The sequence below is a fragment of the Methylophilus sp. VKM B-3414 genome (genome assembly GCF_032248435.1).
GTDB classification, from domain to species: Bacteria; Pseudomonadota; Gammaproteobacteria; order Burkholderiales; family Methylophilaceae; genus Methylophilus; species Methylophilus glucosoxydans.
Genome location: NZ_JAVTLI010000003.1, coordinates 656889 through 714133, shown reverse-complemented (window position 1 = coordinate 714133; position 57245 = coordinate 656889). Strand labels below are relative to the sequence as shown.

Here is a 57245-nt window from a genome sequence, read left to right as displayed (position 1 = left end):
GAAATTCCAGAAGTGCTGGAAAATGCCACCGTGTACTCGCTCGACATGGGCGCGCTGTTGGCTGGCACCAAATACCGTGGTGATTTCGAGCAACGCTTGAAAGCCGTCATGAAACAATTGTCCGAGAAACCGGATGCGATTTTGTTTATTGATGAAATCCACACACTGATTGGCGCCGGCTCTGCCAGTGGTGGCACGCTGGATGCCAGCAACCTGCTCAAGCCAGCGCTCTCCAACGGTTCCCTCAAGTGCATAGGTGCGACCACTTATCAGGAATACCGTGGCATCTTCGAGAAAGACCACGCCTTGTCTCGTCGCTTCCAGAAAATCGACGTGCAAGAGCCTAGCGTGGCTGAGACCATTGAAATTCTCAAAGGCCTCAAAACTCGCTTCGAAGAGCATCACAGCGTGAAATATAGTGCCAGCGCCTTGACCGTGGCCGCTGAATTGTCTGCCAAATACATCAACGACCGCCATTTGCCAGACAAGGCGATTGACGTGATTGACGAAGCAGGAGCAGCCCAGCGCATTCTGCCCAAGAGCAAGCAGAAAAAAATTATTGGCAATAAAGAGATTGAAGAGATTATTGCCAAGATTGCGCGCATTCCGCCGAAAAATATTTCCAGTGATGACCGCAATGCGCTCAAAACGCTGGAACGCGATCTCAAAGCCGTGGTGTTTGGTCAGGACAAGGCAATCGAAGTATTGTCTTCTGCCGTCAAAATGGCTCGCAGCGGTTTGGGCAATGGCAACAAGCCGATTGGCAGCTTCCTGTTTGCGGGTCCCACCGGGGTCGGTAAAACCGAGGTGGCCAAACAATTGGCTTACATCCTGGGCATTGAGTTGCTGCGCTTTGATATGTCCGAGTATATGGAGCGTCACGCCGTCTCCCGCCTGATTGGTGCGCCTCCGGGCTATGTCGGCTTTGACCAGGGCGGTTTGTTGACTGAGGCGGTCACCAAGCAACCATACTGCGTATTGCTGCTAGATGAAATTGAAAAAGCTCATCCTGACATCTTCAACATTCTGTTGCAGGTGATGGATCATGGCACGCTAACAGATAACAATGGCCGCAAGGCGGATTTCCGCAACGTCACCATTATCATGACGACTAACGCGGGTGCAGAAAGCATGTCAAAAGCCAGCATAGGCTTTACCAACAGCAAGGACAGCACTGATGAAGCCGCTGACCTCAAGCGCTTGTTCAGCCCTGAGTTCCGTAACCGTCTCGATGCGACCGTGTCGTTCAGCGCCCTGAACCAGGAAGTCATACTGCGCGTGGTAGACAAGTTCTTGATGCAGCTTGAAGATCAGTTGCATGAGAAAAAAGTGGATGTCACCTTCAGTGATGAGCTTAAGGCTTATCTGGGCAGAAAAGGCTTCGATCCACTCATGGGTGCGCGACCGATGGCACGCCTCATCCAGGATACGATCCGCAAAGCGCTGGCCGATGAATTGCTGTTTGGCAGGCTAAATGATGGTGGTCAGGTCCATATTGATATTGATGAACATGACCAGATTCAGTTGAATTTTAAAGAGGAAACTGTTTCAGCCTGATTTGGATTGAACTTTCATCGCACAAAGGCCACTCTAAACGGTGGCTTTTGTGTTTCTTGCACTGCTTTAGTGCAAAAAAACCATGGACACGAGTCATGCGATTGCTGCCTGGCCCCGTGTTTTGTTTCAGCCAAGCCTAAAATCAATACGTTAGGGATATGCAAATTGCTGGTATAGTTATTGCTATCAATGAATTGCCTGACAGAACTGATTTTGTACATGCAAAAGATTTTTTATTTTCTACATGTGTTGTGTTTGCTGTTTGCACTGCAAACAACGGCCGCCGAACCGGCGGCCACCACTACCCTGCTCGAGACCGGCTTGCTTGACAACGCCGTCACTACAGTCGCGAGCCTGGCTAACGCGTCCGATGACGCCTTGTCTGCGGACTTTGGAGAGGTGAGCAACTCGGTAGACATGCTTGAGATTGCCGAAATCGATATTGATAAAATCCTGCTCCCCGGATTCAGTTACCCATTACATAAAACCCAGTTCCATCCTCCCGAACATCAATCCTCTTCCTATCACTTGCTCTTATCCTTCTGGCTAGACCGGCCTCCGCAATCCGTTTAAAGACGTCGTGCCTGCGCGCATCCTCAGGATGTGACGCAGGTGTCATATGTATTCACAGAGTGCTGTCAACAGCACGCTGTCATGAGGATCATTATGTTGTCTTGTATTCGTTGGCGAACCTTATACTGGCTGGGATGGCTGTGTAGCCTGCCTGCCCTCGCACTGGCCGAAGGCCAAACTTTTGACTTGCAAATGCTGCTGGACAAAGCCGTGGCTGAGAATCCCACCATTGCAGTGAGTAAAGCTCAAACGGCAGCTGCTGCCGCTGGCGTTACCGTGTCGCGTTCTTACTATAATCCGGACCTGGAAATCATGGCGGGACCTGCCAGATATCGTAATGCCCCAGGTACGACCAACCAGAACTATGGCGTGACCATTTCCCAGCCACTGGACTTTCTTAGCACACGCGCCTCCCGTCGTGAATATGCTGAGCAGCAGTTTAATTACGCCGAGAAAGGCATCCACACTACCAGCTTTGACTTGCGTAACCAGATTAAAGCGGCTTATTTGAATGTGTTACTTCGCCAGCAGATTATGGAAATGCTGGGCGCAAACCTGGCGTTACTGCAGCAAGTACAAAGCCGCGTCAAACGCAAAGTTGAAATAGGCGAAGCGGCCAGATATGAATTGATCAAGGCGGATACTGAATTACTGGCCACTGAACGTGACTATGCCAGCGCACAAACCAGAATTGACGAAGCCAAAGCCATGTTGCATGGCATGATCGGCAATATGCCTGACGCGTTTGAGATCAAGCGGCAGTTACCTACCATCTCGAACCTACCCGACATCACCGAATTGAGACGTTCGGCGGAGAACAATCCTTACCTGCAACAGCTGCAGAGTGCCAGGGACAGTGCTGAAGCCAAACTCAAACTGGAGCAGGCGCTACGTTTCCCCGGGGTGACCGTGAAGTCAGACTTCACGCAAGACCCGGACCTGAATACCTTAAGAGTAGGCGTGGTGGTGCCTTTACCGGTCTGGAACCGGCGCGAAGGCCAGATAGCACAAGCAGTGGCGGGGATTGAGGAAGCCAATGCCAACATCAAGCAGCAACAACTGTTACTGCGTAAGGAGATAGACAGCGCCTATCAACGGACCGTGATTGCCAGCAACCAGCTAAAAGCGTTTGAAAACGGCTTGTTACAACAATCGCAGGCAACCTTGAGTCGCGCTGAAGCGGCTTATAAATTCGGAGAACGCGGCATTCTGGAGTATCTGGATGCACAACGCGTCAATCGTGAAGTCAAACGGGACTACCTGATTGCCAAATTCGATTATTTTTTCAGTGTCTTGCAAATCGAACGTTTCATCGGTTCCGATTTGGTACAACCTTAAGGGGATGGTCATGTCTCGTGTGTTATTTTCAACTTTACTGGTCGCCGCGCTGGCTGTGATGTCTACCGCGTGCTCAGAAAAACCTGCTCCGGTTGCAGAAAAAAAAGAAGTCGTCGACCCTAGCCTGGTCACCTTGACCAAAGAATTACAAGCCAACGTCAAGGCCGGCCCGGTCACCGAAGTACAGTTCGTCGATACTTTGCGCATCCCTGGCCGTATCCAGGTGGATGAACAATATGAATCGCGTGCAGGGGCGTCGATTACCGGTCGTATCAGTACACTCGATGTCAATCTGGGCGACGAAGTTAAAGCAGGCCAGCGTCTGGCCACCATCAAAAGTACAGAGCTGGCGCAGTATCAACTGAGTTATATTAAAGCCAGCCAGCAGATGCAATTGCATAGAAAGGCCGTTGACCGTGCCAAGCAATTGCTTGAAGCCGACGTGATCAGCCCGGCCGAATTGCAGCGCCGTGAAGGTGAGCTCAATGCCGCCAATGCAGAGGTCAATGCTGCCCGCGACCAGTTACTAGTCCTTGGCATGGCGCCTAATGCCATCGCGCAACTGGGTCTGGCCAATAGCGGCATGTCTACCAGCCAGGTCAATTCAAAAATCACCGGCACGGTCATCGCGCGCAATGCCAGACTGGGGCAAGTCGTCGCCCCGGCCGAAGAGCTGTTTGTGATTGCAGACTTATCGCATGTCTGGGCGGTTGCCGAGATTCCTGAACAGCAAATTGCACATATCAGCGAAGGCCAAACCATCAATATTGAGGTACCGGCTCTGGGCGATGCCGAATTGACCGGCAAGCTGGCGTTTGTGGGCGATATTGTTAATCCGGCCACGCGGACCGTGATGGCGCGTGCCAATATCGATAATAGCAAAATGCTGTTAAAGCCAGACATGCTGATCACCATCCTACTCGAGGCTAAACCGGAAAAAGTTGTGGCTGTACCCGCGACTGCTGTGGTGCGTGAAAACAATGCAGACCATGTTTTTGTGCAAACCATGAAACCAACGCAATACAAACTGATGCCTGTCACCCTCGGTAGAACCTATCAGGGTTACCGGGAAGTATTACAGGGCTTGCAAGCTGGTGACCAAATCGTGCTGGATGGCGCTTTTCACGTCAATAACGAGCGTAAGCGCAAAGAAATGGAGTAAGGCATGATTGAGTCTTTAATTCGCAGCGCGCTCAAGCAGCGCCTGATTGTGTTGGTGCTTGCCATCGCGCTGATTGGTGCCGGTTTATTTGCCGTTAAAAAACTGTCTGTCGACGCATTTCCTGATGTGACCAACGTTCAGGTCATGATTGCGACACAGGCCACCGGGAAATCTCCGGAAGAAGTTGAGCGGTTTATCACCGTACCGCTGGAAATCGCCATGACGGGTCTGCCCGGCCTCACTGAAATGCGATCGGTGAATAAAAACGCCCTGTCGCTGATTACGCTGGTTTTCACTGACAGCACCGATGTGTATTTCGCCCGACAATTGGTGATGGAACGCCTGATGGAAGTCATGGAGCGTATGCCTCAAGGCGTGACGCCTATTCTTGGGCCGGTCTCCACTGGCTTGGGGGAGGTGTATCAATTCACGCTGGACAAACCCAGTGATGGCAAAAAAGAACTGACGCGTGAAGACCTGACCGAAAGACGCGCCATCCAGGATTGGGTCGTGCGCCCATTGCTGCGCGGTATCCCCGGCGTGGCCGAGATTAACTCTCAAGGCGGTTACGTTAAACAATATCAGGTCTTGGTCAATCCTGACCGCATGACGCATTTTTCGATCAAGCTCAAAGATGTGTATGAAGCGTTGGCGCGTAATAATGCCAACAGTGGCGGCGGCATTCTGCCCCACTATGCCGAGCAATACCTGATCCGCGGTGTGGGCCTGGTGCAAAACCTGGACGATATCCGCAACATGGTGCTCAAGGAAGAAAACGGCATCCCGGTCTACATCCGCGATGTCGCAGAAGTCACCATAGGCCATGAAGTGCGCGTCGGCGTAGTGCTGAAAAATGGTGATACCGAATCCGTGGGTGGCATTGTCATCATGATGCGTGGCGGCAACGCCAAGGAAGTGGTTAGTCGCATCAAGGCGCGGGTGGAAGAAATCAACAGCAAAGGCATGCTGCCGCATGGCTTGCAGATCGTGCCTTATTATGATCGTAGCGAACTGGTGGATGCGGCACTACACACTGTTACCAAAGTGCTGATTGAAGGCATTGTTCTGGTGATTGTGATTCTGTTCCTGTTCCTGGGCGATGTGCGTTCCAGCCTGATTGTGGTCGGCACGCTGGTGCTGACGCCACTAATTACCTTTATGGTCATGAACCATTACGGCATTTCTGCCAACCTGATGTCGCTGGGTGGTCTGGCGATTGCCATAGGCTTGATGGTCGATGGATCAGTCGTGGTGGTAGAAAATACGTTTCACCACCTGGGGCACCGTAAAGACGAAAGCCGGATTCGCGTGGCACTGGAAGCTGCCACGGAAGTGGCGACACCCGTCTTGTTTGGCGTAGGCATTATTATTCTGGTGTTCTTGCCATTGATGACACTGGAAGGCATGGAAGGCAAAATGTTTGCGCCTCTGGCCTACACCATTGCCATTGCCCTGTTTGTGTCGCTGATCTTGTCGCTGACCCTGACGCCAGCGCTGTGCTCCTATGTGTTAAAGGGCGGGAGCGGTGAAGACACCAAGCTGATACAGACGATCAAGCAACCCTATTTATCCGCTCTGAACTGGGTACTCAATAACGAGAAAAAAACCATTACTTTCTCGGCGCTTTTATTTATTGGCACCATTGCGCTATTCCCATTTTTAGGGACTTCTTTTATCCCAGAAATGAAAGAAGGCTCGATTGTGCCGGGCATTAACCGTGTCCCTAATATTTCGCTCGAAGAATCCATGAAAATGGAAAACAAGGCGATGAAGCTGATCATGGAGCAAGTGCCGGGCGTCAAGTCTGCCATCTCCGGCCTCGGCCGTGGTGAAAGCCCGGCCGATGCGCAGGCACAAAACGAGTCCACCCCCATTATCAGCCTGAAACCGCGTGATGAATGGCCGGAAGGCTGGACACAGGATGATATTGCGGAAAAAATGCGTCAAGTGCTTGAGAAGTACATCCCGGGCGTGCAAATCATCATGGCGCAGCCTATTTCTGACCGCGTGGATGAGTTGCTGACTGGGGTGCGTGCCGATGTCGCCGTCAAGATCTTCGGTGAAGATCTGGATATGCTGAAACAAAAAGCGGACGAAATTGCCAAGATTGCCGGCACGGTCAAAGGCGCGACAGAAATCAAGGTAGAAAAAGTCTCCGGGCAACAATACCTGAATATTACGATTGACCGTCAGGCGATTGCCCGTCATGGCATCAACACTGCCGATGTGCATGACATCGTTGAAACAGCCATAGGCGGCAAAATCGCCACCGAGATTTTTGAGGGACAACGCAGATTTTCAGCCGCAGTACGCTATCCAGAATCTTTCCGTAATAATGAAGAAGCCATCCGCAACATTATGTTGACCTCCCCTAACGGCTCGCGTGTGGCGCTGGACGATGTGGCCGATATTGAAGTGAAGGATGGGCCGGCGCAGATCAGCCGCGAGCTGGCCAAACGCCGCATTGTCATTGGTGTCAACGTGAAAGACCGCGACCTGGGTGGTTTTGTGGCGGAGCTGCAACAAGTGCTGGATCAGCGCCTGCAATTGCCCGATGGTTACTACCTTGAGTATGGTGGCCAGTTCCAGAACATGGAGCGGGCCATGGGGCACCTGATGATTATTATCCCAGTCACCATTGCGGCGATTTTCTTCTTGCTGTTCTTGCTGTTCCAGTCGATACGCTTTGCCACCATGATTATTCTGGTGCTGCCATTCGCCTCGATTGGCGGCGTGATTGCCTTGTTTGTCACCGGCGAATATTTATCAGTCCCTGCCTCTGTCGGCTTTATTGCCCTGTGGGGGATTGCAGTACTTAATGCCGTGGTGCTGGTGTCTTATATCCGCACCTTGCGTGATGAAGGCCTGAGTCAACTGGAGGCGATTCGCAAGGGCTGCGCGCAGCGGTTCCGACCAGTCATGATGACGGCCACGGTGGCCATGCTAGGCTTGGTGCCGTTTCTGTTTGCCACCGGCCCAGGCTCAGAAGTACAGCGGCCATTGGCGATCGTGGTCATTGGTGGCTTGATCACTTCAACCTTGTTGACACTGATTGTGGTGCCAACCTTGTACCGTAAGTTTGAAGAAAGCAAAATAGAGGCATAATCCATGCCGAAACAAGCGACGTAAAAATATTCAGGGTGACTGTTTATGAAAGAAATCAAAGCGGTTGTACAACCAGCGAGATTACCTAAAATCCGCTCGGCCTTGCGCAACATCAAAGGCTTCCCCGGCATGTCCGTCCACAAAATGGAAGGCTGCGGTCCACACCTGCAAAAACCAAGTGCAGGGGTACGTGAGGAGCTCACCGATTACAGCCCTAAAGTCTATCTGTACATGGTGGTGCCGGATGACCTGGTAGAGGGAATCTTGCAAACCATCGTCGAGGTGGCCCATACCGGCAATGTGGGAGATGGCATTGTCTGGGTGACGCCCGTGGAACGCATGATCAGGCTGTCAGAGCAAATCATGGTGCTAGACTAGTGGTCGTGTGGCACTAAGTTAGGCGGACGCGTAGTGGCGCGCCTTACAAGTCGCGCCAGTCCAGTCCCTCAGCCTGATGGGCAATGCCTATCCAGTCACTGTCACAATGCAAGACTTCACTCAACGCCTGCCTGGCCAAGGCAGGCGTATTATTTTTCTCGCTTAAATGCGCAGCAACCAGATGCTTGAGGCGGCGGTTATCCAGCTGACTCAGTAGCTGGGCACTGGATTGATTGTCCAGATGCCCCAACCAGCCACCTACCCGCTTTTTCAGCGAGTGTGCATAAGGTCCGGTGCGCAACATCTCCAGATCATGATTGCACTCAAGCAGCAAGCCATCACACGCCTGTAGCATGGCCACGATGTGCGGGGTCACACTGCCAACATCTGTAAGCACACCCAGCTTGTGCGCGCCATCCGTAAACACAAATTGTGCGGGTTCGCGGGCATCATGTGGCACAGGATAGGGATGGACCTCTATGTCTTGCAGGGCAAATGACGTATGGGCATCAATCAGCTTTACCGTCACCGTCTGGCTAGGCAAATAGCGCTCGCACATGCGGTAGGTGCCATGCGTGAGCCAGACTGGGATCTGGTAGCGTGCAGCCAGTTTAAACGCGCCTCGCGCATGATCGTCGTGCTCATGCGTCACCAGGATGCCAGTCAGTTGCTCAGGGGCCAACTGCAAGCGCGCCAGACGCTGCACGGTATCCTTGACACTAAAACCGCAGTCAAGCAAAAGCCGGGTTTCCCCGGCTTCTACCAGCGTGGCATTGCCTGCGCTGCCACTGCCCAATGATGCAAATCGCACGCGCGGACCCGCTTATTTCAATTGATCATACAACAGCGAAATAATGCGGTTTGCCGTAGTGGAGGTATTGCGTTTGTTGTCAGGCGTCAGCACATACACATCGGTGGTGTCATCGGCATTTTCCAGCACCTGGATATGGTATTGCTTGCTCGACTTGTCGCCATCGGACGTGCCTTTCCAGAATTTGCTTTTATCGCCGGATTTAACCTCGGCCGGTGCATTACTCTTCTCATCATCGTCACTGCTCCAGAATTTCAAGCGCTCCAGCAAGCCTTTTTTCTGCTTGATCGGGTCCTCAGCATCCGTATCCGCATAACGCACATAGAAAATACCTTCAGAGCGGTTTTTATCCTCGGTCACAAAACCAATACGGTCCAGCGCCAGGCCCACACGGCGCCATGCACGGTCAAACGGCTCATTAAGTTTGAGCGTCACGCTCTGGTCCGGCTCTTTCACCACATCGGCGCGCTTGTCCGAAACCGCCTGCGTCATGACCTGATCGGCTTTCTGCTCATCCAGACCAAGCTTGACCATCATCCGGCGCAACAACTCCGCATCCAGATCAGCATCAAACTCTTTCCCTGCATTATTCTTGTTATCAGCCGCATTCGGACGATAGCCGGTATCAATCACCCCTAACTGAGTGGTGACGTAGTTTTTGCCATCATCTGGCGCACCGGCAACGGTACGGTGCGTCATATAAATTTCAGTGGTACCCTCTTTTTCGCCGCGCTCCAAACGGGTACGGAACTTACGTCTGTCAGCAAAGCCGGAGAGCTTATCCAGCCAGGCATCAAACTTTTCGCCATACCCACGGTTGTCTTCTTTGGGCTTGATGGCATCCGACTGCAACCACTCTGTCTCGATCACCCCAAGTTCAGGATTCTCGACACGGACGGCAAAGCCTTGATCCAGCCAGAAATCACGCACCAGCGGCCAGATTTTTTCCGGTGGCGCATTCACCACCAGCCAGCGCTGGGACCCCGCTTTGACCATACGCACATTTTTCATGTCAGCCAGCACGGGCTGCGGACCATTCTGCTCTTGCGCTTCCTGGTTTTGGCTATAAGCCGAATAGCTGGTGGCGCCTGGCACATTGTAGGTACTACTGGTGCGGACCGACGTCAGGTCAGGCGGCACTTCAAGTGGCTTGGAACGACTGGCCCCCTTGTAGTCCGAACTGTTGTTCATAAACGGGATAGAATCGCAGGCGGCCAACACAGTCACCAGACTGAACAGCACTGCGCGTTGTAACCATAGATGACTCATGTGTTTCACTAGCCTTATCCTAAATTAGTCTTTGCACGCTCAAACAGCGGCGATTTCTGCCTGCTGCATGGCGTGACGCAATACTTCATGATACTGGCCCGACAAATTGACCAGCGGCAGACGGATCCCGGTACCGATCAAGCCCATTTGTTGCAATACCCATTTCACGGGGATAGGGTTGGCCTCAACAAACAGTTTCTGGTGCAGGGCAAACAGTTTGGCATTGGCCGCCTTGGCGGCAACCAGGTTGCCACTCAAGGCCTGCACGCACATTTCGTGCATCAGTTTCGGTGCCACATTCGCCGTCACGGAAATAACCCCTTTGCCACCCAGCAACATCAGCGCCAGTGCTGAGGCATCATCGCCACTGTAGACCGCAAAATCTGATGGCGCGCGCAGCAGTAAATCAGTGCCCCGCTCAATGCCTCCTGTCGCATCTTTGATGCCGACGATGTTGCGCACCTGCGCCAGGCGCAACACCGTGTCATTGCTCAGGTCGCACCCGGTGCGGCCAGGCACATTGTATAAAATTTGCGGGATATCGACGGCTTCAGCCACTGCTTTAAAGTGCTGATACAAGCCCTCTTGTGAAGGTTTGTTGTAATAAGGCGCGACCAGCAGGCAGGCATCCGCACCCAAACTTTTGGCTTTGGCAGTTAAAGCAATGGCTTCAGCGGTAGAGTTAGCACCAGTACCGGCAATCACCGGTACCCGCTTGGCGACATAATCCACCGTGGTTTTAATCAGCAGGCAATGCTCGTCTACGTCTACGGTGGGCGACTCACCGGTCGTCCCGACAATCACAATACCGTCCGTACCGGCATCGACATGAAAGTCGATCAGCTTTTTGAGTGCGTCCAGATCCAAACGACCATCTTCAAACATCGGGGTCACAATTGCGACCAAACTGCCCGTCAACATACCTAACGCCATTCAATAATAAAGCCAATATTTTAACTGATTATACGCATGAACGCCAAAGAACCACTTGCAAGGCGTCTGTAACTCCATAATCCTGCCAGCAGCATGGATTTAAACAGTGGGGATACGGCATAAAGTCCTGAGTAACGCAGCCTTTCAGTTATAATCAATCCATTCGGATTAACGCTCGTCCAAGCTCCATGCCGCCTTCCGCACAGCCATCAGCAGACCTCAAGCAGACAGGCGTAACCGCGCCAGAAAACCCTGCCAGACTAGAGCCATTGATCAGTCAAATTGACGCCCTGCTGCCACAAACCCAGTGCGGCCAATGTGGATATAACGGCTGCCGACCCTACGCTGGCGCCATTGCTCGCGGCGAGGCAAATATCAACCAGTGCCCACCTGGCGGCGACGCTGGCATACATGCACTGGCCACCTTGCTCAACCAACCCTACCAAGCGCTCAATCCCGCACATGGCGTGACCAAAGGCAAACTGGTGGCCGTGATTGATGAAGACGCCTGCATTGGCTGTACGCTGTGTATCAAGGCCTGCCCGGTTGATGCCATCGTCGGCGCCTCCAAGCAAATGCATACGGTGATCGCGCAGGAATGCACCGGCTGTGAATTATGCCTGCCGCCCTGTCCGGTCGATTGCATCAGCCTGCAAGCCGTGCCGGGGCGGCAGATGGCAATGTCTCCCGCAGAATCCGACCTGGCAAGACGCCGCCATCAACAGCGGCAAAAACGCTTGGCGCTTGAAAATCACGCAACAGCCCACACCTATCCCAAAGACCAGCCCCGGATGGAGACGAGACCGGCCAGCGACACCGCGCAGCCAACCCCGACCGCTACCGAGGCACTCAAACAGGCGGCAATTGCAGCCGCGCTGGCGCGTATTAAAGCCAGGCAAGCTAAGCTGCCCCAATAGATTGAAATCTTGTGATGAATGCTCAAAAAAGACAGGCCATTTTTGAAAGACTGGCGCAGGCCATTCCCAACCCCACCACAGAACTCGAGCATAGCTCCACCTTCGAGTTGCTCATTGCGGTGATTTTGTCTGCACAAGCGACAGACAAAGGCGTGAATATCGCCACGCGCAAGCTGTTCAAGGTCGCCAATACGCCGGCAACCATCCTGGCACTTGGGGTCGAAGGCCTGGAAAGTTATATCAAAACCATAGGCTTGTATCACGCCAAAGCCCAAAACGTGCTCAAATGTTGCGAGCAATTGCTTAACTTGCATGAGGGTGAAGTTCCAGATACCCGAGAAGCGCTCGAAGCCCTGGCCGGGGTTGGCCGCAAAACCGCTAATGTGATCCTGAATACCGCCTTTGGCCAACCCACCATTGCGGTCGATACCCATTTATTCCGCGTTGGCAACCGCACCAAACTGGCCCAGGGTAAGAATGTACTCGAGGTCGAACAGCGTTTTTTGAGCACAACACCTAAAGCCTTTTTAAAAGATGCGCATCATTTGCTGATTCTACATGGCCGCTATACCTGCACAGCCCGCAACCCTAAATGTGGTGAATGTTGCATCGCCGATTTATGTGAATTTCACGACAAACAGATACAGCCGGTTGCGCCACCGGCAGGAGTTTAGCCATGGCCTTGTTTAATCCCAGCCGCGATGAAGTGAGGCAGTTTTTCTTTGATGCCTGGGCAAAATTCAAACAGCAACAAGCCTTGACCGAGCTGGAGAAAATGGCCGTGGGCATCATGCATATGCATCCCGAGTACCACGACATCCTGGACCAGCCAGCCCATTACCTGCAACAGGCTTACTATCCTGAAATGGGAGAAACCAATCCGTTTTTGCATATGAGTTTGCACCTGTCCATCCAGGAACAAATCAGCATCAACCAGCCGATCGGCATTACGCAAGCCTACGGCAAACTGTGCACCCGCTTTCAGGAAGAGCACGCCGCCCAACATGCCTTGCTCGAATGCCTGGCAGAAACCATCTGGCTGGCGCAGCGCAATCAAACCGGTCTCGATGCCGCGCATTATTTGCAATTGATAGAACAACGCGCAGACATGCCCCCCAGTCAATAAGGCCTGGTATGTGCGTATGCTGGAAGATAAGTTGAATCACTTATTAAAGCACAAGGCGATTTATGCGAGCATGACAAGATCACCGACTCCCCTCTCTAGCTTGCTATGAAACTACTTTCAGTCAATGCGGCCTTGCCGCAAACCGTTCACATCAACGGCAAACCCGTCCTCACTGGCATTTATAAAACACCCCTGACAGGCCAGGTTGCCTTGCAAGCGCTGGGCCTGGCGGGCGATGGTCAGGCCGATTTGACCGTGCATGGCGGCGAACACCAGGCCTTGTATGCCTACCCGGTTGAGCATTATGCGCATTGGCAAAACCGCTGGCAAAAAAGTACACTCGCGTATGGCACTTTTGGCGAAAACCTCACCGTACGAGGATTGCTCGAAAGTGACGTCTGTATCGGCGATATCCTGCAAATCGGGGATGTGGTGCAGGTACAAGTGACCATGCCGCGCATTCCGTGCTTTAAATTCGGCCACAAAGTGGGCAAGCCCGACATGCTGGATGAGTTCTTGCGTAGCGGCTACAGCGGTTTTTACTTGCGTGTGCTGCAAGTCGGCCTCATTCAAGCCGGTGACGACATCCAGATTTTGCAGCGCGACGTGCACGGCATCAGCATACGCACCGCACTAGGACTGCAAAAACTCGGGGAAGGAGACCAGAAGCTGCTGCAAAAAGCCTTGCAGGTAAGTACGCTGGCGCCATTGCTACGCAAAGTCTATTCTGAACGACTGTCGCAACTGGGATAGTGTGTGTCACACCCATGGGAGCTTACGTCACTCTCCTGCAAACGCTATTCCACCGCCCTTGAATCTATGATTCAATAGCCGCCATGAAACCGAATCCGCATGACTGGCTCAATGAACATGGCGACTATCTTTACCGTTTTGCCCTCGCCCGCTTGCGCGACAGTCATCAAGCTGAAGATGTCGTGCAGGAAACCTTGCTTGCAGCCATCAAAAATCCAAACTTTGCCGAACACTCCAGCCCACGCACCTGGCTGACCGGCATCCTCAAGCATAAAATCATAGACTGTCTGCGCAAACAACTGCGTGAAGTGCCCGCCTCGGAACTCATGAGCGAAGAAGATGCCAATATGGATGAGTTTTTTGATGAAACCGGGCACTGGGCAGAAAAACCGCAGGCGTGGGATATGCCACAGCAAGCCTTGCAACAAAGCCAGTTCCTGACCATATTGCAACAATGCATGGAGCGGCTGCCACAAAAACTGGCGGCGATTTTCACCATGCGCGAAGTCGATGACATGGAGAATGAAGAAATTTGTAAGGTACTCGAGATCAGCGCGACCAATGCTTGGGTCATGCTATACCGCGCCCGCATGAGTCTGCGAAAATGTCTTGAGATGAACTGGTAACCATAGGTAGCACAGAAAATAAATGTTGAGTTGCAAACAAACCAGCCTGCTGGTCTCGCAATCACTGGACCGTCCACTCAACTGGCGTGAGCGGTGGGCGGTGAGAGTGCATTTGCTCATTTGCGTCTATTGCAGGCGTTTTAAACAGCAACTGCTGTGGATGCGCCGTCACCTCGCCAGTTGGCAGCAACAGGCGGCGGACGATCAGTCACTGACGCTCTCTGCAACAGCCAAGGAACGAATCACACAACAACTGGACAAGTTTTACTGATGTCCGCTTTTCAATCTGAGCAAGAAGGAAAAAATCATGAAAAAGCAAAATGTGGCATTAATGACAGGTGCAGTGGCCTTGTCAATTGCAGCGGTCAGCGCGCATGCCGCAAGTAATCCGTTTGAAATCAAACCGCTCGCGCAAGGATACCAGGTGGCAGAAGCCACAGACAGCAAAGCCAAGGAAGGTAAATGTGCGAGCGGCCAATGTGGGGCACACAAGAAAAAGATGAAAGAAGGCAGCTGCTCTGCCGAGAAAATGAAAGAGGGTTCTTGCCACCACCATAAAAGCAAAGAGGGCAGCTGTTCAGCAGAAAAAATGAAGGAGGGTGGCTGCTCTGCCGAGAAAATGAAAGAAGGTGCCTGTCACGCCAGCAAATCCTGAGGGACCCTAGCGCATGGCGTTACGCTCAGAGATTCAGGGTGCGGGCTTGGGGCTCAAGCGTGAGCTGATTCCCCAACTGATGCGGCAGCATGGGGAGCCACAGCTCAGCGCGCTGCAGTTTTTAGAGATTGCCCCGGAAAACTGGTTACAGGCTGGCGGCAAATACGCGGCGGAACTAGACTGGTTTGTTCAACGCTATCCCATGGTGTGTCACGGCTTGTGTTTATCGTTGGGCGGTCCAGACCCGCTCAACATCGCTTTTCTCAAACAGCTTAAGCAGTTTCTGAAAGACTTCGAGATTCCACTCTATACCGAGCACCTGAGTTATTGCAGCGACCTGAGCAATGGTTATATTTATGATTTACTGCCTATCCCCTTCACGCATGAAGCGGTGAAATATGTGGCGCAACGCATCCGGCAAACGCAGGATATTCTGGAGCAGCGCATCGCCGTTGAAAATACCTCGTTTTACGTGGCGGCACCAATGTCAGACATGGATGAAATCAGCTTTATCAATGCCGTATTGACCGAGGCGAATTGCGACCTGCATCTGGATATCAACAATCTGTATGTCAACAGCGTCAACTTTCAGTTTGATCCTTATGCCTTTTTGGACCAGATCCCAGCCGAGCGTGTGGTGTACGGGCACTTGGCCGGCCATTGGCAAGCGCAACCTGACTTACTGGTAGACACCCATGGCGAAGCGGTCATTGAACCGGTGTGGCAATTACTCACCCATGCCTATCGCAACTTGAAGATCTTCCCAACGCTGCTGGAGCGAGATAGCAATATTCCGGCACTCAACGAAGTCATGCTTGAAGTGAAGCGGATTGCGCAATCACAGCAATCGCAATTGCTGACCGACGCAAACATGCTGCCAGAGGTGGCCTGATGCCTGCCTTTCAGGATTACCAGGCCAGTTTTACCGCCCATTTGCGTCAGCCAGCGCAGCATGCCCCTCCGCATGGGGTAGACCGCAAACGCATGCGCATTTACACGGAGATCGTCTTTAACCAGTTTTTGACTAGCCTGCAAGCCTGTTTTCCAGTGCTGAGGTCCATCCTGGGCAAGCGCATCTTTCAACGCCTGGCGCGGCAGTGCTTCTCCGGGCAAACATTTGCCAATCCCTTGTTTCAGGATATTCCCGCCAGATTTGTCGATTTTTTAAGCACCCATCAAGCCGCTGACCTGCCCCCATACACGACTGAATTGGCCCATTATGAATGGATAGAACTGGCGCTTAGTCGCGAGCTGGCAGAAGCACCATTGCCAGCGGCCGAGCAAACAGCGTTGGTACCTGGACTCACCCATCGCGTCAGCCTGACCGCCGTGCATCGCCTGCTGCATTATGCTTTTCCGGTGCATCAACTGTCGCGCAAGCAACGACATCTCCCTGCCTCTGACACTTACCTGCTCGTGTATCGTACGCCAGATTTTCAGATACGCTTTATCCAACTCAACGTGATCACCTACCAATTGTTACAACAGATACATCTGCATCCAGCCACTGCAGAACAACATTTGCTAGAATTGTCCCAACATCTGCCAGATCTGCCGCGCGAGACTTTGCTTCAATTTGGAATAGAGACCTTGCAGACCCTGGCCGCGGCGCAAGCGATCGACGTTACCCCAGCGCAGGACTAATACGCACCGGGCTCATTAATCCACGTAAACAATTACCCTTAAAGTATAAATATCATTAATATTTATCGCGAAAAGGACTTTTTTGTCTAAAATAAACCCAGTTCGGGATTTTTTCCCGACATTCGCCACCTCATAACAGGTGGACATTCAGGGAAGCTGATACAATAAAAAAATAAATATTTACATTAAATTAACCATGCAAAATACTCTTGCCAAAGAAGCTTTAAAACAATTTCGGATTATTTTTGGAACCGTGAGGCAACACTTCAGGGAGATTGAAGTGTCTTGTGGCATTTCAGGCTCGCAATTGTGGTTATTACACGAAATCGCCACGCACCCAGAATTAGGTGTTTCTCGTCTGGCTGAAAATCTGGCCATCCATCAATCCACCTGTAGCTTGCTGGTCGAAAAACTGGTCAAAAAACAATTGGTGCAAAAACAGCGTCAAAGCGAAGACCAACGCAAAGTCGGCCTGATTGTGACTGATGCTGGGCACGCGGTGCTCGCCAAGGCACCGAAACCAGTAGATGGCATTCTGCCGCAAGTCTTGCACACACTGGATATCGAAGCTTTAAAAGAGTTAAATGCCTCGTTGAACATGGTCATTACCAAGTTGGACGCACAATCCAAAGCACTCGCCGACCAGCCAATGGGTGATATGTAAAAGCATCGCTTGATTTGTGGACTGAGAATCACTGGTTGCGTCACGGATTATTCACCTGGCTTACGCTGAACCCAGCCCTCAATCAGCTCAAAACAACGCACACAAATAAAAAAGTCGGCAACTGCCGACTTTTTTATTTGTGTCTTGAATCCTGCAAAATTGAGTTATTCGCCAAATACTGCCGCCTCACGTGCCGCTGCCGTTTTGATGACTTCGGCTTTGGCCGCATTATCCAGATCCCACCATTGGCGGATTTCCTCTAGCGTTCTAAAGCAGCCCTGGCAAAAACCACTCACTTCGTCCATGCTGCACACCCCGACACATGGCGAGGCAATTTCCTGTTCTGACATGCTGATTTCCTTTCAAACTTACCCTAGCTCAAAGCACCGTGGCAATTTTTATATTTTTTGCCAGAGCCACATGGGCAAGGGTCATTACGCCCAACACGTACGCCTTCAGGCACATTCAAAGATTCTGCGGCGCTTGCATCTGTAGTCGCCAATGCAGAGTCGTAATCCGTGTGTTGATACTGCACATTTGCCACCTCGGCGGCGCGCATGGCTTCTTCTGCGCGGCGCTCTTCGGCTTCAAGCTCTTCGCGGGAACGAATCTGCACCTGCATGGTGATCTTGGTAACTTCACTTTTCACCGTATTCAACAGCGACTCAAACAGCTCAAACGCTTCACGCTTGTATTCCTGTTTGGGGTTCTTTTGCGCATAAGAACGCAAATGAATGCCTTGGCGCAAATGATCCAGTGCCGCCAAATGCTCGCGCCAGTGGTTATCCAGGCTTTGCAACATGACTGATCGCTCAAAATTACGCATGTTGTCATTGCCTGCGAGTGCCTCCTTGGCACCATACAGTTCGTTGGCAGCATTGAGGATACGCTCACGCAAGGTTTCCTCATGCAGGTCAGGGTTGGTTTCCAGCCATTCCGCCACTGGCAAGGTCAAGCCAAGCTCAGCCTGCAAAGCCTGCTCGAGCGCTGGGACTTCCCATTGCTCTTCCACGCTGCCTGGAGGAACGTAAGTATTAAACAAGCTGTTGATGACGTCTTCGCGCATGGCATGAATCGTTTGACCGACATCAATAGACTCTAGCAACTCATTGCGCTGTTCGTATATCACCTTGCGCTGGTCATTGGAGACATCATCGTATTCCAGCAATTGCTTGCGGATGTCAAAGTTACGGCCTTCAACCTTGCGTTGCGCGTTTTCAATGGCGCGCGTCACCATGGCATGTTCAATCGCTTCACCTTCCGGCATGTTGAGGCGGGTCATAATCGCCGCCACACGCTCACCGGAGAAAATACGCAACAATGGATCTTCAAGCGAAAGATAGAAGCGGCTGGAGCCTGGATCGCCCTGACGGCCTGCACGGCCACGCAGCTGGTTATCTACACGGCGAGATTCGTGACGCTCGGTACCGATGATATGCAAACCACCCGCGGCCAGCACGGCATCATGGCGCTGCTGCCACTCGGCTTTGAGCTGGGCAATTTTGCCAGCTTTTTCTGCCTCAGACAGTTTTTCATCCTGCTGGATAGCATGAATTTCATTTTCCGAATTACCGCCGAGCACAATATCGGTACCGCGGCCAGCCATGTTAGTGGCAATGGTAATAACGCCTGGACGACCGGCCTCTGCCACGATGCTTGCTTCGCGCTCATGCTGTTTGGCATTCAATACCTGATGTTCAAGCTTGGCCTGAGTCAGGAGCTTGGAAATCAGTTCGGAGTTTTCAATCGAAGTGGTCCCGACCAGCACAGGCTGACCTTTGGCCTGACACTGTTTAATATCCTCAATGACGGCTTTGTATTTTTCCATCGCCGTGCGGTAGACCTTGTCCATCGCGTCCAGGCGCTGTACCGGTCTGTGGGTTGGAATCACCACGGTTTCCAAGCCATAAATCTGGTTAAACTCATAGGCCTCGGTATCAGCCGTCCCGGTCATGCCGCTCAGCTTTTTATACATGCGGAAATAGTTCTGGAACGTGATCGAAGCCAAGGTCTGGTTTTCTTTCTGGATGGTCACGCCTTCTTTGGCTTCGACTGCCTGATGCAGGCCATCAGACCAGCGGCGGCCCGGCATCATGCGGCCTGAAAACTCATCGACGATGACGATCTCGCCGTTACGCACGACATAATGCTGATCCCGATGATAGAGATTTTGTGCGCGCAAAGAGGCATACAAATGATGCACCAGCGTAATATTCGCCGGTTCATACAGGCTTGAACCCGCCGCCAGCAAGCCGGTTTGTTCCAGCAATTGCTCGGCATGCTCATGCCCGGCTTCACTCATGGTCACACTCTGGGCTTTTTCATCTACCCAAAAGTCGCCTTCACCCTCTTCGGCTTGCTGACGCACCAATTGCTTGGCCACTTCATTGATGGCACCATACAAATCCACGCTGTGTTCAGCCTGGCCGGAAATAATCAATGGCGTACGCGCTTCATCAATCAGGATAGAGTCCACCTCATCCACCAGCGCATAATGCAAAGGACGCTGTACGCGCTCCTCTTTGCTAAACACCATGTTGTCGCGCAGGTAATCAAAGCCGAACTCGTTATTGGTCCCGTAGGTAATGTCTGCCGCATAGGCCAGCTGCTTGGCATCATGCGTCATTTGAGACAGGTTAATGCCTACGCTCAGACCCAGGAAGTTATACAGTTTGCCCATCCATTCGGCGTCACGCTTGGCCAGATAGTCGTTGACCGTCACCACATGTACGCCTTTACCGGTCAAGGCATTCAAATAAGTCGGCAAGGTCGCCACCAGGGTTTTACCTTCACCGGTACGCATTTCGGCAATTTTGCCTGCGTTGAGCACCATGCCACCGATCAGCTGTACGTCGAAGTGACGCATCCCCAACACGCGCTTGCCGCCCTCACGCACAACTGCAAAAGCTTCTGGCAACAGCTTTTCCAGGCTCTCACCGCCAGCATAACGCTGTTTGAACTCCTCAGTTTTGGCCCGCAACTGCTCATCCGAGAGTGCGGCGATTTCTGACTCTAATGCATTGATTTGTTTGACGATTTGCTGGTATTGCTTGACGAGCCGATCATTGCGGCTACCAAATACTTTTTTAAACAACGAGGCTAACATGAGTCACACCGATTTCCGCTGACGCGGTGTTAATTGAAATAAACAGAGATTGTATAAGATATAGAGGGCGATTGTCTCAATTATTGTATTGCCTGACTGGGTCAGGAGTGATTTTTGAGATACTCACGCGGGTCCAGCGGATTGCCATTGAGACGAATTTCATAATGCAAATGCGGCCCGGTTGAGCGTCCGGTACTGCCAATTAAGGCAATCTTTTGACCTTTGGTGACACGGTCTCCCGGGTTCACCAATAGCTTTGAATTGTGGGCATAGCGCGTTTCGAGACCCGCGCCATGGTCAATCTTGAGCAAATTGCCATAGTCTGCGGTTTGTACCGCGGTAGTCACAATACCGTCTGCAGCTGCATAAACCGGCGTCCCCACCGAGGCTGGGAAGTCCAGTCCTTCGTGAAAGGCGCGATGGCCACTCATGGGATCAATCCGCCAGCCATAACTGGACGAACTATACGCGGCTTCCACCGGACTACTATTAGGCAGCATTTCGCGCAATACGCTCTTTTGCAACAACTTGGCCTCAAGCTTGCCCTGATACTCATCACGCAAATCGAGGTCTGCAGACATTTGCTCGATGGTTGCTTTCAGGTCTTCCTCACTCAGCGGAGAATCTTTTACCAGCGGCCCCCCGCGGCCCATCATGTCGTTGACCGGCGTTCTTTCATTAATCGGCTCTGCAGTCGATTTGACGCCTGCCAATTTGGACAAGCGCTGATTTTGCGCATCCAGCCGCAAAATACGCGCCTGCAATTCGCCAATTTGCTTGGCATAAGCATCGAGGTGATTTTGGGTAGACAACATGGCACCACGCAAGTGAGGCGGCAGCATAGCTTTAACGCCTTGTGATTTAATGACCTGCTGCGGTGTGATAAACAACAGCGTCAACACGATAGGCACCAAAATCAGCGCCAGCACCAAGCCGACACTTTCAAACACGCCCAATGTTTTGGGCTTGGCCATTTTTTCTGAAACAATAATGATATTAATCATGCTACGAACTCTCGCGATGCACCCGCCGCATGCCGACTAAACATGCATGACAGCGATGTGGTGTACAATATTCAAGCATTCTGTGGACAACCGGCCATGTTCAAAATCAACCAGATTTTCAAACATCATCAAGCGCTCAAACCGCTACTACAAGAAGCGGATGACCGTCAGCAATTACAACAATGCTGGTCTGCAGTTGCCCCGGAATTTTCCAGGCTTTCGCATGTGCTAGCCCTACAAGAGGGGGCGCTAACGATTGCAGTGCAATCAGGCGCTGTGGCCAGCAGAATCAGGCTAATGGAAGCCCAATTACTGCGAAAAATCCAGGAATTTAGTCAAAACTCCCGGAAAATCAAGGCTTTAAACCTTAACGCAATTAAGGTCAAAGTGCAAGTAAAATCTCGCCCGCCTAGCAAAACCAAACGCATCAAATCCCCGTCCAAGCACGCCTTAACGGCACTCGAACGTTGCGCCAAACAAATCGACAATCCTGCGCTGGAAGCGGCCCTGCTTGAGTTTGTCGATCACCAGCGTCAAGACTGAGCCATCCTCACCTGCTAGCCGGGAACCCGGCCATCTCTGCAATCAGAGTACGTATGCTCCGCTATTACACGCTATTGTAGGTGCACACTAATAGTGCAATAATGCCCCAACCTGTTACATTCCATTAACAAATCTGGCAACAGGGTGGTGAGCAGTCATTATCTTCAACGCAGTTTCATCAGGAACAGGAGAAGTCATGTCAGTTGCACTAATGTTAGCGCTTGGTGCCGCCGTTCTGGCGGTAGTGTATGGCGTCGTAATGAGTCAATGGATTTCAGGGTTGCCCGCGGGGAACGCCCGCATGCAAGAAATTGCCGGCGCCATTCAACAAGGGGCTGCTGCCTATCTCTCCCGACAATACAAAACGATTGCCCTGGTTGGGGTTGTTTTGACGATCTTGATCGGTATTTTTCTAAACCCGCAAACTGCCATCGGTTTTGTGATTGGCGCGGTTCTCTCCGGTGCCTGCGGATTTATAGGCATGAACGTCTCGGTGAAAGCAAACGTACGGACCGCCCAAGCCGCGACGCATGGCATAGGGGCGGCTCTGGATGTCGCGTTTAAAGGCGGCGCAATCACTGGCATGCTCGTCGTTGGCCTGGGACTGTTAGGGGTGGCAGGGTTTTATATCTACCTGGGTGCTGAGCAGGCGACTGATCTGAACCCACTGATTGGCCTGGCTTTTGGTTCCTCGTTGATCTCTATCTTTGCGCGCTTGGGCGGTGGCATTTTCACCAAGGGGGCCGATGTCGGGGCCGACCTGGTAGGTAAGGTAGAAGCTGGTATTCCTGAAGATGACCCCCGCAACCCGGCTGTGATTGCGGACAATGTCGGCGACAATGTGGGTGACTGCGCAGGCATGGCGGCTGACCTGTTTGAAACTTATGCGGTGACCCTGATTGCCACCATGGTACTGGGGGGGCTGATGGCAACAGAAGCAGGTGCCAATGGCATCATTTACCCCTTGTTGCTAGGGGCGGTTTCCATCGTCGCCTCAATTATTGGCTGCTTTTTTGTCAAAGCCTCGCCCGGTATGAAGAATGTGATGCCCGCGCTATATAAAGGTCTGGCGGTCGCTGGCGTCCTCTCGCTAATTGCGTTTTACTTTGTCACGCAATATGTATTCCCGCAAGGCTATACCCATGGTGAAGTCACGGTGTCCAGCCTGGCCCTGTTTGGCGCCTGTGCGGTTGGGCTGGGACTGACCGCGGCACTGGTATGGATTACCGAATACTACACTGGGACCGATTACGCGCCGGTCAAACACGTGGCGCAAGCCTCTACCACCGGCCATGCCACCAATATTATTGCCGGGATAGGCGTCTCGATGAAGTCCACCGCCCTACCTGTACTCTCGGTGTGTCTTGCGATTTATGTCGCTTTTCACCTGGCAGGACTGTATGGGGTAGCCATTGCCGCCATGGCCATGCTCAGTATGGCAGGCATTGTCGTGGCTTTGGATGCTTACGGCCCGATAACCGATAACGCAGGCGGGATTGCCGAAATGGCTGAATTGCCTAGCAGTGTCCGCGATGTGACTGACCCGCTGGATGCTGTAGGCAACACCACCAAAGCGGTCACCAAAGGCTATGCTATTGGCTCCGCAGGCCTGGCAGCGCTGGTCCTGTTTGCAGACTACACACACAAGCTTGAAAGCGCCGGCATCACTGCCAGCTTTGATTTGAGCGATCCCAAAGTCATCATAGGCTTGTTTATCGGCGGCTTGATTCCATATCTGTTTGCCGCCATGGCCATGGAAGCGGTAGGTCGTGCCGCAGGCAGTGTGGTTGAAGAAGTCCGCCGCCAGTTTCGCGAAATCAAAGGCATTATGGAGGGCACAGCCAAGCCTGAATACGGCAAAGCCGTGGATATGCTGACCAGCGCAGCCATCAAGGAAATGATGTTGCCCTCCCTGCTGCCGGTGGCCGCACCGATTGTGGTCGGACTGGTTCTGGGGCCGGTCGCACTGGGTGGTTTGTTGATGGGCACCATCGTGACCGGCTTATTTGTCGCTATCTCGATGTGTACTGGTGGTGGCGCCTGGGATAACGCCAAAAAATACATTGAGGATGGCCATTATGGCGGCAAAGGATCTGATGCGCACAAGGCGGCCGTGACAGGCGATACCGTTGGCGACCCTTACAAGGATACGGCGGGCCCAGCTGTGAACCCACTGATCAAGATCATCAATATTGTTGCGCTGCTGATCGTGCCCTTATTACATTGACCTTGGATTTTAAGCGTTCATAAAGCAAAAAGCCGGGCGAACGACCCGGCTTTGTTGTGCGCGTTGCAACAAATTAGAACGCTGGCTTCACTTCGGCCTTGTTGTAACGGGCAACCCCATCCACGATTTCCTTGTGGGCATCTTCAATCCCCACCCAACCTTCAATTTTCACCCACTTACCCTTGTCCAGATCTTTGTAGTGTTCAAAGAAGTGCGCAATCATATCCAGGCGCCAAGGCGATACATCGGTCAATGTTTTTTGATAAGCATAGAGGCCGCAGACTTTCTCAACCGGCACCGCCAGCACTTTGGCATCACCACCCGCTTCGTCTGTCATTTTCAGCATGCCCAATGCACGGCAACGCACGACCACACCTGGCAACAAAGGCACTGGCGTAATCACCAGCACATCCACCGGGTCTCCATCATCGCCCAGGGTATGTGGAATGTAACCATAGTTACATGGATACTGCATGGAGGTGCCCATAAAGCGATCGACGAACAGCGCACCGCTTTCTTTATCTACTTCATATTTCACTGGATCACCATTGGCTGGGATCTCGATAATGACGTTAAAGTCGTGGGGCAAATCTTTGCCGCTAGGCACCAAATTCAAAGACATGTTTTTAAACCTATCCCTATAAAAAAATCGCCATTATAGGCGATTAATATGAACATTTGCTGGCAAACAACACTATTTTTGATCCTGCTCAGCCGCGACCGCATCGCGGCATGCCTGCCTGATCGTCACAGGAATCAGCTTGAGCGCGAGATACAGCAACAGCGGAATAATCACCAATTCATCAAGCTGGCCAATCAGCGGAATAAAGTCGGGGATCAGATCAAACGGCAACACCAGATACGCCAGGGCTAGCCATAATAACGCTTTGGCTAACCAGGGCGTTTGCGGATGTGCAAGCAATGCGCGATAAAACAAGATCTCTTGTTTAAAGCGTTGGCCCAGCGTCACCAGTTGTGCACGAAACCCCATCGCCCTTGACCGATTCAGCGGTCAATCCACCTGCAGCGTGCGGCCGGTGAGTTTGGCAAATGCCTCCATGTACTTGTCCGAGGTGCGTTGAGCCACGTCAGCTGGTAATTCCGGGCCGGGTGGCGTCTTGTCCCAACCGCAACTTTCCAGCCAGTCACGCACATACTGTTTATCGTAGCTGGGCGGGTTGCTGCCTACCTGATACTGGTCTGCAGGCCAGAAGCGTGAAGAATCAGGCGTCAATACCTCGTCCATCACATGCAACACCCCTTGCGCATCCACACCAAATTCAAACTTGGTGTCGGCAATGATGATGCCTTTGGTACGCGCATACTCGGCCGCACGCGTATACAGCGCAATTGCCGCCTGCTCGACCTGGGCCGTGAGCGCTTTGCCAATCAGTTCTTCCACCCGGGCAATGCTGATATTTTCATCATGCTCGCCTACCGCCGCCTTGCTCGAAGGGGTAAACAAAGGTTGTGGCAACTGCTGCGCCAGTTGCAGGCCTGCTGGCAGGGGAATATCACATACCGTACCCTTGGCCTGATACTCTTTCCAGCCGCTGCCCACCAGATACCCGCGCACAATCGCTTCCAATGGCAAGGCTTTGAGTTTTTTGACCACCACGGCACGGCCTTTGACCTGAGCCACCTCATCCGGCGCGACTACAGATTCCGGCGCGATCCCGGTCAAGTGGTTAGGCACCACATTCTGCAATTGCTCAAACCAGAAGTTAGCCATTTGCGTCAGCATCGCGCCCTTGTGTTGAATCCCCGTGGGCAAAATCACATCAAAAGCACTCAAGCGATCTGTACTGACCAGCAGCATGGTCTGCGCGTCGATATCGTAGATATCACGCACCTTCCCCTGGTGCAGTTTTTTCAGACTCTTGATAGAAGTTTCGAGCAATGGCGCTGACATAATCGTGATCACAAAAGTAAAAACCGCATTATAAATGCGCCACGCCCTTGCAGGCGAATAAATTGTCCGTTAACGACATCAGCCCACAAATGGAGGCCGTCTCGCTAAGCGGCCACCTCTTCAATCTCGACTGGATCAGGCAAATTGGTCATGCACAGCTTGGCATAGCCCACATAGCGCGTCAGACGCAGCAAATTGCAGGTATAACCATACTCATTGTCGTACCAGGCTACCAGCTTCACAAAAGAGGGGTCCAACATAATGCCAGCCGATGCATCAAACACGCTGGCAGCTGGGTAGCCTCTGAAATCACTGGAAACCACGGCCTCATCGGTATACCCCAGCACCCCCTTCAAATCTCGCTCTGCGGCGTACTTCATCACGGCGCAGATGTCTTCATAAGTGGTTTTTTGCTGCAACTCGACCGTCAGGTCAACCACCGACACATCTGCCGACGGAATACGCATGGCCATGCCGGTTAACTTCTTGTTGAGGGCCGGAATCACTTTACCGACGGCCTTGGCCGCCCCGGTACTTGAAGGAATAATGTTATCAAAGACGCCACGACCTCCCCGCCAATCCTTGTTCGACGTCCCATCCACCGTTTTTTGAGTCGCCGTGGCCGCATGAATAGTGGTCATCAATCCACGTTTGATGCCAAAATGATCATGCAACACCTTGGCCATAGGCGCCAGGCCATTGGTGGTGCAAGAGGCGGCAGAGACAATTTCTTCACCGCGATAATGATAATGATTGACGCCATAGACATACATAGGCGTGTCGTCCTTCCCTGGCGCTGATTGGACGACAATGCGCGCGCCCCCATTGATGTGTGCAGCACAGGTTTCCTTGGTCAGAAAGACACCAGTACACTCCACCACCACATCCACGTTTGCACTGGCCCAGTCAATCTGCGCCGGATCACGATGTGCCGTCAACCGGATGGGCTTGCCATTCACCACCAGCGATTCGCCCTCTAACTGTGCATCGTATGCGAGACGACCGTGCACCGAATCGTACTTGAGCATATACAACATCTGCTCGGGCGCCTCGATACCGTTGATCGCCACCACCTCCACATCTTTGAACTCTGCCTGATTTAAAGCGGCTCTGAGCACCATGCGCCCAATTCTGCCAAACCCGTTTATGCCGATCCGAACAGTCATTTTTTGGACTCCTTTTGTCGTGGATATCCTAAAACAAGCAATTTTGATGCTCATTTTGAGCAGTTAGCGTTAGACAGTCATCGTGGCCTTGAATAGAATAGAGTTGAAAACTTAAAAACTTTAAATCATTCAAGCCCCCCGCCCATCGGATATTTTGTGAACGTTGCAGAGCAATTACTGAGTGGTATTCTGGATACATTATCATTGCAAGTGGCAGTGATTGATGAAGCAAGCAGCATTCTCTATGTGAATCAGGCTTGGCGCAGCTTTGGCCTGTTTTACGGCCTGCAACTTGACACAGACTGGTTTGGCATCGCCTATCTCGATATTTGCAAGGCCAATGAAGACACCAACCAGCCAGCCTTGCTGGAGGGTGTTCAACAGGTATTAAGTGGGGCACGTGAGCATTTCAGTATTGATTACCTCTGCCACACCCCAACTCAGGAGCCGACCTGGCTGACCTTGAATTTGCAGCCGATGCAAAGCAGCCTCGCAGAGCAGGGCCCGTGCTTTTTGCTGACCCTCACCAATATCACGCATCACAAGCAGGTCGAAGATCGAATTTCTGCCCTCACACTGACAGACCCGCTCACCGGCCTCGCCAACCGCCGTCGACTGGAGCAATTCATGCGGGATGAGTGGTCACGCGCGATCCGCCATCAATCCAGCCTAAGTGTGATGATGGTCGATGCGGATCACTTCAAGCAACTCAATGACAGCATGGGGCATGCCGCTGGCGATGACTGTTTGCGCCAAGTCGCCACCATTCTGCAAGGCTTTAGTAACCGGCCAGGAGATCTGGCTGCACGCTACGGTGGAGAAGAGTTTGTATTGGTACTGGGCCAAACCACGCAAGCGGAAGCCGTCAAAATTGCCGAGCGCATCCGGCAAAAAATCATGGCGCTGGATATCCGTTTTGCCGGACACCGCTTGATGACAGTGAGTATAGGCATTGCCTCACTGGGCGCCCATCATGCGCAATCCACAAAGGAGCAACCCGCACGCACCCAGTGGCTCAATTTTAGTGAAGACGGTAATTTGCTGCTGGAACAAGCGGACAAGGCCCTGTATGTGGCAAAAAAACAGGGCCGTAATCGCGTTGAAGTGTACGACAAACACCACAGACTGACGGTGCCGCTCTCGGTGTAGCCCAAATATGGGCTAAGTCCGCGAGCAGCTCACCGCATTAAACAAAAACTAGGCAGCACGCGCTTCCAGCATGGCCACCGCAGGCAAGGTCTTGCCTTCCAGAAACTCCAGAAACGCGCCGCCGGCCGTAGAGATATAAGACACTTTGTCATAGATGTCGTATTTTTGAATGGCGGCAATGGTGTCACCGCCGCCGGCCAGCGTAAACGCCTTGGTTTCGGCAATCGCCTTGGCAATGGTTTTGGTGCCTTCGCCAAACTGGTCAAACTCAAACACACCAACCGGGCCATTCCAGACCACGGTACCGGCTTTCATGATGATATCAACCAACTCAGCCGCGGATTGCGCGCCGATATCAAAAATCATGTCATCCGCAGCGACCTCAGTTGCGGCTTTTTTCACGGCAGGCTCATTCGCATCAAACTGCTTACCCACCACCACATCTTTGGCAATCGGCACACAAGCGCCACGGGCAGCCATTTTCCCCATCAGGCCTTTGGCCGTTTCCACCAGGTCGTCTTCGCATAGCGATTTGCCTATTTCATGACCCGCCGCCTTGAGGAAGGTATTGGCAATGCCGCCGCCTACCACCAGTTGATCCACTTTGTCAGACAAACTTTCCAGCACGGTGAGCTTGGTAGAGACTTTAGACCCGCCCACAATCGCCACCAGCGGACGTGCCGGGGCCAGCAAGGCCTGGCTCAAGGCATCCAGCTCTTCGGTCAGCAAAATACCGGCACAGGCGACAGGCGCAAATTTGGCAATGCCGTGGGTGGAGGCTTCGGCGCGGTGCGCGGTGCCAAAGGCATCCATGACAAATACATCGCAGAGCGCGGCATACTTTTTGGCCAATTCATCATTGTTTTTTTTCTCGCCCACATTAAAGCGGCAGTTTTCGAGCAAAATCAACTGACCGTCCTCGGTGGTCAAACTGTCTTCAGGCGCATTTGGTGCCAGCCAGTTTTTCACCAGACGGACCGGCTGACCCAATAGCTTGCTCATGACATCGGCCACGGGCTTCAGGGAGTTTTCTTCGGTATACACCCCCTCTTCAGGACGGCCCAGGTGTGAGGTCACCATCACTTTGGCGCCGGCTTTCAATGCATATTCTATGGTGGGCATGCTGGCCACAATTCTGGCATCACTGGTCACTACGCCATCTTTTACCGGCACATTGAGATCCGCACGGATGAAAACGCGCTTGCCACGTAAATCGAGGTCGGTCATTTTGATGAATTTCATGAAGGTCTCCCTTGAGCGGTCGGCGCCGCTTGAATATAAACTGGTAAGGATAAAAAGCGGTTAGTCAAAAGCAAACGGGGCATAAAGCCCCGTGCATGATTAAGCAATGTGTTGAACCAGACGCAGCAGGTTACAGGTATATCCGTATTCATTGTCATACCAGCCGACCACTTTAACAAAGGTCGGATCCAGCATAATGCCGGCATCGGCATCAAACACACTGGCGGCTGGGCTGCTACGGAAGTCACTGGAAACCACCTTCTCGTTAGTGTATTCCAGTACGCCTTTCAGCGCGCCGTCAGCAGCTTGTTGCATGGCTGCACAAATGGCCTCATAAGTCGTTTCGCTATTGAGCTCCACGGTCAGGTCAACGACAGACACATCGGCAGAAGGCACGCGCATGGACATGCCGGTGAGTTTTTTGTTGAGGGAAGGAATCACCTTGCCCACCGCCTTGGCCGCGCCTGTACTCGAAGGAATAATGTTTTCAAACACACTGCGACCGCCGCGCCAGTCTTTTTTGGAGGTACCATCAACCGTGAGTTGTGATGCAGTGGCGGCATGAATGGTGGTCATCAGGCCACGCTTGATACCAAAGCTATCGTGCAAGACTTTGGCTAAAGGCGCCAAGCCGTTGGTGGTACACGAAGCCGCTGAAATAATGGCCTGACCAGTATACTCATGGTGATTCACGCCAAATACAAACATGGGAGTATCATCTTTACCCGGCGCAGATTGCACTACTTTTTTGGCACCGCCTTGAATATGCGGCTGGCAGGTTTCCTGAGTCAAAAAGGCGCCGGTGGACTCCACCACAATCTCTGCACCGCCTTTGCGCCAGTCAATATTGTTCGGGTCACGCTCAGCCGTCAAATGGATACGCTTACCATTCACGACCAACGCGCCATTGTCAGCTTCTACTTTGGCATTAAACCGGCCATGGACTGAGTCATACTTGAGCAAATACATCATGTATTCAACATCATATGAGCTGTTAATCGCCACCACTTCAATATTGCTGAACTCTGGCTGCTCAATTGCCGCACGCAACGCCATGCGACCTATCCGTCCAAACCCGTTAATGCCTACCTTGACTGACATATGCTCCCCAACATTGTTAGAACTAAAATGAAGTATTTTAACCTAAACACACTATACTGGACAGACAGTAAGTGTTTGATTTGATACACGACTCAAGCATTCCCATATTTAAAACCCGGTCATTTTGACCACGCAGGGCTGCTTGTGATCAAAGAGGAAGGTTATGCAAGACAACATTATTCTGGCGGGTGGCTGCTTTTGGGGCATGCAAGATTTAATCAGAAGACTGCCTGGCATCGTTAGCACACGGGTAGGCTATACCGGCGGAGAGGTGCCCCATGCCACTTACAAAAATCATGGCAACCATGCCGAGGCGATTGAGATTGTATTTGATCCCGCACAGATCAGCCTGCGGCAATTACTGGTGTTTTTCTTTCAGATTCACGACCCGACCACGCCTAACCGCCAGGGAAACGATTTGGGGCCCTCTTACAGATCGGCCATTTTTTATGCGTCAGGAGCACAGAAAGCCGTTGCCGAACAATTGATTGCTGAAATGAACGCCTCAGGCATCTGGCCCGGCAAAGTTGTCACCGAACTCACACCGGCGACAGACTTCTGGCTGGCAGAACCGGAGCATCAGGATTATCTGCTGCGTTACCCCAACGGCTACACCTGCCACGGCCTGAGACCGCAGTGGATATTACCGCAAGATCGCGCAACAGCAAGCTGGTTATAAACCAGGCATGAACATTATTCTGGCGTTACGGTGGGCGGCTGCTTGGTCACGGCCGAGGGTTTGCGTGCTTTAGGATAATGGCGTCTGGCAGGATGATGCAGAAAAGTCGCCAACTCATTCAAGGCCAATTGATAGACCTCGCGCTTGAATTCGATCACATCCTCCAGCGGCACCCAATACTCACTCCAGCGCCAGGCATCAAACTCGGGATGCTCGGTCGCGCGCAATGACACATCACTGTCACGCCCGATCAGGCGCAACAAAAACCAGATCTGCTTTTGTCCTTTGTAGCTTCCGCGCCACTCGCGCTTGACCCAGCTGGTAGGCACGTCATAGCGCAGCCAGTCACGTGTACGGCCCAGAATTTTAACGTGCTCAGGCTTGAGGCCAACCTCTTCCATCAATTCACGATACATGGCTTGCTCAGGCGTTTCACCATATTTGATGCCGCCTTGCGGAAACTGCCATGCATGTTCCCTGATACGCTTGCCCCAAAACACCTGATTGTGCGTATTGCAAAGCACAATTCCGACGTTTGGACGGTATCCATCACGATCTAACATAAAAAACTGCCTTCAATATTTCATGCAATTTTTTCACACTTTAGACTTTAATGAAAGGACAACCGATGTCAGAGTATTTACAAACAGCTCGTTTTAAGCAACAAAAAAGCCCACTGATCGTGAGCTTTTTTGAACAAGTAACTTTTTACACTTGATGAAGTGTCAGTTTTAAGCTCTGATACGACGAATGTACAAACCAGCCATAAAAAGTAATCCGGCTAACATCATTGCAGAACTTTGAGCTTCAGGCACTGGCGTTACAACCATTCCCACAAAGGTATAATCTGATTGATTATCGCAACTAGGGCAAGTTGATTTCGGATAACCTTTTACCGCTGTGAATGAGATGCTGTCAACAGAACGGAAACCAAATGGATTATTGATTTGCCAAGCGCCAGTACCACCGTTTACAGCACCACTGCCAATTGACAAAACACTACCTTCACCAGTCCATGCTGCAGTATGCACGCCTGTCGCGGTTAGGTAATATGAAGCTGTACCGCCATCCGCAAAATTCACCAGCAGTTTAGCAACCTCTTTAACATCACCGTACTCAGGACCATCAAACAACAATGCCAAATTCAGGGAGGAAACAATTACCTCTTTAGAGAAAGAACCCGTCAATCGTTCACCGATATCAATTTCGCCATCTGTTCTACCACCGGCAATCCCAACACCAGTGATACCGTCCTGGCTTTTCTTCTTAAACGCGCTACTGCCTGTAAATGTTGCAATCGTACCGTCTGAAAAAGTAGTAGCGTATGTAGACTGACCGTTAACAAAATCAGCACCAAGCACCGTTCCCGTCGTAGTAGTTATCGCGAATGCAGAGTTTGCGAGCGAAAACAGGGTTATTGACAGCAATAGCTTTAAACCTGCTAAATACATGTGTTTCATAGTGTGTCCTCAAAGTTTAAATTATTCCCTCCACACGATATTAACCCATGGAATAAGCAAATTGATATAGCCCATTTGGGTATAGGCAATAAAATAGTTTTTTTAATAAATTTAATCACTTAAAAACCACAGTATTCACTTTTATCTTATCTAAAAATATTGATGTCAACCAAATCTAAGAATACTTCGTTTCATGGTTATGCGAATCGCACTCAAGAACTCAAATTATTTTTTTCGATGCTTCGAACAATATGTGGTGTTGATCGAAAAATCGCTTGCTCTAATCCTGCTCATTTCTTTTTGCCAAATAAGTTTTGCTGAAAATCTTGCATACATTACGAATCAAGGCAGTGACACCGTATCCGTGCTGGATATCGCCAGCAAGCAAGTCACGCGTACCATTGCGGTGGGCAAAGCCCCGGTCGGGGTGGCTATCGCACCTAAAAAGCAGCGCGTGTATATCAGCAACGCTAATAGCCAAACCGTGTCAGTCATCAATAGCGCCACCCAACAAACAGTGCAAGAAATTCCGGTCGACGCCCAAGCCGTTGGCATTGCTTTAAGCCGCGACGAGAAAACCTTGTTCGTGGCCGATTGGGGCGGTGAGCAAGTGATTGCAGTGGATACTGCGCATCCTGAAAAACAGCAAACCTTCAAAGCGGGCAAAACCCCTTCCGGCTTACTGGTCAGTGCGGATAACAGAAAACTGTTTATCGCCAACCGCGACAGTAACGATGTCACCGTGGTCGATACCAAAACCTTGAAAACCATCGCGCAAGTGCCCGTTGGCCTACATCCTTTTGCGCTGAGCTTGAGCCCGGATGGTAAAACCGTGTTTGTCGTTAATGTGGTCAGCAACACGCTGACCTTGCTGAATGTAGAGACCTATCAGGCCAGCACCGTCAAAACCGGGCAGCATCCTTATGGCGTGGCGATCAGTCCAGATGGCCGTCGTGCTTACGTGAGCAACAATCACGCCGAAAGCGTGTCGGTAATTGATTTGACCAATGGCAACACCATCAAAACCATCGCTGTGGGCGAATATCCCGAGGGCATTGAATACGACAAGGCCAGCAATCAGGTACTGGTCATCAACTGGGGCACAGACAATGTCTCCATCATTGATGCACTCACCAATACCGTGACGCAAACGATCAGCAGTCCCAAGTTATGCCGCTCTTTCGGGCAATTTATTCTCGAAGCGAAATAGCAAGAAAAGGGCTGTACAGAGCCAAAGCAACCTATTTTTTGATTTTTTCACAGGATGACCAATGAATTAGTCGCAAAGAAGTTTATTTTTGGGTAAAGTCTCGGATTGTTTTTTAAAACACTTTGACCGCTTACCGATCCACGCCGAGCTTTAGTTTTAAAAGCGTTTTAAAAGTCTGTAAATTTCAGGAGATATGTAATGAAAAAATTTCTAGGCATGATTGCAGTTTCTTTATTGCCGTTGATCCCCCTCACCGCTGGTGCACACGGTGCAGCGGCCTTGCGCTTTGAAAAAAGCGTCACCATCAAAGCGCCAGCTGCAAAAGTATGGGCATTGGTCAAAGACTTTGGTAACGAACAAGCCTGGCACGCGGGTGTTGTGTCTACCACCGTAGAGCAGAAAAAAGATGAAAACGGCGACGATGCCACCTACCGCACCGTCAAACTGAAAAACGGCGGCGTCATGTACGAAAAACTGCGTTTCATTGACGACGCTGGCATGCGTGTTAAATATGAATATGTGTATGAAAAAAGTACATTACAGTTTGCTAACTTTTACCCAATGATCACAGTGACGGCCAACGGCAATGACACCGTCGTTTCAGTCAAAGGCAGCTACACCCGCGCCGACTCCTCCAATATTCCTAAACCTGAGCAAAACGACGATGCCGCGACCAAGGCGCTCGACGACTTTTTTGACCCAGGTCTCGACAGCCTGAAAAAGGTTGCCGAATCGGGAAAGTAATTAGCCAGGGTTCTGGAAAAAAATCGCAAGGCAACAGTAAACCCTGGTGGAAATTCTGGTAAGTCTTACGTTGTAAACAACACTGTTTTTGCAAATCAGTCACGGCCAAAAGCAAGCGACTGGCACCAAGTAAAGGGATTGTGTACCACACAATCCCTTTTTTGCATTGCGCCAAACCACCTGCCCAAAACCATCACCTATCCTGTCAAAGATGGGCAAAGCCTGTCACTTTCTGTCAGCTTAACTAATCGCAACCAAGCCCTCACTTTTTAAATTCAATTCGAAGAAATAAAGCATAAAAACCCTTTAATTCATATTTTTCAATCAGTTACATTCAACAAAGACAGACTGGCACGACTGTTGCTTTAGGGTTAGCCAACACTGTTGAAAAAGCAGTGACTTAAACAAAGAAGTAACTGACTTTAAACTTGACTTGAAGGAAAACATGATGAAAAAACACGCACAACAAGGTTTTACCCTGATTGAATTGATGATCGTAGTTGCGATTATTGGTATTTTGGCTTCAGTAGCGATTCCGGCATACAGCGATTACACTAAAGAAGCCGCTGATGGCGCCTGCTTAGCAGAAGCGAGTGCTTATTCAACTGTAGTTTATTCGGCAATTGCGCTATCAAAAACCATTCCAGCTCATAACGCAAAAGCTTGTAATCAAATTACTACCCCTGTAGCAACTGCCACTAACTTCGCAGCTGTTCCAAAAGACAACAAAGGCACTGGCGCAACCATATCTTGTGATTTGTTAAACGGCGGCACTTGCACTAAAACTGCTGCTTCATCTTAATATCTAGTTAAGTAATAGTAACCATCAAAAAGCCCTGTGTAAGCAGGGCTTTTCACTATAGGAGTATTGATGAAAGCACATCACTTTGGCTTCACGATGGTTGAGTTAATGATTGTTATCGCTATATTAGGTATTTTAGCTTCAATAGCTATTCCAGCCTTTCAAACTTACAGAAAAGATGCTGCTAATGGCGCATGCTTATCAGAGGCTAATATTTATGCGAGACGTGTCTATGCGGACATTCAATTAAATAAAGCATCCACAGCAATTCCAGCGCCAATTGCGAAAGCATGTGATTCCATCAATAGTGGACTAAAAGTTGTTACAGTTACTAGCTTCACCTCAATTGCTCGTTCACCAGGTGCCGCAACAATCTCTTGCGACTTAAACGCCGGAACACCTTGCACTATTACTGCAACACAGCCTTGAGGAAAGTTTCCTTTTATAGTGTTTTATTTCAAACAAAGCACCGCTTAAGAGCATACAATGTCAATGTAAAATTTCTAAACATTGATAGAACAGCTTTATACTTTAAAGCAACATAAAGGCTTCATGAATGTTAGAAACAATCATCGTCAATAACAGTGGAAATGAGTCTGCTTTAATTCTTTGGAAACACGGATTAGGCGCTGACGGCCATGATTTCGAACCCGTGGTGCAGATGCTCAACCTGCCCCATATCAAATTCATCCTGCCCCACGCCCCTTATCGTCCGGTATCGCTGAATAACGGCTACGAGATGCGTGCCTGGTATGACATTTTTGGGCTACAGCCAGACAGCCCGCAAGATGAAGCCGGGATTAACAGCATGCAAGCGACATTAAATGCGATGATAGAAGCAGAAATTGCGCAGGGCATCCCGGCTCACCGCATTTTACTGGCAGGGTTCTCGCAAGGCGGGGCAATGGCGTTACATACAGCGACGCGTTTTCCGCAAACGTTGGCAGGCGTTCTGGCGCTTTCCACATACTTACCCTTAAAGAGTCAACTCTCCCAAGAAAAACACCCAGCCAACCAGCAGTGCCCCATCTGGATGGCGCATGGCCGTTTTGATAGCGTAATTACCATGGCAACCGCGCAAGCTTCGCGGCAAACACTGGAGGCTGCTGGCTACGCGGTGGAGTGGCATGAATACGATATGCCACACAGTGTGTGTGACGAAGAGCTCAATGATATCCGCCAATTTTTGCTCAAGGTGCTGCCACCAGCGCAATAACCCTATCTTGAGAATAATCCCGCAAGCAGGGGGAGTTTTGTTAAAATAGCCAGCGTTTTCATAGGCCTATTTTCATGAGTGCTCCCAAAAAAACACCGTCTGCGGTGAGTGATCAACCCAGTTTTGCCGAACGCCTGGCGGCGCTAGAAACCATCGTCAAGCGCATGGAGTCAGGTGAATTGCCGCTGGAGGCCTCGCTGGCAGCCTATGCCGAGGGCGTGCAATTGTTACAAGCTTGCCAGACCTCGTTAGAGCAAGCAGAACAAACCGTGATGCTGCTTAACCAACAACAGCAACTGACGCCCTTCGAAGCGAATTAACCCGCCAGCCACTTTCCTGTTTATTCATGACTACTTCTGCTTTTGTCTTTGATCATTGGGCACGCGCACATCAACAACATGTGGAGCAGGTGCTGGCTCGCCTCTTGCCCGGTGAGCAAATATTGCCTGAACGCCTGCACGAAGCCATGCGTTACGCGGTGCTCGGTGGAGGTAAACGGGTCCGCGCCTTATTGAGTTATGCCGCAGCAGAACTGGCAGGCACCTCCAGAATGGCGGCTGACGCCAGTGCGGCAGCGGTGGAGTTGATACACGCATTTTCATTGGTGCACGACGATATGCCCTGCATGGACGATGATGATTTGCGGCGAGGCAAGCCGAGTTGCCATAAGCAATATGATGATGCCACCGCACTGCTGGTCGGCGATGCCTTGCAAACGCTGGCGTTTGAATGCATTGCTGAGACGCAAGCGCCACAAGCGCTCAAGCAAGTGCAGGTACTGGCACAAGCGACCGGCTCACGTGGCATGTGTGGCGGCCAAAGCATCGATTTGCAGAGTACGGGCAAACGGCTGACGCGCGCTGAGTTAGAGACCATGCATCAATATAAAACTGGCGCGCTGATCCGAGCCGCGACATTACTTGGCGCTTATGCGGCGCCAGACACCGCACCGGCATTAATTCAGTGTTTGGAGCAATACAGCCAAAAGATGGGGCTGGCATTTCAGGTTGTCGATGACATTCTCGATGCAACGGCAGATACGCAAACCCTGGGCAAAACGGCTGGCAAGGATGCGCTGCAAGACAAGTCTACCTACGTCAGCCTGCTGGGGCTGGAAGAGGCAAAAACACTGGCAGAAGCACTTTATGCTGAAGCGCTGCAATTATTGGCAGGCTATGGTGCCCAGGCGGATCCGCTGCGCGGGATTGCCAAATTTATTTGTGAGCGTCCTTTTTAATCATGACTTCACTGTTGTCCCGTATTCAATCCCCCACTGAGTTACGCGCACTCGAGCGCACACAACTCAAAGTGCTGGCTGCAGAGCTGCGAGCATTTCTGATTCAAAGCGTCTCGCAAACAGGGGGGCATCTCGCCTCTAACCTTGGCGTCGTCGAACTGACCATTGCGCTGCATTACATTTACAACACGCCGGATGACCGTCTGGTATGGGATGTCGGCCATCAAACCTATCCGCACAAAATCCTGACCGGCAGACGCGAAGCCATGGCAAGCCTGCGCAAGGCGGGCGGGATTGCCGGTTTTCCCAAGCGCGACGAGAGTGAATACGACACCTTTGGCACCGGCCACTCCAGCACCTCGATTTCAGCAGCACTAGGCATGGCGGTGGCCGCCAAAGCGCAAGGACTCGATCGCCGCAGTGTTGCCATTATCGGTGATGGTGCCATGACCGCAGGCATGGCGTTTGAGGCGCTCAATAATGCGGGCGACATGGATACCAATATCCTGGTGATCCTCAATGACAACGACATGAGCATTTCCAACAATGTGGGCGCCCTCAACAATTACCTGGCCCGCCTCATGTCGGGCAAGTTGTATGACAGCGTGCGCCGTAGCGGTAAAAAAGTGCTGGATATCATGCCGCCCGTCAAAGAATTTGCCAAACGCGCGGAAGAGCATGCCAAAGGCATGGTCACGCCCGGCACCCTGTTTGAAGAGTTCGGGTTTAATTACATCGGCCCGATTGATGGCCACGACATAGACACGCTGGTGGATACGCTGGGCAATATCCGCCAATTGCAAGGGCCGCAGTTCTTGCATGTGGTCACACAAAAAGGCAAAGGCTACAGCCCGGCCGAAGACAACCCGAACAAATACCACGGCGTGAGCAAGTTTGATCCGGAAAATGGCCACAGCCTGAGCCACAGCGACCGTCCGACTTATACGCAAGTGTTTGGTGATTGGCTGGTAGACATGGCCGCAGCAGATGACAAACTGATAGGCATCACGCCTGCCATGTGTGACGGTTCCGGACTCAATCGTTTTGCAGAGACGTATCCGGCACGCTATTTTGATGTCGGTATTGCTGAACAACACGCATTGACCTTTGCTGCTGGCATGGCGTGCGATGGCCTTAAGCCCGTAGTGGCGATCTACTCGACCTTTTTACAGCGCGCTTACGACCAATTGATCCACGATATTGCGCTGCAAAAACTGGATGTGTTACTGGCGATTGACCGTGCCGGGCTGGTCGGTGCCGATGGCCCCACCCATGCTGGCAGCTTTGATTTAAGCTTTTTGCGCTGCATCCCGGAGATCGTCATTATGGCACCCAGCGATGAAAACGAGTGCCGGCTGATGCTGTCTACCGGCTACCACTACCCTGGGACTGCGGCCGTGCGCTATCCGCGCGGCAGTGGCATCGGTGCCACCGTGTCGCCCACGTTAGCGACGCTAGAAATCGGCAAAGCCAGCCAAGTCAGACAGGGCGTAAAAGTGGCAATTCTGGCGTTTGGCAGCATGCTGCAGCCTGCGTTACAAGCTGCAGAAGCTTTGAATGCCAGCGTGGTGAATATGCGCTTTATCAAGCCGCTGGATGAAGCGATGGTGTTGCACATGGCGCAAACCCACGACTACCTGGTCACGGTGGAAGAAAACGCTGTACAGGGTGGAGCTGGCGCTGCCGTCATGGAGTGCTTGCAGTCGCATGGCGTAGTGAAAGCCATCCGCTGTCTGGGACTTCCTGACCGTTTTATTGATCACGGCAAACATGAAACTATGCTTGCGGATTGTGGTCTAGACGAGACCGGTATACGCTTGGCTATTGAGAAATTAATTTCCGAGTAGTAAACTCAACTATTAACTAACAGGCGGGCATCCCCGCTATGGAACCCTAATGAATCAACCCGTGATCCCCACAACGATTGAAGACGTACAAAATACGCCTGACGTGCGTCGTCTGGACATCAACAAAGTCGGCATCAAATCTATCCGTCACCCTGTGATTGTCAAAGACAAAACAGGCGGCGAACAACATACCGTAGCGATGTTTGATATGTTTGTGCACTTGCCGCACAATTTCAAAGGCACGCATATGTCTCGCTTTGTCGAGATATTGAACATGAACGAGCGTGCCATCTCGATTGATTCATTTGAAACCATCTTGCGTCAAATGGTGGAGCGCCTGGAGGCTGAATCAGGCTATGTGGAAATGCGTTTCCCTTACTTCATCAACAAAGCGGCGCCAGTATCTGGTGTGAAAAGCCTGCTTGATTATGAAGTAACGTTTATCGGTGAAATCAAAAACGGCCAGTTCGAGATTACCGTCAAGGTTATGGTACCAGTGACCAGCCTGTGCCCATGCAGCAAGAAAATTTCAGACTACGGCGCACATAATCAGCGCTCACATGTGACTGTGACTGCATTATTGAGCGAGTTTATGTGGCTGGAAGACTTGGTGACTCTGGTTGAAGAACAAGCCTCTTGCCAGTTGTATGGCCTGCTCAAGCGTCCAGATGAAAAATTCGTTACCGAGCGTGCCTATGACAATCCAAAATTTGTCGAGGATATGGTGCGTGACGTCGCAGCACAACTCAATGATGAAAAACGCATCATCAAATACGTCGTTGAATCTGAAAACTTTGAGAGTATTCACAACCATAGTGCATATGCCTTGATCGAGAGAGACAAACGCGTTCAGTAATCTGTTTTGACAAAGTTTCAGTGTAGGCTAACATCGATTTCGATGTTAAGCGAAGCGGCCGAAACTAAAACTTTGAGAGTATTCACAACCACAGTGCTTATGCGTTAATTGAAAAAGACAAACGTCTTTCATAAACAACGCATGCAAATAAAAACGGCCTATCAGGCCGTTTTTTTATATCTGCTGAACTGTAGGTACTAATGACTAAACATGCCATTGCGCGCATAAGGTTGGTGCAGATGCAGGCCCACCGCCACGATGATCGCCCCCAGGAGCGGAAACAGCGCCGCTAGCGTAAACGTTAATTGGCCGCCTAAATACTGCAAAGCAAAGCCCCCGAGTAAGCCACCCAGCGCGCCACCTACCCCGTACGCCACACTGTTATATATGGCCTGCCCTTTGGCCTGGTGACGGCCATTAAAATATTGCGTCACCACCTCGACAGAGGCCGCATGAAAACTGCCAAAGGTAAACGCATGCAGGGTTTGCGCCAGTAATAACAACCACAGTTGATCTGGCACCAGACCCATCATGGTAAAGCGCACCACGCCAATCAGCAGGCTCACCAGCAAAATGGTTTTGAGTTTAAAGCGTGCCATGATCCAGGGCATTTTCATGAAAATGCCAATTTCGCAAATCACGCCTAGCGACCATAACCAGCCGATCATGCCTTTGCTATAGCCATGCTCGGCCAGATAAATCGAATAAAAGTTATACATGAGCCCATGCGCGGTCACCATCATGGCGCAGCCAATCAGCAGAGACATCACGGCAGGCTGCTTCAGAATTTGCCACACTGAAAAATCATCCTGCGCATGCGGGGGGACATGCGCCTCAGGTAATAACCAGGTCAGGCCAAACAAGCTGCATTGCACCAGCAGAATAAACCAGAGCAGGCTGCCTATGCCAAACCAGTCCGTCAGGTAACCGAGTAAGACTGAGGCCACAATAAAGCCCCAGGAGCCCCACAAACGAATTTTGCTGTAGTGACCGTTGGTGCTAGCCAAATGCGCCAGTACCAGCGACTCCGACAGCGGCAAGGTGGAGCTGGTAAATAAACTTAAGGCGACCATGACAATAAACATGGTCTTGAAATCATGGGCCCAAAAGATGGCGACAAAGCCCAGCAAGCCGAGAAACGCGGTCACGCGTATCCAGCGTACACGTTGCCGGGTATGGTCAGCCAGCCAGCCCCAAAGATTGGGCGCGACGATCCGGCTCAACTGAAACAGCGACATGAGGATGCCGATATCGGCAGGACTGAAGGATTCGGCCGTCAGATAAAGCCCCCAGTAGGGAACGAACGCACCGACGAAAAAGTAGTAGATGAAATAAAAGCGCGACAGATTAAAGTGTAAGGCGTGGCTCATGACAGGTGTGCGCTTTAAAGGTCACCGCCCAGGCGCAGGCCATGGGCGGGTGAAATTACAGACGAGGCGTGTTTGAATGCACGTCCGCATTCTGGCCACGATGACGCAGGGCATGATCCATCAGCACCAATGCCAGCATCGCCTCTACGATAGGCGTGGCCCGGATGCCGACACATGGGTCATGACGACCCGTGGTTTGCATCATGATCGCCTCGCCAGCCTGATTAATTGAACGACGCGCTTGCGGGATACTGGACGTGGGCTTGAACGCGACATTGACCACAATGTCCTGACCGCTGGAAATGCCGCCCAAAATACCCCCGGCATGGTTGGTGGCAAACCCTTCTGGCGTCAACTCATCACAATGCTCGCTGCCGCGCTGGGCAATCGAATCAAACCCGGCACCGATTTCCACGCCTTTAACGGCATTAATGCCCATCATCGCATGCGCAATATCGGCATCCAGACGGTCGAAAATCGGTTCGCCCAGACCAACCGGCACGCGTTCGGCCACCACAGTAATCTGAGCACCGACAGAATCGCGCTCGCTACGGATCTGGTCCATATAAGCTTCAAGTTGCGGCAACATCTCGACATTGGGGGCAAAGAAAGCATTGCCCTCATGTGCCAGCGCTTCCCAGCCCACAAACGGCACCTTGATTTCACCGAGTTGGCTCAAATAGCCGCGGATTTCTACGCCGTATTGTTGCTTGAGCCATTTTTTGGCAATGGCGCCGGCGGCAACCCGTACCGCAGTTTCACGCGCACTGGAACGGCCACCGCCACGGTAATCGCGAATGCCGTATTTCTGGGCATAGGTATAATCTGCATGCCCAGGACGGAAAGTGTCCATGATTTTGCTGTAATCCTGCGAGCGCTGATCTGTATTGCGAATCAGCAAACCAATCGGTGTACCAGTCGTTTTGCCTTCAAACACACCAGACAAGATCTCCACCTCATCGGCTTCTGCCCGTTGCGTCACATGGCGTGACGTTCCAGGCTTGCGACGGTCAAGATCCACTTGCAGGTCGGCAGCACTCAACTCCAGCCCTGGCGGACAGCCATCCACAATCCCGCCAATGGCCGGACCATGCGATTCGCCGAATGAGGTCAGGGTAAACAGGGTGCCGATGGTATTGCCAGACATGTGAACTCTCACTGAATAATTTTGTTTATTTTATCATAGACTGCCTGCGACCCCGCCCACGGGTTGATTTCCGGGCCTTGAACGCTTATGCTGAAACGGCTTATTGATCTGGGACCATGATGGCTAAACGCAAGCACCCGCACCGCAAACATCGACTGTTAGGCAAGCCGCAAACCGGCACCGACACGACCGCGCAAACAGAGTCAACCGCCGCCTGCATTCATAAAATTTGCTACAACACGCAAGCGCTAGTCGCGCAGCAACTGACCATGCAGGAGATCACTGATTGGCAAGCGCCTGGCGGGCATGTGGCCTGGATTAATGTGCACGGCGTACTGGATATTCCCCTTTTACAAGCGGTCGCCCGTCGCTTCAAGCTGCATCCGTTGGTACTGGACGATATTTTAAACACCGAACAGCGTCCCAAACTGGATACCTACCCCGACTACCTGTTTCTGGAAACGCGCCTGTTTTACTATGATGCTGAAAGCATGAGTGTGAGCTCCGAGCAAATCAGCATGGCCTTGGGTCGTGAGTGGCTGCTGACTTTTCAGGAAAGGCCCTCTGGCAGTTTTGAGCCCGTGCGCGAGCGCTTGCGCCAGGGCCAGGCCTTGCTGCGTCAAAGTGGCCCGGACTACTTGTGCTATACCCTGCTAGATAGCCTGATGGAACGTTACTTTCAGGTGCTGGAGGCCATCAATGAGGATGCCGAACAACTCGAAGCCCATTTGCTTAACCAGCCCACGCCGGAAGACCTGCAGAATATCCACCGCCTCAAACATGTGTCCATCCAGCTCAGACGGGCAGTATGGCCCTTGCGAGAAGTGCTCAATAGCCTGATCCGCAATGAACACGGATTCTTTAGTCCGCAAACCGTGCCTTACCTGCGCGACCTGTATGATCACACCGTGCATTTTACCGAGTCGCTGGAAGCGATCCGCGACACCTTGAGTGGACTCATGGATATTTACATGACCAGCTTGAGTCAGCGCGTCAACCTGGAAGTACGGGCATTGACCGTGGTCGCCATGCTGTTTATGCCAGCGACACTGATTGCGGGGATTTTTGGTATGAATTTCAATGAAATGCCCTGGCTCAAGGAGCCAAACGGCTTTTGGTGGGCGATGTTGATGATGCTGGGCATTGCCTTGGCCATGCTGCTAGTTTTCTGGCGGCGGCAGTGGTTAAGCAGCCGCCGTGAAGCTTAGTGGCGCTCAGGCAAGCGTCGCCAGCGGTTGCCGGTTCAATTGCCTGAACACATCCTGCAGCTCGAAGTAAAGCGCCAGATAGTCATGGGCGGCGGCACTTTGTGCGTCATACTCAAACACATGCTGGCCCATGCGCAGACTTTCGCTCAAGGCAGCATGCTCACCAATTTTGGTCATGAGCAGCTCCTGACCAAACAGGCGGCGCATTTCCTGCTCCACCTCAGTGGTCATGCTCTTGCGTGACTCGGCACGCGTGAGCAGGTAGCGGCGCGCGATCTTGCGCTTGAGCACGGGCTGCAAGGCATTGAGCGCCTTGTCCATTCTGACCGCAGAATGAATCGATAAATAATCCGTGGTCACAGGGACCACGACCAGGTCACTGGCAAACACGGCACTTAATGAAATCACCCCCATGTAAGGGCAGCAATCCATCACCACCGTTAACGCCGGCTGCTGTTGTGCCAGGGTGTCCAAGCCCGCATTCAACTTACTCAGGGTCGCCGGTCCACGGCCAAATTGCGAATCGAGCTTGCTCAACGCATGATTGGCCGTAATCAGTTGCAAACCATTACGTAGCGCTTGAACCAGGTTGGCGACAGCAGTGCCACGCTCATAAAAATCGAGCAGGCTGGACTGAACATTCAACCCTGTGTGCTTATAGATCTCGGTCAATCTTGCCTGTGGATCCATATCCAGCAACAACGCTGGACGTTGTTTGCGCTGGTAAGCGGCGGCCAGATTTAGCGCAGTCGTCGTCGCCCCAACTCCGGCTTTCTGATTAAGAATGGCAATTTTTAACATGAGGGTATGAATGCAAAGTCGCGCTTGAGGAAATCATTTCAGACCTGGATATTTCAGACCTAGATGCGCACTATCATAAACGATGTTGCCAGTAGAGACCACCCCGCACCGCCTGTGCAAGCAACAAAGCCGGGCGCACAAAGCAAACAGTACAAAAAAAGAAACCCGCAAAAGCGGGTTAAAAGGGGGTTTGGATCAGGAGGAAATCAATGCTAGTCGTTGAAAATCAACTAAACCTAGCCATCAAACAAAACATTTTGTGTTTCGTTTAAAGATGTGTTTAGTATAGGGAGGAGTTATTGCAGTAATTTGACCAAGCTGTAACTGAATTGTAAAACTGAAAATTCAATTGTTATTAAATTGTAACTTTAATAAAAACAACAACTTGCAAGAATCGCTTGAAAAACTGTTTGAAATAAAACAGTCAAAAATGGAATCACCGTTAGTCTAACAGAAGGCGGCTCGCCAGACTAACGGCTTTGATCAAAGACAAGGATTAGCTGAAAAAATCGCGTGCTTTATCGACCCAACTTTTGTTCTTCGGGCTATGTTTGCCCGCATCCGCCTGGGTGCTGTTCTCAAACTCGCGCAACAACTCTTTTTGTTTCTCGGTCAGGCGCACCGGTGTTTCAACCACCACATGCACCATGAGATCGCCATGCTCGCTAGAGCGCAAAGGCTTGATGCCCTTGCCACGCAAACGGAACACGCTGCCGGTCTGTGTTTCTGCTGGAATCTTCATTTTGGCAGCGCCATCCAGAGTTGGCACTTCGATTTCGCCGCCCAGCGCAGCGGTACTGAAGCTGATCGGCATCTCGCAATGCAGGTTTGCGCCATCGCGCTGGAAGATCGGATGTTCCTTGAGGTGGACCACCACGTACAAATCACCGGTTGGCCCGCCATTGACGCCAGCCTCCCCTTCACCGCTTAAACGAATACGGTCGCCTTCATCCACACCGGCCGGAATTTTCACGTTCAGTGTCTTGTTCTGTTTGACGCGTCCATTGCCATGGCAAGTTGGGCACGGGTCTTTCACCATCTTGCCGGTGCCGTGACACTTGGGACAGGTCTGCTGCACAGAGAAAAAGCCCTGCTGCATGCGCACCTGACCATGTCCGTTACAAGTGGTACAAGTGACAGGAGAGGTGCCAGGCCGTGCGCCAGAGCCATGACAGGTTTCACAGGTGGCTTGCACCGGAATACGGATTTTGGTTTCGGTGCCGCGCGCCGCCTCTTCAAGCGAAATTTCGAGGTTATACCGCAAGTCTGCACCACGGTAGACGTTGGAACGCTGATTGCGTCCACCGCCGAAAATATCGCCGAAAATATCGCCAAAAGCATCACTGAATCCACCGCCACCGAAGCCGCCAAAGCCAGCGCCGCCGCCCATGCTCGGGTCTACCCCGGCGTGACCATATTGGTCGTAAGCGGCGCGTTTTTGCTCATCGCTGAGCACTTCATAGGCTTCTTTTGCTTCCTTAAAGCTCTCTTCGGCTTTAGGGTTATCCGGGTTACGGTCCGGGTGAAACTTCATCGCCAGCTTTTTAAAGGCTTTTTTAATTTCCTCATCGCTGGCGTCCCGGTTCACACCGAGTACTTCATAATAGTCTTTTTTTGCAGCTGCCATTGCTTGCCTTTTTCATGTCCAGTTAACAGCGTCTAGAAATGCGAAAGTCGTTAGCCTGCAAGAGGACTAACGACTATTCGCCTGCCGTGTCGAATTAGTCCTTTTTCACTTCTTCGAACTCGGCATCGACCACATCGCCTTCCACGGTTTTTTCACCTTGGGGCTGTGCGCTCTCAGTATTGGCTTGAGCCTGTTGCTCAGCGTATACCTTCTCTCCCAGTTTTTGCGAAGCTTCCATCAATGCGTTGGTTTTGGCTTCAATGTCGGCTTTGTCATCGCCTTTAGCGACATCTTCCAGCGCCTTGATTGCGTCTTCGATCTTGGCTTTTTCATCTGCCTCCATCTTGTCGCCATGCTCACCCAGCGATTTTTTCACGCTGTGCAATACACTGTCAGCCTGGTTACGGGCATCGACCAGTTCACGCAGTTTCTTGTCTTCGTCTGCATATTTGGCCGCATCTTCTTCCATGCGCTGAATTTCTTCTTCAGACAAGCCGGAGTTTGCCTTGATGGTGATTTTGTTTTCTTTGCCAGTCGCCTTGTCTTTCGCAGACACATGCAGAATACCGTTGGCATCGATATCAAAAGTCACTTCAATCTGTGGCATGCCACGCGGTGCGGGTGGAATATCGCTCAAGTTGAACTGACCCAAGCTCTTGTTACCTGAGGCCATTTCACGCTCACCTTGCAGCACGTGAATGGTCACGGCATTCTGGTTGTCTTCAGCCGTAGAGAACACTTGCGAAGCCTTAGTCGGAATCGTGGTGTTTTTCTTGATCAGCTTGGTCATCACGCTGCCCAGGGTTTCAATACCCAGTGACAATGGGGTCACATCCAGCAGCAATACGTCTTTGACATCGCCTTTCAATACGCCGCCCTGAATCGCAGCACCTACCGCCACGGCTTCATCCGGGTTCACGTCTTTACGTGGCTCCTTGCCAAAAATCTCTTTCACTTTTTCTTGCACTTTAGGCATACGGCTCTGACCACCAACCAAAATCACGTCAGAGATGTCAGAAGGCGACACACCTGCGTCTTTCAATGCCATTTTGCAAGGCGCCATGGTGCGCTCGATCAGGTCTTCCACCAGGGATTCCAGTTTGGCGCGGGTGATTTTCACCACCAAGTGCTTAGGACCCGTTGCATCTGCCGTGATGTACGGCAGGTTGACTTCTGTCTGTTGTGCGCCGGACAACTCGATCTTGGCTTTTTCAGCTGCCTCTTTCAGACGCTGTTTAGCCAGCAAGTCGTTGCGCAGGTCCAGACCGTTTTCTTTTTTGAACTCATCGGCCAAGAAGTCGATGATGCGGTTATCAAAGTCTTCACCACCGAGGAACGTGTCACCGTTGGTGGACAACACTTCAAACTGGTGCTCGCCATCAATCTCAGTAATTTCGATAATCGAAATATCGAACGTACCACCACCCAGGTCATACACCGCGATCTTGCGGTCGCCTTCCTGTTTGTCCAAACCAAACGCCAATGCGGCAGCGGTTGGCTCGTTGATAATCCGTTTCACTTCCAGACCGGCAATACGGCCTGCATCTTTGGTGGCCTGACGCTGACTGTCGTTAAAGTAAGCAGGCACGGTAATCACGGCCTCGGTCACTTCTTCGCCCAAATAGTCTTCAGCAGTTTTCTTCATCTTGCGCAGCACTTCTGCGGAGATTTGTGGCGGCGCCTGTTTTTTGCCGCGTACTTCGACCCAAGCGTCACCATTGTCGGCTTTGGCAATGGTGTAAGGCATGAGGTCGATGTCTTTTTGCACTTCTTTTTCGTCAAAGCGACGGCCAATCAGACGCTTCACCGCAAACAGGGTGTTTTTCGGGTTGGTCACGGCCTGACGTTTAGCAGGGGCACCGACCAGAATCTCGCCATCTTCCTGATAAGCGATGATAGAAGGTGTGGTACGCGCACCTTCAGCGTTTTCAATCACACGGGGTTTCCCGCCTTCCATCACTGCCACGCAGGAGTTGGTGGTCCCCAAGTCAATCCCGATAATCTTTGCCATAGTCGTTATCCTTATCCTTTAAATTTGGTTAATCTCAATCTCTGATGCACTGAACATTGGGACATCTGTACAGATTTCAAGTCCCTATTCACAATATGGATTATTTTGCCTGAATCACGGTCACCAGCGCCGGACGCAGCACGCGGTCATTCAGGCTGTAACCCTTTTGTAATACGCTCAATACCGTGTTGGGCTCACCCTCTGCTGGCACCATGCTGATGGCTTGATGCTTGTTCGGGTCAAACTTCTCACCCACCGGGTTGATTTCAGCAATATTGAATTTCTCAAATACGCTCAATAATTGTTTGGCGGTCAGTTCTACGCCATTTTTGTAGCTATCCACATCGGCATTCTCCACCGCTAGCGCAGCATCCAGGCTATCCTTCACGGCCAGCAACTCACCACTGAACTTCTCAAGTGCAAACTTGCGTGCCTTATCAATATCATCCGCGGCACGGCGACGAATATTCTCGCCTTCAGCTTTCACATACAGCACCTGTGCCTTGGCTTCCTCCAGCGCCGCTTCGAGCTCGGCAATGCGGGCATCTTGAGTATCGTTCGTGAGATCTGTTGTGGTTTGGCCATCAGGCTGACTGTTGATTGGCTCAGCCGCTGATGCGTTATTTTCTTCTTGCATATTGCTCCCCTAAGATTTATTACGGTATTTTTTGCAAATGGGGAGCAGTCGCAGAGATTTCAAGGGCCATCAGATAAAATTTAGGGCGCTATCTTGGGTTGATGTGCTTGAAACGTCATCCTTGCCCAAAAGAAAAATCGAGATCAGACTCAAGCAAAGAAGTAGCAATATATCTTGCATCTTCTTGGCTGATTGCTTGGCGGCTTCCAAGATAGAATCAAACGTGTATTTGATATGAGATGCTGCCACCATGTCATCGATATTTAAACATCGAGGATTTACTCTGGTCGAGCTTGTTTGCACCATTACCATTTTGGGTATTCTTGCTGCATCTGCGCTTCCACGCTTTGCGAATGTTGCAAGCAGTGCCCGAATTTCGACTTTATATGCTTTTAAGGGCACAATTATACAGGCGGCTACAATGGGTAGAAGCATGTGTTTTTTGGATCCTGAATGCAATATGAACGCAGATGGTGGGCAATTTCCGACCACGGTGATAGAAGGCAAGACGATTTATTTTCATTATGGATATCCGACGGGATGGGGTCGTTTTTTTGTAGACGATGGTGTCGGTAGTCTTAGAGATTTAATGGATATCACGGGCTTCAGTTACACACAGCATCAAGGCGGTTCTTTCCAGACTGTATATACCAAAGATGGTGCAACAGACCCACAAAATTGCAAAGTGATTTATCAATTGAGCCCAGATGGCCAGCCACCATTGATGTCCGTCAGCTTAGTCACCAGCGGCTGTTGATAGCCCGGCCATCGGTGTTGATAATGCGTCCGGCACGAATCACGCAATTGGAGCCAGCATGGCTATCACATCGTTCACTAACGGCATTAACCCAGCCCCACCGAGATTCATCGCAGGTGAAACTCGCCCTGCTGCCACTCCCGTGTAAGCTGGCTCAGTATCCGTATACAGGGCCACAACAGGCACATTTAATGCCGCGGCCAGGTGAGAAAGCCCGGTATCAACACCAACAGCGAACCGCACATGAACCATGCGACGAGCGAGTGTTTGCAGATCCATTTGGGGCAGTACCAGCGCATCTGGCACTTGCCCTGCAATGCGTAATGCACGTTGATGCTCCATGTCGTTGCCCCAAGGCAGCCACATTTGCAATCCTTGCCGCGCATAATACTGCCCCAAGGCAACCCAATGAGTTTCTGGCCATAGTTTGCTATCGCGGCTAGTAGCATGGAGAGCGAGAAATGCCATGCTATTAGCATCTGGACATTGCGCAGACAGTCCGTAATTGGGTTTTTCCAATGGCATCGCATAATGAAGTGCGCTGGCCGCCAGGGTGCGCATCCGAATCACGGCATGCTGCCGGTAGGGAATCGCATAGGTGTGCTGATAAAAGCGGCTGGCCAGGGGCTCACGAATGGAATGTCGATCATAGCCATGGCGCGGACCACGCGCCCAGGTGGCCATCACCGCACTTTTGAGCAGGCCTTGCAAATCCAGCACGGCATCATAAGGTTGAGCCGCGACAGCCTGTTTGACTGCCGAAATTTCACGCCAGGTCTGCCAACGCCACCACTGCTTGCGCCAGCGGCGCACCGCGACGGTAAACACCTGCTTTACCTGCGGGTGCAATCTTGGAATATCGGCAAAACTTTCTTCTACCAGCCAGTCAATCTGCGCATCGGGATGATGCTGCAAGAGATCTTCCACCACCGGCAAAGCGTGGATAACATCCCCCATAGAGGTGGTTTTGACGATCAATATGCGTTTCATGGCCGCTATTTTCGCATACAATGCCAGCGCATGAAGTTTGCGTTTCTCATATTCAAATACTTTCCCTACGGCGGTGTGCAGCGTGACATGCTGCGTATTGCCCGCGACTGTGTGGCATTGGGACACGAAGTCACCATTTTTACCGGCGAATGGCGTGGCGAACAACCATCAGGCATACACATCCGCTTGCTCAAGGCCCGCGGTTGGCTCAATCATCACCGACACACCTCGCTGATCCGCCAGATGCAGCAAGGGATTGCGCAAGGCCAGTTTGACCGTATTGTCGGCTTTAACCGCATGCCGGGGCTGGATGTCTATTTCGCCGCCGATCCCTGCTATGCCGAACGCATGTCACGCGAACCCTGGTATAAAAAACTGTCTGGTCGTTACCGTTTTTTTTCTGCCATGGAGCAAGCCGTGTTTAGCCCCCAGGCAGGCACACAAATTTTGCTGCTTAACCAGCATGACCAGGCGATTTTTCAGCGTTGGTATGGTACCGACCAGGCGCGCTTTCACCTGATCCCGCCCAATATCCCGCTGCAGCGATTTGCTGACTTACCCGCCCGGGATCAACGCGCCTACGTGCGCCAGGCTTTTGCGTTACCAGAAGACGCCATCGTCTTGCTCACCGTCGGTTCGGCTTTTTTGCGCAAAGGCGTGGACCGTGCAATCAACGCCTTGAGCAGCCTGCCAGAGACACTCAAGCAACGTTGCTGGCTAATCGCCGTCGGAGAGTTTGAATCCAGCAGCAATATGCAGGCCTATGCTGCCGAGCGTGGTGTGGCCGACCGTTGTATTGAAGCTGGGGGCCGCCCGGATATCCCGGCGCTGATGCTAGGCTGCGATGTACTCATACACGCCGCGCGCTCAGAGCTGGCCGGCATCGTCATCATTGAAGCGATGACGGCCGGTTTGCCGCAATTGGTGACCAGTGTGTGCGGCTATGCGAGCTATGTTGCCGCCGCCGGGGCAGGAGAAGTATTGCCTGAACCGTTTGATCAGGCCGTGATGAACCGCACTTTGCAGACCATGCTCACCAGCTTGCCGCAACAACGCTGGGGCCAACAGGCCCGCGCATACGTCGCCCAACTGGCCGCCAAACAGGTCTCAGCGCCTGAAGCCCGTATCATTGAGGCTGCTTCAACCCGCCGCCCGCTTTAACCGATTAAGGCGCAGCGGGTCGCCCGGCCTTAAACGGCAGATGCCGCAGCTGGTCCGCCGCCGCCTTGCTGGCTTCACTGCGTTTCAAGGCATAGGCTTTGGCCTGCTCAAGTAAGGCCGCAGAAGGCAGCTTGGGGTCCTCAGACAAGCGGGACAGTTTTTCAAAGCTTTCTTCATAAGGCGTGGCGACCTGTGCGTCAATCTGTGCTGCCATTTCATCAAAACTGACACTGCCCTCACGCCCTTCAAGCATGATCTGCTGCCATTTGTGCTGAGCCTGCTGGTCAACCTGATTCAGCTTTTGCAATTGCTTTTGAATCGCCACCTCTTGCCGCCAGCGATATTTGGGCGCGGGCAAATGCGTCAGCAAACCCAGCACGACCAGCGCCCAGGCCAGCCCTGCCAAGGCTTGCGATATAGTGATAGCGGGCGAGCCACGTAAAAAAGCGGGCAACATGAGCAAGCCCAGCACGCCGCCTGTCAAAAACCCGCCAATATGCGCAGAGTTGTCAATACCGGGGATCACATAGCCCATGCCTATGGTCAACGCTGAAAAGAGCATGCCTCCCCAGAACAACCAGCGAAATTCAACTTGCTGCATCTGGTGCCTGGCAACCCAGAGATAAACCAGCAACGCGCCATAGATACCAAAAATCGCCCCAGAGGCGCCGCCTGACACCGCCTGATTGCCCTGAACCACCAGCGACAACAGATTACCGCCTATGCCGCTGACCAGGTAAATCAACAGAAAGCGTGCAGAGCCGAACATGCGTTCGACCAGCTTGCCGCCATCCCACAAGGCCAGCATATTCATGCCCAGATGCACGGCGCCAAAGTGTAAAAACATGGCGCTGCCCAAGCGCCACCACTGACCATCGGCCGTGGCTGGGGCAAAATTGGCGCCCCAGGTCAGCTGTACTGTATTGGGCGAGTGCCAAAACCCGGCGCCACCAAACAGCATGAGCACGAACACCAGCACATTAAGCGCAATCAATGTGCGCGTCATCGGCGGCACAGGCGCGCGCAGCTCAATGCGAGGGGTGGGTGAAGCGAGCATCTAGGCGAGTGACTCCTGAAAAGGCACCTGCAACAAGGGCGGCTGTTGCAAGCTGTCGATTAAGGTTTGCAGGTTTTCTTCTGGCATAGACATCTGCGGATCAATCCTGTTCGCGACCCAGCCACAACACGCTATCTGCCGCGACTTGAGCCCCTCTGCCGTCAGCAGCGCATGATTGATACAGCCCAGGCGCATGCCGACCACCATCAGCGCAGGCAATTGCAGGGCCTGAATCAAATCGGCCATGCTGTGCGTCTGGTTTAAAGGCACCAGCAAGCCCCCTGCGCCTTCCACAATCACCACATCGGCCAGCGTGGTCAGTTGTGCATAGGCAGCTTGAATGACCTCAAGCTGAATCTCCACGCCGGCTTGCGCAGCGGCGATATGGGGCGCAATGGCCGGTGTAAAGCGGTAGGGATTAATCAGTTCAGCAGGTGCTGTCACGTTGGAGGCGGCAGTCAGTAAACGCACGTCTTCATTTTGCCAGCGGCCATCCAGCCACTCGCAACCGGAAGCTATTGGCTTCATGCCGATCACCGTTTTGCCTTGCGCAATCAACTGCTGCATTAAACGAACGGTGACTGTGGTTTTACCGACACCGGTATCGGTGCCAGTGACAAAAAAACGTGAAGGCAGCGGCTGCATCATGCCCCCTGCGTGGCGAGTTTGCGCGACATGAATTGCACCGGACTGGTCCCAGGTGCCGTGTAGGGCTGGCTCCCGGTCCAGGCATGTACAAACACCACTTCATAGGTGGCGGGCAATTTACCCTGATGGCGAAAAGCCTCATAGCCCTGGCGCAATTGCTGCAAAAAACCCTTGCCACTCAAGCCCTTGGCGCGCCCTGCAGTCGCATTATGTGCGCCAATCGCTTTGAGGTCGCGCATCACAGATTCCACCGTATCGTAGGTCAGGGTGTAATGCATCACATCCAGCACCGGCGCGCTAAAGCCAGCCCGCGTCAGTGCATCGCCGATATCATGCATGTCAATAAAACGGCTGACATGGGTATGCCCATGACCAGAGGCTGCACGCAGTTCTTTCAGCGTATCCGGTCCCAAGGTGGCAAACATGAGCAGACCGTTGGGTTTCAGCACACGCCTGAATTCTTGCAATACAGTGTCCATGTCGTTACACCACTGCACGGCCAGGTTGGACCACACCATATCAACACTGGCGGTTGCCAACGGCATGGCTTCAATGTCGGCACACACCATTTGTGGTTTGGCCTGCCAGAAGCGATACCAGGGAAACAGCGTTTTCGTGCAGGCCAGCATGCCTTCGGCAATATCCAGCGCCACCCCTCTTGCCTGCTTAAAGTGTTTGAGCAAGGCATGCAAGCCATGACCGGTGCCGCAACCTGCATCCAGAATCACCGCAGGCGCCAGCTTGACCACGTCCAGACGGCTCAACATCTCTTCACGTACCTGGCGCTGCAAAATGGCGGCGGCATCATACTGTTTGGCCGCACGGTGAAACGACTGGCGCATGCGCGTCTTGTCGATCTGATAAACATCCTGCATTTAATGCTCCCCGGCGCGCACAGCGGGCTCATCCGCCATAAAGGCTTCCACCGCTTCGCAAAACGCTTCCGCATGTGACAAAAAGGGCGCATGTGCCGCCCCGGCGATCACGCGCAAATGGGCACGCTGCAAATGCATGGCCAGCCAGTGCGCTGCCGAGACCGGCGCCAGCGTGTCTCTATCCCCGTGAATGATCAGCGCGGGCTGGAACAAGCGCCCGACCTCTTCGCGCAGATCCGTCTGCATCAAGATATCCAGGGCCTGATTCAGGCTATCTTGGGTAGGCGTGGGTTTGGCGCCAAACGCAATACGCAATTGGCGTACCGTGCTGCGCGCATCTTTGGCATGCATGCATTGCAGGGTCAAGAAATTGAGCAAGGTGGCATTAAAGTCTTGCGCAAACCGCTCGTTGAACTGCTCAAAATGGCGGGCTGCAATGCCATGTGGCCAGTCTGGCTTGCTCACAAAACAGGGGTTGGTCCCCACCAGAATCAGCTTCTCTACCCGGTCCGGTTGATTGAGGGCAATTTGCTGCGCAACCAGGCCGCCCAGCGACCAGCCTAAAATGGTGGACACGCCGGGGATTTCCTCAGCGACCGCTTCGGCCAGGCTATGCAAGTGATAAGGATAAACCGGACGGCTCTGGCCCATGCCGGGCAAATCCACCAGAAACAGTCGAAAATGGGTGGACAGCCGCTTGGTAACCCGTTCCCATACCGCACTGTTCATGCCCCAACCATGGAGCATTACCAGCGGTTTGCCTTGCCCCATGATTTCGATAAAACAACTCATGCCACCGCCCCGATAGCTAACTCGTGTTCAGCATCGTGCAAGGCTTGAATCAGCGCCCTGACGTCGGACTCACGATGGGCTGCCGACAGGGAAATCCGCAGGCGGGAAGTATTGACCGGCACGGTTGGGGGCCGGATTGCCGGCACCAGAATGCCACGCGCCTGCAAATACTGGCTCAATGCCAGCGCCTCATGGTTATCGCCGACCACCAGTGGCTGGATAGCGGTTTCTGACGGCAGCAAGTGCCAACGGGTGAGTGAGAGCTCACTCTTGAGCAGCGCAATCATGTCAAACAATTGCTTTCTGCGCGCATCGCCCTGCTCTATCTCTTTCACTGAAGCCAGCAAGGCGGCGGACAGCGGTGGTGGCGCAGGCGTGGTATAGATATAACTGTTGGCGTGCTGAATCAGGTAATCAATCACGATTTGTTGGCCAGCTACAAAAGCACCCGCCACACCCGCAGCTTTGCCTAGTGTGCCCATCATGATCAGGCGTGGCGACTGCAGCCCCAAGTGCTTGAGCGAGCCACGCCCTTGCGGACCGAGCACACCAAAACCGTGCGCATCATCCACATACAAATAGGCATCATAGCGTTCACAGAGCGCAAGATACTCAGCCAGCGGCGCAATATCGCCATCCATGCTGAACACCGCATCAGCGGTAACCAGCTTGTGACGCGCCGTGCTGGCTTGCAATAATTTTTCCAAGGCGGCCACGTCATTGTGCGGAAAGCGATGATGTGTGGCACGTGACAAAAATGCGCCATCATTCAGACAGGCGTGATTCAGCTTGTCCGAGAACACGGCATCTTCACGCCCCATCAACGCACTGACGACGCCAATATTCGCCATGTAGCCGGTGGAAAACAGCAAGGCTGCCGGTTGCCCGACAAAAGCCGCCAGCGCCTGCTCTAACTGATCATGATAGCGGTGATGACCGGTAATCAGATTGGAGGCGCCACTGCCCACGCCCGCTTCGGCAGCGGCTTGTTGCAAAGCGGCCACCAGCGCAGCATCGTTGGCCAGGCCCAGATAATCATTGCTGCAAAACGACAAAAACGGCTGGCCATTGGCGGTGATATGCTCGGCCTGCGGTGAATCCAGCAAGCGGCGTTGACGCATCAGGCCCAGTGTTTGCCGTTTTTCCAGATCG

At 52.1% G+C, this 57245-nt stretch carries 58 protein-coding genes (2 of these 58 cut by a window edge); 32 read left to right on the top strand and 26 right to left on the bottom strand.

Features of this window, described 5'->3' with window-relative positions; genetic code table 11:
- The 6 genes from clpA to Q9292_RS05695 form a co-directional block, all read left to right on the top strand.
- Positions 1-1557 carry the 3' portion of an ATP-dependent Clp protease ATP-binding subunit ClpA gene (gene clpA, locus Q9292_RS05720; RefSeq protein ID WP_313985734.1) on the top strand. The gene continues 699 nt to the left of window position 1, outside the view, so 1557 of the gene's 2256 nt are visible here — the last part of the coding sequence; its start codon lies off the left edge, out of view; it ends in the stop codon at positions 1555-1557.
- A gap of 219 nt (positions 1558-1776) precedes the next feature.
- Positions 1777-2130, top strand: coding sequence for a hypothetical protein (locus Q9292_RS05715; protein WP_194748619.1), 354 nt, complete (start codon positions 1777-1779; stop codon positions 2128-2130).
- Positions 2131-2223: 93 nt separating this feature from the next.
- Complete coding sequence (locus Q9292_RS05710) at positions 2224-3468, top strand: TolC family protein (protein ID WP_194748620.1); 1245 nt, start codon at positions 2224-2226, stop codon at positions 3466-3468.
- A 10-nt stretch (positions 3469-3478) separates the two neighbouring features.
- On the top strand, positions 3479-4630 hold the full coding sequence (locus Q9292_RS05705; RefSeq protein WP_194748621.1) for an efflux RND transporter periplasmic adaptor subunit: 1152 nt from the start codon (positions 3479-3481) through the stop codon (positions 4628-4630).
- 3 nt (positions 4631-4633) lie between these two features.
- Complete coding sequence (locus Q9292_RS05700) at positions 4634-7735, top strand: efflux RND transporter permease subunit (protein ID WP_313985728.1); 3102 nt, start codon at positions 4634-4636, stop codon at positions 7733-7735.
- A gap of 45 nt (positions 7736-7780) precedes the next feature.
- Positions 7781-8113 (top strand): P-II family nitrogen regulator, encoded by a 333-nt coding sequence (locus tag Q9292_RS05695; RefSeq protein ID WP_275356279.1) that lies wholly within the window; start codon positions 7781-7783, stop codon positions 8111-8113.
- A 43-nt stretch (positions 8114-8156) separates the two neighbouring features.
- Here Q9292_RS05695 and Q9292_RS05690 read toward each other — a convergent pair whose 3' ends face one another.
- Genes Q9292_RS05690 through dapA form a run of 3 tightly spaced genes read right to left on the bottom strand, consistent with a single transcriptional unit; the run spans position 8157 to position 11114 of the window.
- The gene (locus Q9292_RS05690; protein WP_313985724.1) at positions 8157-8924 is read right to left on the bottom strand and encodes an MBL fold metallo-hydrolase; all 768 of its coding nucleotides are present in this window, start codon (positions 8922-8924) and stop codon (positions 8157-8159) included.
- Between the two features lie 12 nt (positions 8925-8936).
- On the bottom strand, positions 8937-10193 hold the full coding sequence (gene bamC, locus Q9292_RS05685; protein WP_313985721.1) for an outer membrane protein assembly factor BamC: 1257 nt from the start codon (positions 10191-10193) through the stop codon (positions 8937-8939).
- Between the two features lie 39 nt (positions 10194-10232).
- The gene (dapA, locus tag Q9292_RS05680; protein ID WP_313985718.1) at positions 10233-11114 is read right to left on the bottom strand and encodes a 4-hydroxy-tetrahydrodipicolinate synthase; all 882 of its coding nucleotides are present in this window, start codon (positions 11112-11114) and stop codon (positions 10233-10235) included.
- Between the two features lie 200 nt (positions 11115-11314).
- Here dapA and rsxB point away from each other — a divergent pair, with 200 nt between their 5' ends.
- The 10 genes from rsxB to Q9292_RS05630 all read left to right on the top strand — a co-directional run bounded on the left by rsxB (position 11315) and on the right by Q9292_RS05630 (position 17511).
- The gene (rsxB, locus tag Q9292_RS05675; protein WP_313985715.1) at positions 11315-12043 is read left to right on the top strand and encodes an electron transport complex subunit RsxB; all 729 of its coding nucleotides are present in this window, start codon (positions 11315-11317) and stop codon (positions 12041-12043) included.
- Between the two features lie 14 nt (positions 12044-12057).
- On the top strand, positions 12058-12717 hold the full coding sequence (gene nth / locus Q9292_RS05670; RefSeq protein ID WP_313985712.1) for an endonuclease III: 660 nt from the start codon (positions 12058-12060) through the stop codon (positions 12715-12717).
- A 2-nt stretch (positions 12718-12719) separates the two neighbouring features.
- A complete protein-coding gene (locus Q9292_RS05665; protein ID WP_275356285.1) occupies positions 12720-13169 on the top strand; it encodes a DUF1841 family protein in 450 nt (149 codons plus the stop codon).
- 105 nt (positions 13170-13274) lie between these two features.
- Positions 13275-13922, top strand: a complete 648-nt coding sequence (locus Q9292_RS05660; protein WP_194748630.1) for an MOSC domain-containing protein — start codon at positions 13275-13277, stop codon at positions 13920-13922.
- An 83-nt stretch (positions 13923-14005) separates the two neighbouring features.
- A complete protein-coding gene (locus Q9292_RS05655) occupies positions 14006-14548 on the top strand; it encodes a sigma-70 family RNA polymerase sigma factor (RefSeq protein ID WP_194748631.1) in 543 nt (180 codons plus the stop codon).
- A gap of 22 nt (positions 14549-14570) precedes the next feature.
- Positions 14571-14819 carry a zf-HC2 domain-containing protein gene (locus tag Q9292_RS05650; protein ID WP_194748632.1) on the top strand — a complete coding sequence of 83 codons (249 nt, stop codon included), beginning with the start codon at positions 14571-14573 and terminating at the stop codon, positions 14817-14819.
- 36 nt (positions 14820-14855) lie between these two features.
- On the top strand, positions 14856-15203 hold the full coding sequence (locus Q9292_RS05645) for a hypothetical protein (RefSeq protein ID WP_275356287.1): 348 nt from the start codon (positions 14856-14858) through the stop codon (positions 15201-15203).
- A gap of 13 nt (positions 15204-15216) precedes the next feature.
- Positions 15217-16095 (top strand): DUF692 domain-containing protein, encoded by an 879-nt coding sequence (locus Q9292_RS05640; protein ID WP_194748634.1) that lies wholly within the window; start codon positions 15217-15219, stop codon positions 16093-16095.
- Complete coding sequence (locus Q9292_RS05635; RefSeq protein ID WP_313985701.1) at positions 16095-16847, top strand: DUF2063 domain-containing protein; 753 nt, start codon at positions 16095-16097, stop codon at positions 16845-16847. Before Q9292_RS05640 ends, Q9292_RS05635 begins: the two co-directional genes overlap by 1 nt.
- Positions 16848-17043: 196 nt before the next feature.
- Positions 17044-17511 (top strand): MarR family winged helix-turn-helix transcriptional regulator, encoded by a 468-nt coding sequence (locus Q9292_RS05630; protein ID WP_194748636.1) that lies wholly within the window; start codon positions 17044-17046, stop codon positions 17509-17511.
- Positions 17512-17675: 164 nt separating this feature from the next.
- On the opposite strand, the gene Q9292_RS05625 is transcribed toward Q9292_RS05630, so the two are convergent.
- From Q9292_RS05625 to Q9292_RS05615, 3 genes are all read right to left on the bottom strand, one after another.
- On the bottom strand, positions 17676-17861 hold the full coding sequence (locus tag Q9292_RS05625; protein WP_194748637.1) for a DUF1289 domain-containing protein: 186 nt from the start codon (positions 17859-17861) through the stop codon (positions 17676-17678).
- 23 nt (positions 17862-17884) lie between these two features.
- On the bottom strand, positions 17885-20617 hold the full coding sequence (gene secA / locus Q9292_RS05620) for a preprotein translocase subunit SecA (protein WP_313985692.1): 2733 nt from the start codon (positions 20615-20617) through the stop codon (positions 17885-17887).
- 101 nt (positions 20618-20718) lie between these two features.
- Positions 20719-21621, bottom strand: coding sequence for a M23 family metallopeptidase (locus Q9292_RS05615; protein WP_194748639.1), 903 nt, complete (start codon positions 21619-21621; stop codon positions 20719-20721).
- 42 nt (positions 21622-21663) lie between these two features.
- Here Q9292_RS05615 and Q9292_RS05610 point away from each other — a divergent pair, with 42 nt between their 5' ends.
- Positions 21664-22164: a DUF721 domain-containing protein gene (locus Q9292_RS05610; protein ID WP_228518830.1), complete on the top strand. Its 501-nt coding sequence runs from the start codon at positions 21664-21666 to the stop codon at positions 22162-22164.
- A gap of 196 nt (positions 22165-22360) precedes the next feature.
- Positions 22361-24391, top strand: coding sequence for a sodium-translocating pyrophosphatase (locus tag Q9292_RS05605; protein WP_313985686.1), 2031 nt, complete (start codon positions 22361-22363; stop codon positions 24389-24391).
- Between the two features lie 73 nt (positions 24392-24464).
- Here Q9292_RS05605 and ppa read toward each other — a convergent pair whose 3' ends face one another.
- From ppa to gap (Q9292_RS05585), 4 genes are all read right to left on the bottom strand, one after another.
- A complete protein-coding gene (ppa, locus tag Q9292_RS05600; RefSeq protein WP_194748641.1) occupies positions 24465-25013 on the bottom strand; it encodes an inorganic diphosphatase in 549 nt (182 codons plus the stop codon).
- 72 nt (positions 25014-25085) lie between these two features.
- Positions 25086-25382 (bottom strand): YkvA family protein, encoded by a 297-nt coding sequence (locus Q9292_RS05595; RefSeq protein WP_313985682.1) that lies wholly within the window; start codon positions 25380-25382, stop codon positions 25086-25088.
- Between the two features lie 21 nt (positions 25383-25403).
- Positions 25404-26303 carry a phosphoribosylaminoimidazolesuccinocarboxamide synthase gene (locus Q9292_RS05590; protein WP_313985679.1) on the bottom strand — a complete coding sequence of 300 codons (900 nt, stop codon included), beginning with the start codon at positions 26301-26303 and terminating at the stop codon, positions 25404-25406.
- 104 nt (positions 26304-26407) lie between these two features.
- Positions 26408-27469 (bottom strand): type I glyceraldehyde-3-phosphate dehydrogenase, encoded by a 1062-nt coding sequence (gap, locus tag Q9292_RS05585; RefSeq protein WP_194748644.1) that lies wholly within the window; start codon positions 27467-27469, stop codon positions 26408-26410.
- A 156-nt stretch (positions 27470-27625) separates the two neighbouring features.
- On the opposite strand from gap (Q9292_RS05585), the gene Q9292_RS05580 reads away from it, so the two are divergent.
- A complete protein-coding gene (locus Q9292_RS05580) occupies positions 27626-28618 on the top strand; it encodes a GGDEF domain-containing protein (protein WP_313985674.1) in 993 nt (330 codons plus the stop codon).
- A 48-nt stretch (positions 28619-28666) separates the two neighbouring features.
- Here Q9292_RS05580 and Q9292_RS05575 read toward each other — a convergent pair whose 3' ends face one another.
- Together Q9292_RS05575 and gap (Q9292_RS05570) are read right to left on the bottom strand one after the other, a co-directional pair.
- Entirely contained in the window at positions 28667-29860 is a 1194-nt protein-coding gene (locus tag Q9292_RS05575; RefSeq protein WP_313985672.1) for a phosphoglycerate kinase, read from the bottom strand.
- 99 nt (positions 29861-29959) lie between these two features.
- Positions 29960-30961: a type I glyceraldehyde-3-phosphate dehydrogenase gene (gene gap, locus Q9292_RS05570; protein ID WP_313985669.1), complete on the bottom strand. Its 1002-nt coding sequence runs from the start codon at positions 30959-30961 to the stop codon at positions 29960-29962.
- A 163-nt stretch (positions 30962-31124) separates the two neighbouring features.
- Between gap (Q9292_RS05570) and msrA the strand changes: the two genes are divergently transcribed.
- The gene (msrA, locus tag Q9292_RS05565) at positions 31125-31640 is read left to right on the top strand and encodes a peptide-methionine (S)-S-oxide reductase MsrA (protein ID WP_313985665.1); all 516 of its coding nucleotides are present in this window, start codon (positions 31125-31127) and stop codon (positions 31638-31640) included.
- Positions 31641-31654: 14 nt separating this feature from the next.
- On the opposite strand, the gene Q9292_RS05560 is transcribed toward msrA, so the two are convergent.
- Both Q9292_RS05560 and Q9292_RS05555 read right to left on the bottom strand, forming a co-directional pair.
- The gene (locus Q9292_RS05560) at positions 31655-32203 is read right to left on the bottom strand and encodes an RNA pyrophosphohydrolase (protein ID WP_275356300.1); all 549 of its coding nucleotides are present in this window, start codon (positions 32201-32203) and stop codon (positions 31655-31657) included.
- Between the two features lie 168 nt (positions 32204-32371).
- Positions 32372-33100, bottom strand: a complete 729-nt coding sequence (locus Q9292_RS05555; RefSeq protein WP_313985660.1) for a hypothetical protein — start codon at positions 33098-33100, stop codon at positions 32372-32374.
- A 253-nt stretch (positions 33101-33353) separates the two neighbouring features.
- On the opposite strand from Q9292_RS05555, the gene Q9292_RS05550 reads away from it, so the two are divergent.
- The 9 genes from Q9292_RS05550 to folE2 all read left to right on the top strand — a co-directional run bounded on the left by Q9292_RS05550 (position 33354) and on the right by folE2 (position 41012).
- Positions 33354-34310 carry a beta-propeller fold lactonase family protein gene (locus tag Q9292_RS05550; RefSeq protein WP_409934472.1) on the top strand — a complete coding sequence of 319 codons (957 nt, stop codon included), beginning with the start codon at positions 33354-33356 and terminating at the stop codon, positions 34308-34310.
- 198 nt (positions 34311-34508) lie between these two features.
- Positions 34509-35054 (top strand): SRPBCC family protein, encoded by a 546-nt coding sequence (locus tag Q9292_RS05545; protein ID WP_313985654.1) that lies wholly within the window; start codon positions 34509-34511, stop codon positions 35052-35054.
- A gap of 445 nt (positions 35055-35499) precedes the next feature.
- On the top strand, positions 35500-35856 hold the full coding sequence (locus Q9292_RS05540; protein WP_409934469.1) for a prepilin-type N-terminal cleavage/methylation domain-containing protein: 357 nt from the start codon (positions 35500-35502) through the stop codon (positions 35854-35856).
- Between the two features lie 69 nt (positions 35857-35925).
- Positions 35926-36285, top strand: coding sequence for a prepilin-type N-terminal cleavage/methylation domain-containing protein (locus tag Q9292_RS05535; RefSeq protein WP_313985651.1), 360 nt, complete (start codon positions 35926-35928; stop codon positions 36283-36285).
- 127 nt (positions 36286-36412) lie between these two features.
- The gene (locus Q9292_RS05530; RefSeq protein ID WP_313985649.1) at positions 36413-37072 is read left to right on the top strand and encodes an alpha/beta hydrolase; all 660 of its coding nucleotides are present in this window, start codon (positions 36413-36415) and stop codon (positions 37070-37072) included.
- A 74-nt stretch (positions 37073-37146) separates the two neighbouring features.
- Positions 37147-37392, top strand: a complete 246-nt coding sequence (locus tag Q9292_RS05525) for an exodeoxyribonuclease VII small subunit (RefSeq protein ID WP_313985646.1) — start codon at positions 37147-37149, stop codon at positions 37390-37392.
- Positions 37393-37418: 26 nt separating this feature from the next.
- Positions 37419-38309 carry a farnesyl diphosphate synthase gene (locus Q9292_RS05520; RefSeq protein ID WP_313985643.1) on the top strand — a complete coding sequence of 297 codons (891 nt, stop codon included), beginning with the start codon at positions 37419-37421 and terminating at the stop codon, positions 38307-38309.
- Positions 38310-38311: 2 nt separating this feature from the next.
- On the top strand, positions 38312-40156 hold the full coding sequence (gene dxs / locus Q9292_RS05515) for a 1-deoxy-D-xylulose-5-phosphate synthase (RefSeq protein WP_275356306.1): 1845 nt from the start codon (positions 38312-38314) through the stop codon (positions 40154-40156).
- A 49-nt stretch (positions 40157-40205) separates the two neighbouring features.
- Positions 40206-41012, top strand: a complete 807-nt coding sequence (folE2, locus tag Q9292_RS05510) for a GTP cyclohydrolase FolE2 (RefSeq protein WP_313985639.1) — start codon at positions 40206-40208, stop codon at positions 41010-41012.
- 197 nt (positions 41013-41209) lie between these two features.
- Here the strand turns inward: folE2 and Q9292_RS05505 are convergent, their stop codons facing one another.
- The gene (locus tag Q9292_RS05505) at positions 41210-42382 is read right to left on the bottom strand and encodes an MFS transporter (RefSeq protein WP_313985637.1); all 1173 of its coding nucleotides are present in this window, start codon (positions 42380-42382) and stop codon (positions 41210-41212) included.
- Between the two features lie 55 nt (positions 42383-42437).
- The gene (aroC, locus tag Q9292_RS05500; protein WP_313985634.1) at positions 42438-43529 is read right to left on the bottom strand and encodes a chorismate synthase; all 1092 of its coding nucleotides are present in this window, start codon (positions 43527-43529) and stop codon (positions 42438-42440) included.
- 119 nt (positions 43530-43648) lie between these two features.
- Between aroC and corA the strand changes: the two genes are divergently transcribed.
- The gene (gene corA, locus Q9292_RS05495; protein WP_313985819.1) at positions 43649-44737 is read left to right on the top strand and encodes a magnesium/cobalt transporter CorA; all 1089 of its coding nucleotides are present in this window, start codon (positions 43649-43651) and stop codon (positions 44735-44737) included.
- Between the two features lie 6 nt (positions 44738-44743).
- Here the strand turns inward: corA and Q9292_RS05490 are convergent, their stop codons facing one another.
- From Q9292_RS05490 to grpE, 4 genes are all read right to left on the bottom strand, one after another.
- A complete protein-coding gene (locus tag Q9292_RS05490; RefSeq protein WP_313985631.1) occupies positions 44744-45538 on the bottom strand; it encodes a ParA family protein in 795 nt (264 codons plus the stop codon).
- 496 nt (positions 45539-46034) lie between these two features.
- Positions 46035-47165, bottom strand: coding sequence for a molecular chaperone DnaJ (gene dnaJ / locus Q9292_RS05485; RefSeq protein WP_194748658.1), 1131 nt, complete (start codon positions 47163-47165; stop codon positions 46035-46037).
- 94 nt (positions 47166-47259) lie between these two features.
- Positions 47260-49176: a molecular chaperone DnaK gene (dnaK, locus tag Q9292_RS05480; RefSeq protein WP_194748659.1), complete on the bottom strand. Its 1917-nt coding sequence runs from the start codon at positions 49174-49176 to the stop codon at positions 47260-47262.
- A gap of 100 nt (positions 49177-49276) precedes the next feature.
- The gene (grpE, locus tag Q9292_RS05475) at positions 49277-49813 is read right to left on the bottom strand and encodes a nucleotide exchange factor GrpE (protein WP_313985626.1); all 537 of its coding nucleotides are present in this window, start codon (positions 49811-49813) and stop codon (positions 49277-49279) included.
- Positions 49814-50063: 250 nt separating this feature from the next.
- Between grpE and Q9292_RS05470 the strand changes: the two genes are divergently transcribed.
- Complete coding sequence (locus Q9292_RS05470; RefSeq protein WP_313985624.1) at positions 50064-50570, top strand: type II secretion system protein; 507 nt, start codon at positions 50064-50066, stop codon at positions 50568-50570.
- Between the two features lie 39 nt (positions 50571-50609).
- Here Q9292_RS05470 and waaC read toward each other — a convergent pair whose 3' ends face one another.
- On the bottom strand, positions 50610-51560 hold the full coding sequence (gene waaC / locus Q9292_RS05465) for a lipopolysaccharide heptosyltransferase I (protein ID WP_228518833.1): 951 nt from the start codon (positions 51558-51560) through the stop codon (positions 50610-50612).
- Between the two features lie 30 nt (positions 51561-51590).
- Here waaC and Q9292_RS05460 point away from each other — a divergent pair, with 30 nt between their 5' ends.
- Complete coding sequence (locus Q9292_RS05460) at positions 51591-52721, top strand: glycosyltransferase family 4 protein (RefSeq protein WP_313985620.1); 1131 nt, start codon at positions 51591-51593, stop codon at positions 52719-52721.
- 4 nt (positions 52722-52725) lie between these two features.
- Here Q9292_RS05460 and Q9292_RS05455 read toward each other — a convergent pair whose 3' ends face one another.
- The 5 genes in view from Q9292_RS05455 to bioF are tightly spaced (each overlapping or abutting the next) and all read right to left on the bottom strand, a layout consistent with a single transcriptional unit that may run on beyond the window.
- Positions 52726-53778 carry a rhomboid family intramembrane serine protease gene (locus tag Q9292_RS05455; protein ID WP_313985617.1) on the bottom strand — a complete coding sequence of 351 codons (1053 nt, stop codon included), beginning with the start codon at positions 53776-53778 and terminating at the stop codon, positions 52726-52728.
- Positions 53779-54423 (bottom strand): dethiobiotin synthase, encoded by a 645-nt coding sequence (gene bioD / locus Q9292_RS05450; protein ID WP_313985816.1) that lies wholly within the window; start codon positions 54421-54423, stop codon positions 53779-53781.
- Positions 54423-55301: a malonyl-ACP O-methyltransferase BioC gene (bioC, locus tag Q9292_RS05445; RefSeq protein ID WP_313985614.1), complete on the bottom strand. Its 879-nt coding sequence runs from the start codon at positions 55299-55301 to the stop codon at positions 54423-54425. The genes bioD and bioC overlap by 1 nt, the downstream gene beginning before the upstream one ends.
- Positions 55302-56093, bottom strand: coding sequence for a pimeloyl-ACP methyl ester esterase BioH (bioH, locus tag Q9292_RS05440; RefSeq protein WP_313985611.1), 792 nt, complete (start codon positions 56091-56093; stop codon positions 55302-55304).
- Positions 56090-57245, bottom strand: partial view of an 8-amino-7-oxononanoate synthase gene (gene bioF / locus Q9292_RS05435; protein ID WP_313985609.1) — the 3' portion only. It continues 29 nt past the right edge of the window; only the last 1156 of its 1185 coding nucleotides appear in the window; the start codon falls outside the window, past its right edge; its stop codon occupies positions 56090-56092. Before bioF ends, bioH begins: the two co-directional genes overlap by 4 nt.

Excerpts from the sequence above, each read along its gene's own strand:
- Q9292_RS05710 (WP_194748620.1), top strand. The coding sequence starts at position 2,224 with ATGTTGTCTTGTATTCGTTGGCGAACCTTATACTGGCTGGGATGGCTG.
- Q9292_RS05555 (WP_313985660.1), bottom strand. The coding sequence starts at position 33,100 with ATGAAACACATGTATTTAGCAGGTTTAAAGCTATTGCTGTCAATAACC.
- Q9292_RS05635 (WP_313985701.1), top strand. The coding sequence starts at position 16,095 with ATGCCTGCCTTTCAGGATTACCAGGCCAGTTTTACCGCCCATTTGCGT.
- Q9292_RS05560 (WP_275356300.1), bottom strand. The coding sequence starts at position 32,203 with ATGTTAGATCGTGATGGATACCGTCCAAACGTCGGAATTGTGCTTTGC.
- Q9292_RS05460 (WP_313985620.1), top strand. The coding sequence starts at position 51,591 with ATGAAGTTTGCGTTTCTCATATTCAAATACTTTCCCTACGGCGGTGTG.
- grpE (WP_313985626.1), bottom strand. The coding sequence starts at position 49,813 with ATGCAAGAAGAAAATAACGCATCAGCGGCTGAGCCAATCAACAGTCAG.
- Q9292_RS05595 (WP_313985682.1), bottom strand. The coding sequence starts at position 25,382 with ATGGGGTTTCGTGCACAACTGGTGACGCTGGGCCAACGCTTTAAACAA.
- Q9292_RS05665 (WP_275356285.1), top strand. The coding sequence starts at position 12,720 with ATGGCCTTGTTTAATCCCAGCCGCGATGAAGTGAGGCAGTTTTTCTTT.
- Q9292_RS05655 (WP_194748631.1), top strand. The coding sequence starts at position 14,006 with ATGAAACCGAATCCGCATGACTGGCTCAATGAACATGGCGACTATCTT.
- Q9292_RS05590 (WP_313985679.1), bottom strand. The coding sequence starts at position 26,303 with ATGTCAGCGCCATTGCTCGAAACTTCTATCAAGAGTCTGAAAAAACTG.
- Q9292_RS05525 (WP_313985646.1), top strand. The coding sequence starts at position 37,147 with ATGAGTGCTCCCAAAAAAACACCGTCTGCGGTGAGTGATCAACCCAGT.
- Q9292_RS05470 (WP_313985624.1), top strand. The coding sequence starts at position 50,064 with ATGTCATCGATATTTAAACATCGAGGATTTACTCTGGTCGAGCTTGTT.
- Q9292_RS05490 (WP_313985631.1), bottom strand. The coding sequence starts at position 45,538 with ATGTTAAAAATTGCCATTCTTAATCAGAAAGCCGGAGTTGGGGCGACG.
- gap (WP_194748644.1), bottom strand. The coding sequence starts at position 27,469 with ATGACTGTTCGGATCGGCATAAACGGGTTTGGCAGAATTGGGCGCATG.
- Q9292_RS05535 (WP_313985651.1), top strand. The coding sequence starts at position 35,926 with ATGAAAGCACATCACTTTGGCTTCACGATGGTTGAGTTAATGATTGTT.
- Q9292_RS05645 (WP_275356287.1), top strand. The coding sequence starts at position 14,856 with ATGAAAAAGCAAAATGTGGCATTAATGACAGGTGCAGTGGCCTTGTCA.
- folE2 (WP_313985639.1), top strand. The coding sequence starts at position 40,206 with ATGAATCAACCCGTGATCCCCACAACGATTGAAGACGTACAAAATACG.
- Q9292_RS05455 (WP_313985617.1), bottom strand. The coding sequence starts at position 53,778 with ATGCTCGCTTCACCCACCCCTCGCATTGAGCTGCGCGCGCCTGTGCCG.
- ppa (WP_194748641.1), bottom strand. The coding sequence starts at position 25,013 with ATGTCTTTGAATTTGGTGCCTAGCGGCAAAGATTTGCCCCACGACTTT.
- msrA (WP_313985665.1), top strand. The coding sequence starts at position 31,125 with ATGCAAGACAACATTATTCTGGCGGGTGGCTGCTTTTGGGGCATGCAA.
- aroC (WP_313985634.1), bottom strand. The coding sequence starts at position 43,529 with ATGTCTGGCAATACCATCGGCACCCTGTTTACCCTGACCTCATTCGGC.
- bioC (WP_313985614.1), bottom strand. The coding sequence starts at position 55,301 with ATGCAGGATGTTTATCAGATCGACAAGACGCGCATGCGCCAGTCGTTT.
- Q9292_RS05545 (WP_313985654.1), top strand. The coding sequence starts at position 34,509 with ATGAAAAAATTTCTAGGCATGATTGCAGTTTCTTTATTGCCGTTGATC.
- Q9292_RS05660 (WP_194748630.1), top strand. The coding sequence starts at position 13,275 with ATGAAACTACTTTCAGTCAATGCGGCCTTGCCGCAAACCGTTCACATC.
- corA (WP_313985819.1), top strand. The coding sequence starts at position 43,649 with ATGGCTAAACGCAAGCACCCGCACCGCAAACATCGACTGTTAGGCAAG.
- Q9292_RS05630 (WP_194748636.1), top strand. The coding sequence starts at position 17,044 with ATGCAAAATACTCTTGCCAAAGAAGCTTTAAAACAATTTCGGATTATT.
- Q9292_RS05520 (WP_313985643.1), top strand. The coding sequence starts at position 37,419 with ATGACTACTTCTGCTTTTGTCTTTGATCATTGGGCACGCGCACATCAA.
- Q9292_RS05700 (WP_313985728.1), top strand. The coding sequence starts at position 4,634 with ATGATTGAGTCTTTAATTCGCAGCGCGCTCAAGCAGCGCCTGATTGTG.
- Q9292_RS05715 (WP_194748619.1), top strand. The coding sequence starts at position 1,777 with ATGCAAAAGATTTTTTATTTTCTACATGTGTTGTGTTTGCTGTTTGCA.
- Q9292_RS05540 (WP_409934469.1), top strand. The coding sequence starts at position 35,500 with ATGATGAAAAAACACGCACAACAAGGTTTTACCCTGATTGAATTGATG.
- rsxB (WP_313985715.1), top strand. The coding sequence starts at position 11,315 with ATGCCGCCTTCCGCACAGCCATCAGCAGACCTCAAGCAGACAGGCGTA.
- Q9292_RS05605 (WP_313985686.1), top strand. The coding sequence starts at position 22,361 with ATGTCAGTTGCACTAATGTTAGCGCTTGGTGCCGCCGTTCTGGCGGTA.
- dapA (WP_313985718.1), bottom strand. The coding sequence starts at position 11,114 with ATGTTGACGGGCAGTTTGGTCGCAATTGTGACCCCGATGTTTGAAGAT.
- Q9292_RS05575 (WP_313985672.1), bottom strand. The coding sequence starts at position 29,860 with ATGAAATTCATCAAAATGACCGACCTCGATTTACGTGGCAAGCGCGTT.
- Q9292_RS05530 (WP_313985649.1), top strand. The coding sequence starts at position 36,413 with ATGTTAGAAACAATCATCGTCAATAACAGTGGAAATGAGTCTGCTTTA.
- Q9292_RS05650 (WP_194748632.1), top strand. The coding sequence starts at position 14,571 with ATGTTGAGTTGCAAACAAACCAGCCTGCTGGTCTCGCAATCACTGGAC.
- Q9292_RS05640 (WP_194748634.1), top strand. The coding sequence starts at position 15,217 with ATGGCGTTACGCTCAGAGATTCAGGGTGCGGGCTTGGGGCTCAAGCGT.
- Q9292_RS05705 (WP_194748621.1), top strand. The coding sequence starts at position 3,479 with ATGTCTCGTGTGTTATTTTCAACTTTACTGGTCGCCGCGCTGGCTGTG.
- dnaK (WP_194748659.1), bottom strand. The coding sequence starts at position 49,176 with ATGGCAAAGATTATCGGGATTGACTTGGGGACCACCAACTCCTGCGTG.
- nth (WP_313985712.1), top strand. The coding sequence starts at position 12,058 with ATGAATGCTCAAAAAAGACAGGCCATTTTTGAAAGACTGGCGCAGGCC.
- Q9292_RS05610 (WP_228518830.1), top strand. The coding sequence starts at position 21,664 with ATGCATGACAGCGATGTGGTGTACAATATTCAAGCATTCTGTGGACAA.
- Q9292_RS05505 (WP_313985637.1), bottom strand. The coding sequence starts at position 42,382 with ATGAGCCACGCCTTACACTTTAATCTGTCGCGCTTTTATTTCATCTAC.
- waaC (WP_228518833.1), bottom strand. The coding sequence starts at position 51,560 with ATGAAACGCATATTGATCGTCAAAACCACCTCTATGGGGGATGTTATC.
- Q9292_RS05625 (WP_194748637.1), bottom strand. The coding sequence starts at position 17,861 with ATGTCAGAACAGGAAATTGCCTCGCCATGTGTCGGGGTGTGCAGCATG.
- dnaJ (WP_194748658.1), bottom strand. The coding sequence starts at position 47,165 with ATGGCAGCTGCAAAAAAAGACTATTATGAAGTACTCGGTGTGAACCGG.
- bioD (WP_313985816.1), bottom strand. The coding sequence starts at position 54,423 with ATGCAGCCGCTGCCTTCACGTTTTTTTGTCACTGGCACCGATACCGGT.
- Q9292_RS05695 (WP_275356279.1), top strand. The coding sequence starts at position 7,781 with ATGAAAGAAATCAAAGCGGTTGTACAACCAGCGAGATTACCTAAAATC.
- bamC (WP_313985721.1), bottom strand. The coding sequence starts at position 10,193 with ATGAGTCATCTATGGTTACAACGCGCAGTGCTGTTCAGTCTGGTGACT.
- bioH (WP_313985611.1), bottom strand. The coding sequence starts at position 56,093 with ATGAGTTGTTTTATCGAAATCATGGGGCAAGGCAAACCGCTGGTAATG.
- dxs (WP_275356306.1), top strand. The coding sequence starts at position 38,312 with ATGACTTCACTGTTGTCCCGTATTCAATCCCCCACTGAGTTACGCGCA.
- Q9292_RS05615 (WP_194748639.1), bottom strand. The coding sequence starts at position 21,621 with ATGATTAATATCATTATTGTTTCAGAAAAAATGGCCAAGCCCAAAACA.
- gap (WP_313985669.1), bottom strand. The coding sequence starts at position 30,961 with ATGTCAGTCAAGGTAGGCATTAACGGGTTTGGACGGATAGGTCGCATG.
- secA (WP_313985692.1), bottom strand. The coding sequence starts at position 20,617 with ATGTTAGCCTCGTTGTTTAAAAAAGTATTTGGTAGCCGCAATGATCGG.